This window comes from Collimonas rhizosphaerae (genome assembly GCF_038896935.1).
Lineage (GTDB): Bacteria > Pseudomonadota > Gammaproteobacteria > Burkholderiales > Burkholderiaceae_D > Collimonas > Collimonas rhizosphaerae.
On record NZ_JBANDC010000016.1, the window covers coordinates 1 to 56,423 of the forward strand.

Sequence of the window (56,423 nt, forward strand, 5' to 3'; positions counted from 1 at the left end):
TCCATCGTCACCAGCGTCGACATCGACCACATCGAATACCTGGGCGACACCCGCGAGAAAATCGGCTTTGAAAAGGCCGGCATCTTCCGCGCCGGCAAAACCGCGGTGTGCAGCGATCCGGTGCCGCCGCAATCCCTGATCGACCATGCCAACGCGATCGGCGCCGACCTTTGGCTGCTGGGCCGCGATTTCAACTACACCGGCGACAAGCAGCAGTGGAATTACGGCGGCCGCGGCCAGCGCCGCAATGCGCTCGGCTACCCCAGCCTGCGCGGCGCCAACCAGCTGCTCAATGCCTCGGCGGCGCTGGCCGCGCTGGAAGCCTTGCGCGACCGCCTGCCGGTCAGTGCGCAGGAAGTGCGCAGCGGTTTCGTCATGATGGATCTGCCGGGCCGTTTCCAGGTCTTGCCAGGACAGCCGCTGGTGATCCTGGACGTCGCCCACAATCCGCACGCCGCGGCGACCCTGGCCCAGAACCTCGACAACATGGGGTTTCATCCGTACACCTATGCGGTGTTCGGCGCCATGCTGGACAAGGATATCGAAGGCATCGTGGCGCAGCTGAAGACGCGCATCGACCACTGGTGCCTGACCGCCTTGCCGCTGCCGCGCGCCGCCAGCGGCGAGCAGTTGAAAGAACGTTTGCTGGAAGCGGGTGTCCATGCAGAGCAGGGAGCGGATGCGCAAAGCAGCATCCTTTCCTTCGATTCTCCCGAGCTGGCCTATGCAAATGCATTAAGCAGGGCAGGCGAGAATGATAGAATTGTGGTTTTCGGATCGTTCCTGACCGTGGCTGGCGTAATGGCAGCCAGGAAGTCTGGATTTCACTGACGATTGACCGGCAGGCGCCTATGGCGCCGGCTCACTAGCTAGCTAAAAATATCGCATGGGTTTGTTCTCTTTTCTTCGCAAAAACAAGCAGCAAACCGACCCTGACCAGGGTATTTATCGTTCCAAGGCCGATACCGGCATCGGTCCCGGCGCCGAGCAGGCCGAACTGCCGCTGCGCAACCGCAAAACCAAGGCAAGCAAGGCTGGCAACCAGGCGAACGAAGCGGTCGATCCGGTACTGCCGGAAAAGAAGCGCGCCCGGCGCCGCCTGGTGGGAGCGGTGGCCCTGGTGCTGGCGGTGGTCATCATCTTGCCGATGATCCTCGATTCAGAGCCGAAGCCGCTGGCTGACGATATTGCGATCCAGATTCCATCGCGCGATAAACCCGGCGCCAGCGCCAGCGCGTCGGCCAGCGCTGCAGCCCCGCTCAGCAACAGCAGCGGCCTCGACCGCCAGGAAGAAATAGTCGATCCGGCCAGCGCCCCGGTGACGCCAGCGCCGCCGGCAGCCGCCGGCAAGCCTGCCGCTGCCGACAATGCCGCCGTGACCACTCCTGCGCCACCCAAGATGGCTCCAGTGGTGCCGCCTGAAGCCGCCCCAAAACCGGAACCAAAGCCGGAACCAAAGCCGGAATCCAAGCCAAAGCCAGAGGTCAAGCCGGAAGCCAAGCCAAAACCTGAGCCGAAACCGGCCCCGGTAGCGGAAAAGCATGACGATGCGGCGCGTGCCCAGGCGATTCTGGAAGGACGAGCCGATGCAGCGCCGGCAGCCGACAAGAAACCGGCGAAATTCGTGCTGCAGGTGGCCGCGCTGGCGTCGCAGGACAAGGTCGATGAGCTGCAAGGCAAGCTGAAGGAAGCCGGCATCCGCTCCTATACGCAAAAAGTCCCGACCCAGGCGGGTGAACGCATCCGTATCCGCGTCGGCCCGTTCAGCAGCAAGGAAGAAGCTGAAAAAACCCGCGCCAAGCTGGGCAAGCTGGGGCTGAACGGCAGTTTGATTCCAGGCTGACCAGCGGGCGGCTTGATTTAAGCCGCATGCGGCGCCATATGGATCACTGATCAGGGATATGCAGGCAGCGTGACAATTTTCGATTATCTGGTGTTTTTCGTACTGATCTGCTCGGTCGTGATCAGCACCCTGCGCGGCCTGGTCAAGGAAATCCTGTCGTTGGCGAGCTGGGTCGTCGCCTTGGTGGTGGCCAACGCGTATGGTGAAAATCTGGCAAAATTGCTCCCCGATGCGATTCCGGGAAATGTAACGCGCTTAATCGTGGCTTTCCTAGCCTTGTTTATTGGCGTAAGGTTATTAATGATGTTGTTGAGCATGACCGTCGATGCCATGGTCAAGGCCAGCGGCCTGGGGCTGGTGGACCACGGGCTGGGCGTGCTGTTCGGACTGGCGCGCGGCCTGGTGCTGGTGCTGGCGGCAGTGCTGGTGTGTGGCGCTACGGCAATTCCGCAACAGCCTTTCTGGCGCGATGCGATGCTGAGCCCGCTGGCGGAGGCTGCCGCGCGGACTGCGATACCCTATTTGCCGGGGCAGTTCGCCAGCCACTTGAAGTTTTGAATTTGTTTGACCGGACTTGCGTCACCTCCGCAAGTCCCTCTAGTACCGGATTGTTTATTGTTTAGGAGTCCACCATGTGTGGCATAGTCGGCATCGCTTCCCAGAACCCCGCCAATCAGCTCATCTATGACGCCTTGCTGCTTTTGCAGCATCGCGGCCAGGATGCAGCGGGGATCGCAACCAACCACGGCAACGGATTTTTCATGCACAAGGCCAACGGCCTGGTGCGCGACGTCTTCCGTACCCGCAACATGCGTTCCTTGCCAGGCAACTACGGCATCGGCCAGGTGCGCTACCCGACCGCCGGCACCGCCAGCGCGGAAGAGGCGCAACCGTTCTACGTCAATGCGCCGTTCGGCATCATCCTGGCGCACAACGGCAACCTGACCAACGCCGAGCAGCTGAAGATCGAGATGTTCAAGAACGATCGCCGCCATATCAACACCGATTCCGATACGGAAGTATTGCTCAACGTGCTGGCGCACGAGATCCAGCAAGAGACCAGGGGCTATTCGCTCGATCCTGGCGTCTTGTTCAAGGCCGTGGCCAACGTCCACAAGCGGGTGCGCGGTTCTTACGCCGTGGTGGCGCAGATTGCCGGCCACGGTTTGCTGGCGTTCCGCGATCCGTACGGCATCCGGCCGCTGTGCATCGGCCTTAACGAAACCGACAAGGGCACCGAATACGTCATCGCCAGCGAATCGGTTGCGCTGGAAGGTTTGGGTTTCCGTTTCCTGCGCGACGTCACGCCGGGCGAAGCGATTTTCATCGACATCGACGGCCAGATGTACAACCAGCAGTGCGCCGACAATCCGACCCTGAATCCGTGCGCCTTTGAATTCGTGTACCTGGCCCGTCCCGATTCGATCATCGACGGCGCCTCGGTGTACGCCACCCGCCTGAAGATGGGCGAATACCTGGCCGACAAGATCAAGCGCGAATTCCACAGCGGCGATATCGACGTGGTCATGCCGATCCCGGATTCGTCGCGTCCGGCCGCAATCCAGCTGGCGCTCAAGCTCAATATCGAGTACCGCGAAGGTTTCATCAAGAACCGTTACATCGGCCGCACCTTCCTGATGCCAGGACAGGCGATCCGCAAGAAATCGGTACGCCAGAAACTCAATGCGATCGGCTCCGAGTTCAAGGGCAAGACTGTGCTGCTGGTCGACGATTCGATCGTGCGCGGCACCACCAGCCGCGAGATCGTGCAGATGGCGCGCGATTCCGGCGCCAAGCGCGTGATCTTCGCCTCGGCCGCGCCGCCGGTGAAGTTCCCCAACGTCTACGGCATCGACATGCCGACCCGCGGCGAACTGATTGCCTACGGCCGCAGCGATGAAGAGGTGTGCCGCGAAATTACCGCCGATGCGCTGGTGTACCAGGATATCGACGCCCTCAAGCGTTCGATTTCCGACGTCAACCCGTTGCTGAGGAATTTCGAAGCGTCCTGCTTCGACGGCAACTACATCACCGGCGATATTTCGCGCGACTACCTCGACCGCATCGAGTTTGCACGCAACAATCCCAAGCCTGAAAGCGAAGACGCGGTACGTTCGCAGCTGAACCTGAGCCTGGCGCAAGTCGACTAGTGGACTGTAACAGCCGAATCAGGAGTGAAGGGCGCGTATCCGGCGCGCAGGGCAAGGCGCACAGCGCAGCAATAGCGGGACTATTGCGAGCATGTGCAACGCCGCCATGCGTGTCGGATACGTGACAAGCACTTCTGATTTGGTTGTTACAGTCCACTAACCTTGTCATTGCGGGACTGCAAGGCAGGGTGGCCAGGTAATGGCCCACCCTGCGCTTGCCGAAGTTCCCAAATAAGTAGCGATCAAACATGACTCAAAAATACGGTTTCACCACCACCATCCTGCACAGCGACCGCCAGAAAACCATCGAGCACGGCGCGCCGCACAAGCCGATCCACACGTCGGTGACCTGGGGCTATGGCGATGCGCGCCAGCTGGCTGAGGTATTCCAGGGCAAGCAGTCCGGCTACCGCTATGGCCGCCAGGGCAACCCGACCGTGGCGGCGCTCGAGGACAAGGTCACCAAGATGGAAGGCGGCCTGGCGACCATCTGCTTCGCTTCGGGCATGGCAGCGATCGGCGCCGTGATACAAGGCTTGCTGCGTGAAGGCGACCACGTGGTGTCGTCGGCATTTTTGTTCGGCAATACCGCGAGCATGTGGCAGACCTACAGCGGCCAGGGCGGCAAGGTGACCATGGTCGACGCTACCGATGTGGCGCAGGTAGAGATGGCGCTGACGCCGGCTACCCGCGTCGTGTTCGTGGAAACCATCGCCAATCCGCGCACCCAGGTTGCTGATCTCAAGCGCATCGGCGAGCTGTGCCAGGCGCGCGGCATTTTGTTCGTGGTCGACAACACCATGACTTCGCCATACCTGTTCCAGCCCCGGCACGTGGGCGCGGGCCTAGTGATCAACTCGCTGACCAAGTCCATCGGCGGCCATGGCAACGCCCTGGGCGGCGCAGTCACCGACACCGGCCTGTTTGACTGGAGCCGTTTCCCCAATATCCTCGATGTCTACAAGCGCAATCCGCAACCGCAATGGGGGCTGGCGCAGATGCGCGCCAAGAGCCTGCGCGACTTCGGCGCTTCGCTCGGGCCTGAGGCGGCGCATCATATTGCCGTGGGCGCTGAAACCATCGCTTTGCGCATGGAGCGCAGCAGCGCCAGCGCCCTGGCCGTAGCGCAGATGCTGGAGGCCGATCCACGGGTGGCCGCCGTGTATTACCCGGGCTTGGCATCGCATCCGCAACACGCGTTGGCGGCGGACCTGTTTCGCTCAAACGGCTATCTGTTCAGTTTCGAGTTGAAGCAGGATATCGACTGTTTCGATTACCTGAACCGGCTCAAGCTGGGGATTTCCGGCACGCACCTGGGCGACAACCGGACCCTGGTGATCGCCGTCGCGCATACGATTTTCTATGAGATGGGCGCTGAGTGCCGCGCCGCCATGGGCATCAGCGAATCGCTGATTCGGGTGTCGGTCGGCATCGAAGATACCGCCGACCTGGTGGAAGACTTCCGGCAGGCGCTGCAAGCGTAGCCCGGCACGGTGATAAAGCGGGGCGGGCACGTTGCGTGTCCGCCCCGTTTGCATTTCAGATGGTGTCGCGATCCAGCCATTTCGGCACGAGATGCGGCACAAACGACTGGAACCGTTGCAGCAGCTCTTCGCCTTGTGCCGCCGCTATCAGGATTTCCGCCTGTTCGCCTTTCAGGAAGCGTTGCGACACCATGTGCTGGATGAACTGCAGCAAGCCATCATAAAAGCCGTCGACATTCAGCAGCCCGATCGGTTTCTGATGAAAGCCCAGCTGGGCCCAGGTAAACACTTCAAACAATTCTTCCAGCGTGCCGACGCCGCCAGGCATGGCGATAAAGCCGTCCGACAAATCCGCCATCATCGCCTTGCGTTCATGCATGTCCTTGACGATATGCAGTTGCGTCAAGCCTTTGTGGCCCAGCTCCTTTTGCAGCAAGGCTTGGGGAATCACGCCGGTGGCCTGGCCGCCCAGGCGCAGCACTTCATCGGCAATGATGCCCATCAGGCCGACGTTGCCGCCGCCGTATACCAGGGCGATGCCTTGCTTGACCATGGCTTGCGCCAAGCCGCGCGCCGCGTCCGCATAAACCGGCGTGGCGCCGGGGGAAGAGCCGCAATAAACGCAGAGGGATTTGATTTCTTGCATGGTTAAAGGATATGGAAGGTGATGTGACTGCAGCGGCAGGGTGCCGCTGCTTCGGTCAGGCGTTGGTTTGCAGGTATTTTGTCTTCAGCTGCTCGAAGTGCAGCAGGGTTTCGCCGCGCAGGTACGGATGCATGAGCGAGAGAACCTGGTAACAGCCGCTTGCCAGCGCATGCTCGACCACTGCCTGTTCGGTGTACTGGCGCGGATTCAGGACATACTGGTAAGACAGCCAGTAGCTGGCTACCACCACCATGTTCGACGACAGGGCGTCGATCTCGGCCGGGCTGGCCTGCAGCGTCTGGTCCTCATGCAGGCCCTGGCACAGTTCCTTGACCACGGCAATCTTGTGGCCGAAGATTTCCTTGAAATGAAGTTCCAGGGTGCGGTTGCGCGACAGCAGGTCGTTGAGGTCGCGATAGAAAAAACGATAACGCCAGATCAGCTGGAACATGTGGTGCAGGTAATGCCAGACGTCGTGCATGGTAGGCCGCTGCCCTTGCGTCATGGCCAGCATGCGGCTGATTTCTTCTTCGAAGGTGACGAAGATCGAATTGACGATATCGTCCTTGTTCCGGAAATGGTAATACAGGTTGCCCGGCGAGATCTTCATCTCGTCGGCGATGATGGTGGTGGTGATGTTGGGTTCGCCGAACTCGTTGAAGAGCCGTAACGACAGATCCATGATTTTTTCGCGGGTACGACGCGGCGCTTTTTGCTCCATGACTTTATTTTCTTTCTGATATCCATTGCGCAATACTGTTTTACCAATCGGCAAACATGTTCAGTAAAGATTGTATATTGCTTCGCGCCTATCGTCGCAAATGTATTGCTGAAATGATAGTAACCACCGGGGCAAGATCGTCGCCATGGAGAGGCGTCCATCCTGCTGCTGTTATAAAATGGAGGCTCCGGCTATGCCCGGCGTCAACCGCAGCAACGCTTCACATCTTAAAAGGTCAGCATGTCAGAGTCTCCTCCGCAACGCCCCGATACTCCTTGCGTGGCGGTTTGTTCCACCACTTTCGACGATGTCTGCCGCGGTTGCGGCCGTACCGTCAACGAAGTGGCGCACTGGGTCTTCATGACCGAGGAAGAGAAAACCAGGGTCTGGGAGCGGATCACCGCCGAAGGTTATCCGCGCCGGCAAGGATGACGGCAATCGGCGGCCGATGACGAGAACCCGGTACCTTGCGGGTAGCAGTGCTGCACAGATACGGAAGCCTGCATAGCCCGCAACCGAGTCGCTTGGATTGTGTTGTTTTTGATCGTCAAAGCGACTGCAATTTATTGGAATTGGCCAGTTTTGGGCCGTATCCCGTGTATTTTAATGCTAAAACATACTGTAACTTACTGTATATTCCGGCGTAAAAAACACCATGGCATGAGACATTGGAGGCAACGGTTAAAGATCATGTTAGTGCGTGATTGAGCAAGTTTCCTTGTTTTAAATACTTTATAATGCCGCCCAAAATACAGGAATTGCCGTCGGTTCAACTCCCTAGACTGGCCGAAAATAGAATCGATTTGATGGGTGTTGGAGAATGGTGAGATGAGACTCGGGGGAGTTAGGTTTTCAATTGTGTCTGAAGCGGCGTGGGCGCCCGGCCTGGATACGGCTGCCGCATGGCAGGCGTGGGCCGAAAAGCCGTATGTCATCAAAGGCAATGGCGACGCGGCGGTGTCCGCCATGCCCGCGATGTTGCGCCGGCGTGCCGGCGCCATGGGCAAAATGGCGCTGGAAGCAGCCTATCGCTGCCTCGACGGCAGGAGCGGCGTGCCGACCGTGTTTTGCTCCCGCCACGGCGAGTGCACGCGCTCGGTCGAGCTGCTGGAGGACCTGGTCCAAGGCCAGCCCCTGTCTCCCACCTCTTTCAGTTTGTCGGTCCACAACGCCGCCGCCGGCCTGTTTTCGATCGCGCGCCAGGACCAGGCCAGCCATGCCGCCTTGGCGGGCGGGCATAGCGGCGTCGAACATGCGGTGATTGAAGCCTGCGGCTTGCTTGCGGATGGCGCGGCGGAGGTGCTGCTGGTGGTGTATGACGGCGTGTTGCCGGAAGTGTTTCACGAGTTCGAGGATTGCCAGGAGCAGCCGTTTGCCTGGGCCTGGCTGATGCAGGCGGAAAGTGCTGAATCCGGCAACGGCATTTCACTGTCGTGGGGCGGCGCCGGCAGCGATGAGATACATGCCATGCAGCTGGAACCAGGCAGTCGGCGGCAGCCGGCCGGCCTGGATGTGCTGGCTTTTTATTTACGCAAGGACCGCGAGCTGGTCCGGATTGCCGACACACGCCGCTGGCGCTGGGGGCGCCTTGCTTAAGCGTGTCAACCACTACTGGCGCGTGCTGGCGACCGGTTTCAGCTTCCTGCTGTTCGCTATCGGCGGTTTGCTGTTGCGCGTCCTGGTGTTTCCTGTATTGAATCTGTTGATATGGGAAAGGCAACAACGGGTGCTGATGGCGCGTCGCGTGATCCGCCTGGCGTTTCGAGGTTTTGTCGGGTGCATGCGCTGGCTTGGCGTGCTGAAATACGATATCCGCGGGCTGGAGCGGCTGGACCGGCAAGGTTTGCTGATCCTGGCAAATCATCCGACCCTGATCGATACGGTGTTTCTGATGGCTTTCGTCAAGCGCGCCGACTGCATTGTCAAAGGGCGTCTCTGGGACAACCCGTTTACGCGCGGGCCGGTGAGCGCCGCCGGCTACATCAGCAACGAATACGGCGACGGACTGGTCGAGGATTGCATCAGTTCCTTGCGGCGCGGCAGCAACCTGATTATTTTTCCAGAGGGCACGCGCACCGCCGGCGACGGTCAGATCAATTTAAAGCGCGGCGCAGCCAACATTGCGGTGCGCAGCCTGTCGAACGTGACGCCGGTGGTGATCCGCTGCCTGCCGCCGACCTTGGGCAAGGGCGTCAAATGGTGGCAAGTGCCGCCGAGTGCCGCCCACTTCAGCATTGAAGTAAAAGAAGATATAGATGTCCATGGGTTTCTCGCAAAAGCCGGTAGCGAAGGGTTGGCAGCCAGGCATCTGACTGCTTACCTGCAAGATTATTTTAGGAAAGAAAGCCAGGGTTATGCAGCAGCTTGAAGAAGAAGTGAAGCAGGTCATCATCGATGTCCTGCAGTTGGAAGACATAACGCCGGCCGACATCGTCAGCGATGCGCCGTTGTTTGTCGACGGCCTCGGCCTGGATTCGATCGATGCGCTGGAACTGGGTGTAGCGATCCAGAAGCGCTACGGCATTTCATTGTCGGCGGATTCGGCCGAGACGCGCAATCATTTTGCTTCGGTACGCACGTTGGCTGCAATGATTGCCAGCAATAGAAAGAAGTGACGGTGTGACATGATATTGACCAATTCAATGAGCAAGGAAGAAATCTACCTGTGGCTGGTGAACGTGCTGCATGAAATGTTCGAGATCGACAAGGACCAGGTGACGCCGCAGGCCAACCTGTATACCGACCTGGATATCGACAGCATCGACGCAGTGGACCTGGTGGTCAAGCTCAAGCAGCTGACCGGCAAGCGCTTGCAGCCGGATGTGTTCAAGGCGGTGCGCACGGTGCAGGACGTGGTCGACGCGCTGGCTGCCTTGCTGGCCGAGGAAGAAAAGTAAGGCGCCCAGGGATACCGTGCAGAATATCAAGCGCCATTTGCCTACCGTAGCGAGCTTGCTGGTCACTTTGCTCTATCCGCTCGCGATCTGGCTCGGACACGGGCGCGTCGAACCGCGCCTGCTGGCTTTGCTGCTGGTGCTGGCCGCGGCCAGCCGCCTGCCGGCCCTGAAGCTGAACCGCAGCAGCCGCTGGTGGCTGGCGGGCGCCTTGCTGCTGGCGGCGCTGGCGATATGGAACAACGCCTTGCTGCCGTTGAAGCTGTATCCGGTGCTGGTCAACCTCGGCATGCTGGCAGTGTTTGGCTACAGCCTGTATGCGCCGCCATCGGTGATCGAGCGCATGGCGCGCCTGAGCGATCCGGCGTTGCCTGCCTACGCGGTTGCCTACACGCGCCGGGTGACCCAGGTATGGTGCGGTTTTTTTGTCATCAACGGCACGCTGGCCATGGTGACAGCGATCTGGGCTTCCGCCGCGGTCTGGTCGCTGTATAACGGCGTGCTGGCTTACGTATTGATGGGCTGCCTGTTTGCCGGCGAATACCTGGTGCGGATCGTCGTCAGGCGCCGCCACCGCCGCCTGGAACAGCAGCCGGATGGACCACATGCCTGATTCCCCCAATCTGCTGACATTGTTAAGCGAGCCGTCCGGACACTGGCAGCAGCGGCCGTTTGCATGGCGCGACGGCAAGCCGCTGAGCCATGCCTGGCTGGCCGCCCAGGTTGCCGCCTGGCGGCGTTTGCTGTCGACGCACGCGGGATCGCGTTTCGCCTTGTACACCAGCGATGCCGCCGCCTTCGCCGGTATCCTGCTGGGCGCCTGGCAGGCCGGCAAGACAGTCTACCTGCCAGGCGATGTGCTGCCGGCTACCTGCGCCAACCTGGGCGCGCTGGTCGACGGTTACCTGGGCGACTTCCCGCCGCAATATGCGCCGTTGACCGATGCAGCGTTGACCGCTGCCGAAGCAGGCGGCGCCTGGCCGGCATTCCAGGCCCTGCAGCCGGATTTCCCCGGACTGGTGATTTATACCTCCGGCAGCACCGGCGAGCCGCAGGCAGTCCCGAAATTCCTGTCGCAGCTGGCTGCCGAGGTGGCGACCCTGGAGCTTTTGTTCGGCGACCGGATGGGCAACGCCGATATCGTTGCGACGGTTTCGCACCAGCATATCTACGGCTTGCTGTTCAAGGTGCTGTGGCCTTTGGCTGCCGGCCGCGCGATGCATGCGCGGCAGCTTGACTACCTGGAAGAATTCCAGCCGCAGCCTGGCGCCAAGCCGGTTGTCCTGGTCTCCAGTCCCGCCCACCTGAAGCGTCTGCCGGCCGCATTTTCTGCAGGGCAGGCCGCGGCAATATGCACCATATTTTCATCCGGCGGCCCGTTGCCGCCCGCAGTGGCGGCCGCCGCCGGGCAAGCGCTGGGATCGATCCCGGTCGAGGTCTATGGCAGTTCCGAAACCGGCGGCGTGGCCTGGCGCCAGCGTGGCGCCGGCGCGGACGATAGCTGGCAAGTGATGCCGGCGGTTGCCTGGCGCGTCGTCGCCGCCGACGATGTGCTTGAAATTCGTTCGCCCCATTTGCCGGATGCCGGCTGGCATGCGCTGGCCGACCAGGTGCAGGCGGTCGACCGGCAGCATTTTCGTTTGAAGGGGCGCGTCGATCGTATCGTCAAGGTCGAGGAAAAGCGCATTTCCCTGGATGCGCTGGAGCGGCAACTGACGGCGATGGCGCAGGTGGCGGATGCGCGCGTACTGCTGGTAGAACAGCCGGAATCGCAGCAGCGGCAGCGGATTGCCGCCTTCGTGGTGCTGTCGGCAGCCGGTTCGGATATCCTGGCGACGCACGGCAAGCTGGCCTTGAACCGCCTGCTGCGCGAGGGCATGGCGCATGCGGTGGAAGCGATTGCGCTGCCGCGCAGCTGGCGTTACCTGGATGCGCTGCCGGTTAACGCGCAAGGCAAGACCACCCGCGCCGATCTGCTGGCGCTGCTGGAACCGCAAGCCGGCACCGGCCTGGCCGAAGCGCCGCGCAAGCCTGTCGAGCGCTTGCTGGAGCAAGAATCCCATCGCGTGCTGATGGAGCTGACAGTGCCGGCGGATCTCCTGTATTTCAACGGCCACTTCGAGGGCGCGCCGATCTTGCCTGGCGTGGTGCAGCTCGACTGGGCAATCAGCTATGGCCGCCGCTACTTCGCTTTGGCGCCGCAATTCCTCGGCATGCTCGGCTTGAAATTCCAGCGCGTGATTACGCCGGGCATGGTGGTGCAGCTGGAGTTGCTGCACGATCCGCAAAAGAGCAGCCTGGCTTTCCGCATGTTCTCGGCGGCGGGACAGCACGCCAGCGGCCGCGTCACTTTTGGAGCAGGCCATGCCGCAAGCTGAACAGTTCAAGCCGTGCGCGGTGATCCCGGTCTATGACCACGAGCATGCCATCGGTACGGTGCTGGCGGCGGTGCTGGCGCACCAGCTGCCTTGCGTGCTGGTCGACGATGCCAGCTCGGCCCCGTGCGCGGCAGTGCTGGATGAACTGGCAAGGGCTCATCCTGGAATGGTCACCTTGCTGCGCCACGCCGTCAACCGCGGCAAGGGCGGCGCCGTGCTGACCGGGCTCCGGCATGCGGCCGCGGCTGGCTATACCCACGCATTGCAGATCGACGCCGACGGCCAGCATTGCACCGGCGATATTCCTCGTTTCCTGCAGCAAGCCGCGGCCCAGCCGCGCAGCGTGATTGCCGGCTGCCCGCAATATGACGAAAGCGTGCCGCCGGTGCGCCTGTATGCGCGTTACCTGACGCATGTCTGGGTCTGGATCAACACCTTGTCGCTGGATATCAAGGATTCGATGTGCGGATTCCGGGTCTATCCCTTGCCGTCCCTGATGCGCCTGGTACAACGCAGGAAACTGGGCGAGCGCATGGATTTCGATACCGAAGTGCTGGTGCGCCTTTATTGGGACGGCGTATCCGTCGTCAACCTGCCGACCCGGGTCACTTATCCGCTGGATGGCGTTTCGCATTTCCGGATGGGCCTCGACAACCTGCTGATCTCGCGTCTCCATGCCACCTTGTTTTTCGGCATGCTGTTGCGTGCGCCGCGCTTGCTGGGCCGGCGCCTGCGGCTGACACGGGGGCAAGCTTGAGCGCCGGCCAGCGCCATTGGGCGCAGATCAACGAAGCCGGCTTTGTGGGCGGCATGCGGCTGCTGTTCGGGATATACCGGTTTGCCGGCCGCTGGCCGTTCCGCTTCGCCCTGTATCCGGTGCTGGGCTGGTACCTGCTGAGCAAGCCGGCCGCGCGGCGCGCGTCCATGGCGTATCTGCAGCGGCTGTGCGCTTTCGATCCGGCGCTGGCCAGGCTTAACCGGATCCGGCCGGACTGGCGTGGCGTGTTCCGGCATTTTGCCGCCTTTGCCGAAAACATCCTCGACAAGATGCTGCTGTGGGGCGGCTTGTTCAAGACCGCGAACGTGGTGTCGTTCGGGCGCGAACAGATGCTGGAAAACGTCCAGGCGCAGCGCGGCGGCCTGCTGATTTGCGCGCACCTGGGCAATCTTGAACTGTGCCGGGTGCTGTCGCGCCGGCGCCAAGAGCTGCGGATTACCGTGCTGGTGCATACCAAGCACGCCCAGGCGTTTAACCGGCTGCTGGCGAAACTCGATCCTGACAGCCAGCTGAACCTGATGCAGGTCACCGAGATAACGCCCGCTACCGCGATGCTGCTGGCTGAAAAGGTAGGGCGCGGCGAATTTGTCGCGATCGCCGGCGACCGCATTCCGGTATCGCTCGCGCCGCGCGTAGCGCAAGCCCCGTTCCTGGGTGAAACTGCCGCGTTCCCGATCGGTCCCTATGTGCTGGCAAGCTTGTTGCAGTGCCCGGTCTACCTGCTGTTTTCAATGACCAAGAACGGCCATTCCGAATGTCACTTTGAACTGTTTCGAGAGTCGATCCAATTGCCGCGCAAGAGCCGCGATCAAGTCCTGCATGAACTAGCCGCAGCCTATGCGGCAAGGCTGGAGTTTTTTTGCCTGAAGGCTCCGCTGCAGTGGTTCAATTTTTACGATTTCTGGCATTTAACCGGGTACAAAGATGCTTCTCGCTGAACTGAAAAACCTGTCCGCGGCAACGCCGGGCGCGCCGCCGCAACGCACGGTCTGCTTTGACCAGGGCCGGCTGACGATCGAAGACATCGTCGACATCGCGTCGGGAGCGGCGCAGGCTACCTTGTCCGAAGCGCCGGCTTTCCGCGCGGCGATCACGCGCGGCGCCGATTTCCTGGACCGCCTGCTGCGCGAAGACGGCACCATTTATGGCGTGACGACCGGCTACGGCGATTCGTGCACCGTCAACGTCCCGGCTGAACTGATCGCTGAATTGCCGCATCATTTGTATACCTACCACGGCTGCGGCCTGGGCGAACTGTTCAACCCCGCGCAGACGCGGGCCATCATGGCGGCGCGCCTGGCGTCGCTCAGCAAAGGCTATTCCGGCGTCAGCGTCGGCCTGCTGGAACAGATTGCCCGCCTGCTCAAAGAAGACCTGCTGCCCCTGATCCCGTCCGAAGGATCGGTCGGCGCCAGCGGCGACCTGACGCCGCTGTCCTACCTGGCCGCCGTGCTGTGCGGTGAACGGGAAGTCTGGCGCGACGGCGTCACGGTCAGCGCCGCCGAGGCCCTGGCAAGCGCCGGCATCGCGCCGCTGCGCCTGCGGCCGAAAGAAGGCCTGGCGATCATGAACGGCACTGCGGTGATGACAGCCCTGGCGTGCCTGGCTTACGACCGGGCGCAGTACCTGGTGCGCATCGCCACCCGCATCACGGCCATGGCCAGTTTTGCCCTGGACGGCAATGCCCATCATTTCGATGCTGAGTTGTTTGCGGTCAAGCCGCATGCCGGCCAGCAGCAGGTGGCGGCATGGCTGCGCCAGGACTTGCCGGTGACCGACGCGCCGCGCAACCAGCAGCGTTTGCAGGATCGCTATTCGATCCGTTGTGCGCCCCATGTCATCGGCGTGCTGGCCGATGCTTTGCCATGGATGCGCGAGTCGATTGAAAACGAACTGAACAGCGCCAACGACAATCCGATCATCGATGCTGAAAACGAGCGGGTGCTGCACGGCGGCCATTTCTACGGCGGCCATATCGCATTCGCCATGGACAGCATGAAAAACGCGGTCGCCAATGTCGCCGACCTGCTCGACCGGCAGATGGCGTTGCTGGTCGACAGCCGCTACAACCACGGCCTGCCTGCCAACCTGTCCGGCGCCGAGGGCCCGCGCGCCAGCATCAACCACGGCCTGAAGGCGTTGCAGATCAGCGCCTCGGCCTGGACTGCCGAAGCGCTCAAGCAAACCATGCCGGCTTCGGTGTTTTCACGCTCGACCGAGTGCCACAACCAGGATAAGGTCAGCATGGGCACGATCGCCGCCCGCGACTGCCTGCGCGTGCTGCAATTGACCGAGCAGGTGGTGGCGGCGTTGCTGGTCAGCGTGCGGCAAGGCGTCTGGCTGCGCTGCCGGCTCGATGGCGGTGCGCAGCCGCAGCACAACCTGCAGCAGATGATGGAATTGCTTGGGGCCGATATCGCCGTGATACAGGAAGACCGCATGCTGGAACCCGATTTGCGCCGCCTGCTGGAGCGCATACGCCTCCAGCACTGGGCTTTGTACGAGTAAGGCCATGGCAAACCTGGATAAACACCGCTGGTCGGCGGAGCTGGAGCTGCAAGTGCAATTCTATGATCTCGATCCGATGCAGATCGTCTGGCACGGCAACTACGTCCGATACCTGGAAGTGGCGCGCTGCGCGCTGCTGGACCAGCTGGACTACAACTATCCGCAGATGCAGGCGTCCGGGTATGCCTGGCCGATCATCGACCTGCACCTGCGCTACGCCCATCCTGCGACTTTCGGGCAGCGCATCAAGGTGCGCGCCAGCATCATCGAATGGGAAAACCGGCTCCGGATCGCCTACGTGATTACCGACAGCGCCAGCGGCCAGCGGCTTTCCCGCGGCACCACCACCCAGGTGGCGGTGGAGATTGCGAGCGGTGAAATGTGCTTTGCATCGCCTCCCGTGCTATTTCAAAAATTAGGAATCGAACAGATATGAAACGAAGCCTCACTGTTGTTCTTGGCGCCGTCCTTTTGACTTGTACCGCATGGCCGGCGTTCGCCGCCGCGCCGGTGGAGAAAATCCAGGCAATGCTGGCGCGGCCGCCGGTCTTGTGCGGCCGCTTCGACCAGAGCAAGCAGCTGGTCGGCATCAAGAAACCGCTGTTGTCCAACGGCCGTTTTTGCGTGGTCAACGGCAAGGGCGTCCTGTGGCGTACATTGCAGCCGTTCCCGAATACGCTGCGCCTGAAGCGTGACGAGATCGTGCAGATGCAGGGCGGCCGGGTTGCGATGCGCATGGACGCCAAGCAGGAGCCGGTGGTGAGGATGATCAACAGTGTGCTGTTTTCATTGCTGGCGGGCGATCTCAGCCAGCTGGAAACCCTGTTTGAGCTGGATGGCAGCGTCCAGGGCAATAGCTGGAAGGTCGCGCTGAAGGCGCGCGAGCCGGCGCTGGCCAAGGCGATCGGTACGCTGGCCTTGACTGGCGGCGCATACGTCAAGACCGTGAGCATCGACGAAGCCAGCGGCGATCATACAGAAATCAGTTTTTCCGCGCTGCAGAGCGGCAGCGGCGCCATGAGCGCTGAAGAAGGGGCGGCATTTGAGTAATCCCAGCCATGGCGGCAGCGCCGGCTGGACCAGGCGCGCGGCGCTGGCATGGGCGCTGGCGGTGGCCTTGCTGCTGGCGCATGGCGGCTACCTGTGGCTGGTCAAGGGCGTGGTGCCGGATACCGACATCATGGCCTTGCTGCCGGTGGAGCAGCGCGACCCGGTGCTGCAGCAGGCGTTCACCCACATGGTCGACGCTGCCCAGCAACGGCTGATCGTGCTGGTCGGCGCAGACGACTGGGAACATGCCCGCGCAGCCGCCGATGCCTATGGCGCGGTGCTGGCCAGGCAGCCGGCGTTGCTGCAGAGCGGGGTCCAGCTGTCGGCGCAGAACCAGCAAGACTGGCTGGCGCCGTCGCAGCAGATGCGGCTCAGCCTGCTGACGCCGGCGCAGCAGGAAGCGCTGCACCGGCAGCCGTCCAAGTATTGGATCGACACCGCCCTGCAGCAACTGTACAGCCCATTCTCCGGCCCCAAGCTGGGCGCATGGCAAGACGATCCCTTCGGCTTGTTTGCCGGCTGGGTGCAGGCGCGCGCGCAAGAAACGCCGGTGCGTCCGCGCGACGGCTACCTGTTCGTGGAAGACAAGGGGCGTCCTTACATCGTGCTGCTGATGAACTTGCGGCAGCCGGCATTCTCGATGGCGACCCAGCAGGCGTTATTGCCGCTGCTGGAGCAGGCCGCCGCTGCCGCCCGCAAGGCAGTGCCGGCGGTCGAGCTGGTCAGCGCCGGGGTGGTGTTGCACGCCGGCGCCGGCAGCGCCCAGGCCAGCCGGGAAATGTCGACCATCGGCATCGGTTCGCTGCTCGGCGTCATCCTGCTGATGTGGCTGACCTTCCGTTCCTTGCGGCCGATTGCGCTGATCATGCTGTCGATAGGCATCGGCTGCCTGGCGTCGTTTTCCCTGTGCTGGATGATTTTCGGACAAGTGCATTTGCTGACCCTGGTGTTCGGCGCCAGCCTGATCGGCGTGGCCCAGGATTACGGGATTTATTTCCTGTGCAGCCGCGTCGCCGCCGGCCAGTCGCTAGGATCGTGGCAGCTGCTGCGGCGCCTGATGCCAGGCTTGATGCTGACCTTGGCCGCAGCAGTGATCGGTTATGTCGGCCTGGCGCTGACGCCGTTTCCAGGCTTGCGGCAGATGGCCGTATTCTCGGTGCTGGGCCTGCTGTTTGCCTGGCTGACGGTGGTGTTCTGGTTTCCGTCCCTGGTAACCGCGCATACCTTGCAGAGTTCCGCCTTTGCCGGCTGGTTCGGCCAGACCCGGCGCCATTGGCCGTTGCTGCGCTTGAATCGCGGGTCTGCGCTGGCGGTGCTGCTGTTCGGCATTTTTGCCGTGGCCGGCATGATGCGCCTGACGGTGAACGACGATATCCGCTCCCTGCAGACGCCGCCAAAAGCGCTGCTGGCGGACCAGATCAAGCTGGGCAAACTGCTCGATGCGCCAACGCCGGTGCAGTTCTACCTGGTGCGCGGCGCCAGCGCGGAACAGGTATTGCAGCGCGAGGAAAGATTGAAACAGCGCCTGGAACCCTTGATTGCCAAGCATGTCATCAGCGGCTACCAGGCGATGTCCAACTGGATACCTTCGATGCAGGAACAAGCGGCGAACCGGGCCCTGGTTGCGCAAGCCCTGCTTGCTGCCGACGGTCCCTTGAAGGCGTTGGCCGCGCAGCTGGGCGAAGACGGCAGCTGGGTTGCGCAAATGCGCGATCGGGCGCTGAGCGCAGCGGCAAGCGCCAACGGCGGCCGCGATCTGACGCCGGCTGAGTTCCTGAAGAGCGCTGCCAGCGAGCCTTCGCGCCATCTTTGGCTGGGAGAGGTGGAGGGCGCGCAAGGCCGCGTCTATGCCAGCATCGTGGCGTTGCGCGGGCTGGACAATTACGGCAACCTGCCGCTCCTGAAACAGGCCGCCGAGCAGCTGGAGGGCGTGTCGTGGGTCGACAAGGTGAGTGAAATATCGTCGGTCCTGGGCCACTACCGGCAATATATGGGATGGGTGCTGCTAGGCGCGTATGCGGCGATCTTCCTGCTGCTGTTTACCCGCTATCGCAGCGCTGCCTGGCGCGTGCTGACGCCGCCGGCAGTCGCCAGCATCGCAACCCTGGCCACGCTTGGCTTGCTGGGACAGCCCTTGCAATTGTTCCATGTACTGGCGCTGATGCTGATTCTCGGCCTGGGCGTCGACTATGGCATTTTCTTGCAGGAACAAAGCATGCAGCGCGAACGCTTCGCCTGGCTCACGGTCGGCCTGTCGGCCGCCAGCGCCTTGCTGTCGTTCGGCTTGCTGGCCTTGTCGGCGACGCCGCCGCTGCATGCGTTCGGATTCACGATGCTGATCGGCATTGCGGTCGTTTGGCTGGTCGCCCCTTGTTTTAGCCACGATTCACAACAGGAAATAGAAAATGCAGACAAGAATTGAACAATGCGATGTCCTGGTGATCGGCGCCGGCCCGGCAGGTTCAGTGGCGGCGGCCTTGCTGCTCAAGCAAGGGCGGCAGGTGCTGGTGCTGGAGCGGGAACAGTTCCCGCGTTTCAGCATAGGCGAGAGCCTGCTGCCGCAAAGCATGGAATACCTGCAACAGGCGGGCATGCTGCAAGCCGTGGTGGAAGCGGGATTCCAGTACAAGAACGGCGCCGCGTTCGTGCGCGGAGAGCGCTATACCGATTTCGACTTCCGCGACAAGCACTCCGCGGGCTGGGGCACCACCTATCAGGTGCAGCGCGCTCAGTTTGACCAGGTGCTGGCCGACGAAGCAGAGCGCCAGGGCGCCCAGGTGCGTTACCGGCACACAGTCACGGCGTTTGACGGCGCTGCCGAAAAGCCGCGCGTCACCGTGCGCGATGCGGAGGGTTCGGAATATATTGTGGAAGCAGGTTTTGTGCTGGACGCCAGCGGTTTCGGCCGGGTGCTGTCGCGCCTGCTGCAGCTGGAGTCGCCATCGAATTTTCCGGTGCGCGGCGCCATTTTCACCCACATCGAAGATGGCATCGCCGTGCCTGGTTTCGACCGCAACAAGATCCGCATCACGGTGCATCCTGAACATTGCGATGTCTGGTACTGGCTGATTCCTTTTGCCGGCGGCCGTTGTTCGATCGGCGTGGTGGCGGAAACCGCGTTCCTGGAACAATTCAAAGGCAGCGAGACCGAACGCCTGCAGGCGCTGGTGATGCAGGATCCGGCATCGCGCGCCTTGCTGGGGAACGCCGCCTGGGATACGCCGGCACGCCAGATCGTCGGTTATTCTTCCAACGTCAGGTCCTTGTGGGGCAAGGGTTACGCCTTGCTCGGCAACGCCGGGGAATTCCTGGATCCGGTGTTTTCGTCCGGCGTCACGATCGCGCTGAAGTCGGCCAGCCTGGCTGCCGCCGCCTTGCAGCGCCAGTTCGCAGGTGAAACGGTCGACTGGGAAAGCGAATATGCGATACCGTTGAAAAAAGGCGTCGATACTTTCCGTACCTTTGTCGATTCCTGGTATTCGGGCGGTTTCCAAAAAGTCATTTTTTATGAAAAACAACAGCCCGAAGTGCGCCGCATGATTGCCGCCATCCTGGCCGGCTATGCCTGGGACGACAGCAATCCGTATGCAAAGGAAAGCAAGCGGCGCCTGAAGGCTCTGGAGGAAATATGCAGTTGAACCTGGCTTGCCGCAGCGGCTGGCTGCGTTTAGGTTTGCCGGCCTGCCTGCTGGCGCTTGCCGCCTGCACGACTGCGCCGGCCACGCAAGCGCCGGCGCGGCTGGGGCTGAAGCTGGCGCCGGCGTCCCTGGGCGCCAATATCAGCTTGCAGCAGCATTTGACGGTAGAGCGCCATGGCCGCGTCGACCAGCTTGACGCCGCGCTGGAAGTCGACCGGCAGCAGTTCAGCATGGTTGGACTGGTGCTTGGCCAGCGCGTGCTGAGCATGAATTATGATGGCAAGACGTTGCAGTCCTGGCGCCATCCCATGCTGCCATCCCAGGTGCGGGTGGAGGATGTGATGGAAGATACGCAATTGACGTTGTGGCCGCTGGCGGCGATCCGCGAGGCGTTGCCGCCGGGCTGGCAGATCGAACAGCAAGGATTGCGGCGCACGCTGTCGCTGCAGGGAGAGCCGGTCATGGTGATCGACTACAGCGCGCCGACGCCATGGGACGGTAAAGTGGAATTGAATAACCTGCGCTATCACTACCACCTGACGATCGAGTCGGTCAGCGATGCTGCCGCTCCTGCTGCTTCTTTGCCAACTGCAACGCCATAAACATGTTTTATCTTAATCAACTCGGCATGGTGTGTCCGCTTGGCGAAAGCCACGCGGAGATCAGCCGCCGCCTGTTCGCCGGCGACAGCGGCGTCGCCATGACCAGCAACTATTCGCCGGGCCGGGAGCTGGCGCTGGGCTGCGTCGAGAGCGCGCTGCCCGATATCAGCGCGCTGCCGCCGGGCCAGCGCAGCCGCAACAATCAGCTAGCCCTGGCGGCGCTGGCGCAGATCCGGCCGCAAGTGGATGCCGCCATCCGGCAATTTGGCGCGGATCGGATAGCGATTGTGCTTGGCACCAGTACATCCGGGATTGCGCAGAGCGAAGCGGCGTTTCGCTATCGTTTGCAAAATGCAGGATTCCCCGCCGATTTTGCTTACGAGCAGCAAGAAATGGCATCGCCGGCCGCTACCCTGGCATCGGTGCTGGGCGTGACCGGGCCCGCTTATGTACATTCCAGCGCCTGCGCATCGAGCAGCAAGGCGATGGCCAGCGCCGCCCGCCTGATCGGGATGGGGCTGTGCGACGCGGTGCTGACCGGCGGCGTCGATTCGCTGTGCGCATTTACCGTGGCCGGCTTCGGCGCCCTGGAATCGGTCAGCGCAACGCGCTGCAACCCGTTCAGCGCCAATCGCAACGGCATCAATATCGGCGAGGGCGCGGCTCTGTTTTTAATGAGCAAGGTAGAGGCCGCCGTGAGCCTGCGCGGCTGGGGCGAATCTTCCGACGGTTATCATATTTCTGCGCCGGATCCGTCCGGCGCCGGCGCCCGCGGCGCGATCGAACAAGCCTTGGCGCGCGCCGGCGTGAGCCCGCGGCAAATCGATTACATCAACCTGCATGGCACGGCCACCATGCAGAACGATGCCATGGAAGGCCGCGTAATCGCCGCAATGTTTGCCGACCATGTGGCGCTCAGTTCGACCAAGCCGTTTACCGGGCATGCGCTGGGGGCCGCCGGCGCGGTGGAGGCGGGTTTATGCTGGCTGGCGATGCAGGACAACAACCCGCAGGGCGAGCTGCCGCCGCATTTGTGGGACGGCGCCGGCGATCCCGGCCTGCCGCAGCTGAACCTGCAGCCGGTCGGCGCGCGCCTCGGACATCCGTTGCGTTGGGCGTTGAGTAACTCTTTCGCATTTGGCGGCGCCAATGCAAGTTTGCTGCTGGGGCGTGAATGATGGATCAGCCGAGCGTGATGGAGTCCCTGGATATCCGCCGTTTTTTACCGCATTCCGGCGCCATGGTGCTGCTGGACCGGTTGCTGGAAGCCGGGACGGAAGAGTTGCTGGCGGAGGTGACGATCCGTCAGGACAGCCTGTTTTGCGACGGGCAGGGCGTGCCGGCCTGGGTCGGCGTCGAATATATGGCGCAGGCGATTGCCGCCTATGCCGGGTATGCCGCACAGCTGCGCGGCGAAGCGGTCAAAATCGGCTTCTTGCTGGGTACGCGGCGCTATGAAGCCGGCTGCCCCGGTTTTGCCGTCGGCAGCGTGCTGCAAGTCCATGTGCAAAGGCTGCTGCAGGCCGACAATGGGATAGGATCGTTCGAATGCCGCATCCATGCCGCCGGGCAGCAGCTGGCCAGCGCTACCATTACCGTGTTCCAGCCGGCTGACGCGGCTGTTTTTCTTGAGGGAAGTACTGAATGATGTTGGAAACAAGCTTGGCATCGAACCCGGCAGCGCCGGCTGCCCGCCCGAACCAGAGCGTGCTGGTCACAGGCTCCAGCCGTGGCATCGGCAAGGCGATTGCATTGCGGCTGGCGCGCGAGGGCTACGATATCGTCTTGCATTGCCACCAGCAGCGCACGGCAGCCGACGCCGTTGCGCAAGCGGTGCGGGAGCTGGGCGTGCAAGCGCGCGTCCTGCAATTCGACATAGGCGACCGCCAGGCGAGCGCCGCCGCCTTGCTGGCGGATGTCGAGCAGCACGGCTGTTATTACGGCGTGGTATGCAACGCCGGGGTGGCGCGCGACAATGCGTTTCCTGCCATGCCGGGCGAGGATTGGGACCTGGTGCTGAAGACCAACCTGGACGGTTTCTACAATGTGCTCAATCCGCTGGTGATGCCGATGGTGCAACGGCGCGCGCCTGGCCGCATCGTCACCCTGGCGTCGGTGTCGGGATTGATCGGCAACCGCGGCCAGGTCAACTACAGCGCCGCCAAGGCGGGCATCATCGGCGCCACCAAGGCGCTGGCGATCGAACTGGCCAAGCGCAACATCACGGTCAATTGCGTCGCTCCCGGCCTGATCGATACCGACATGGTCAGCGAGGTGCCGTTGGACGAGGCGCTCAAGCTGATTCCGGCGCGCCGGATCGGCAAGCCGGAAGAGGTAGCGGCGACGGTGGCCTTCCTGATGCATGCCGATGCTGCGTACATTACGCGCCAGGTGATTTCGGTCAACGGAGGCATGGCATGACGCGCACGCTGACAGAGCGGCGGGTAGTGGTGACCGGCATGGCCGGCATCAGCCCGATCGGCAACGATTGGGACGCCATCCGCAGCCACCTCGGCAGCTATCGCAACGCCATCGTGCGGATGGACGAGTGGGCCGGCTACGATGGCTTGAACACCCAGCTGGCGGCGCCGGCCGCTGAATTCAGCTTGTCCGAGCGCTATACCCGCAAGACCATGCGCAGCATGGGACGGGTCGCCTTGATGGCGACCCGCGCTAGCGAACTGGCGCTGGCCGACGCCGGCCTGCTTGACGATCCGGTGCTGAAAAGCGGCGCCTGCGGCGTGGCCTACGGTTCGTCCGCCGGCACGCCGAAGGCGATCGGCGATTTCGGCAGGATGATGGACGAACGCAGCACGCGCGGCATCAACGCCACCACCTACATCAAGATGATGGCGCACACGGCGCCGGTCAACATCGGTGTGTTCTTCGGCATCACCGGGCGCGTGATCACGACGTCCAGCGCCTGCACTTCCGGCAGCCAGGGCATCGGCTACGCCTATGAAGCGATCCGCAGCGGCCGCCAGGCCATCATGGTCGCCGGCGGCGCCGAGGAACTGTGCGCCACCGAAGCGGCGGTATTCGACACCCTGTTCGCCACCAGCGTGCGCAACGACACGCCGGCCTTGACGCCGAGCCCGTTCGACAGCAGCCGCGACGGCCTGGTGATCGGCGAGGGCGCCGGCAGCCTGATCCTGGAAGATTTCGAGCATGCGCGCGCCAGGGGCGCCAAGATGTACGCCGAAGTCGTCGGCTTCGGCACCAACAGCGACGGCTGCCACGTCACCCATCCGAACGCCGACACCATGCAGGTGGCGATGACGCTGGCGCTGGCAGACGCCGGCTTGCCTGCAAGCGCGATCGGCTATATCAATGCCCACGGCACCGGCACCGAGCAGGGCGATATCGCCGAGTCGCATGCCACCGCCGCCGTATTCGGCCGGCAGGTGGCGGTCAGTTCGCTGAAGAGTTATACCGGCCACACCCTGGGGGCATGCGGCGCGCTGGAGGCTTGGATGGCTATCGAAATGATGCGCTCCGGCTGGTTTGCGCCGACCATCAACTTGAAGCAGCTCGATCCGCTGTGCGCAGAGCTGGACTACATCGTCGACCAGGGCCGCAGCTTGCAGTGCGACTATGTGATGTCGAACAATTTTGCGTTTGGCGGCATCAATACATCATTGATATTCAAGCGCCTGGACTAGCATCGCCGATGCCGTCCGCCGTCATCCTGCTGCACGACGCGAATCACCTGGCGGACGATCAGCGCGATCGCTTTCTTGCCTGCCTGAGCGAGGCGGAGCTGTTGCGTTACCGGCGTTTTGTGCGGCCTGTACGCCAGCGCGAATTTTTGCTGGGACGGATATTGTTGCGCTTCGCCGCCGCGCACCTGGCTGGAGCCGCATTTGATGCCGTGCAGGTTACCGAGCGTAAAAGCCAGGCGCCCTTGATACGGCTGCCGGCGGCTGTGGCTCCCCATTTCAGCTTGTCGCACAGCCGCGGCTGGGTCGCCTGCGCGGCCAGCATCGATACGGCGCTCGGCCTCGACATAGAGATGCTGGATCCCGGCCGCAACGTCGACGCCATCGGCCGCGCCGCTTTTTCCGCCGCGGAGAGCAACTGGTTATCCAGCCGTGCCGCGCAAGATAAAGTGGCGGATTTCTACGCCTTGTGGAGCAGCAAAGAGGCTCTCTTCAAACTCATGTCGAGCCAGGGCAGCGAGGCGCCATTGCCTGAGCAGGTGGCCGCCGGCATGCGCTTGCGGTCGGGGCCGGCATGGCACGCGCGCACCTGGGTGCAGCATGGCCTGGCGATTGCCCTGTGCAGCCGCGATCGTTTGTATCCGGTACGGCGGATTTGCCTGAGCGGGGCAACCCCGGCAGCCTGGCTGCAGCAACTGAACGGCAGTTAATTCCCTGGGCGGTTTCCTGCCCGACGGCGCGGCTCCTTGCCCACGCATGGCCATATTTGGCTACTCAAAAAAACAACACAGTGTTGATCATTGCAAAATCACATTCTTTTTATGGACGAAGTTTTATAAGAGTGTTAAGTTTTGCGCCCTGACAACTTTCCGAATTGAAATGTCAATTCGAAGATGGTCAGCAGGCGAGGTGAATTGCCGTTGAAAACATCAATCAGGCATTCAGCTATTTCATATTATCGATTGCCCCTAGGGGGAAGTTTGGAGAAGCAATTGAAACAAATCAGAGTGATTCCGGCATTGGCCGCTGCTGCATTGCTGTCAGCGCTGGCCGGCTGTGCAACCGAAACGTCCAATGCGCTGCCGGTGCAGAAGGTAGAGACAGCCAACAAGCCCTACAATGGCGCGCGCACCCAGATTGCGGTGGGCAAGTTTGACAACCGCTCCAGCTACATGCGCGGCATATTTTCCGATGGCGTCGACCGCCTTGGAGGACAGGCCAAGACCATTCTGATCACGCATCTCCAGCAGACCAATCGTTTTAACGTCCTGGACCGGGACAACATGGAAGAGATCAAGCAAGAGGCCGCGCTGAAGAAGCAGGCCCAGGCCTTGAAGGGCGCCGATTTTGTCGTCACCGGCGACGTCACCGAATTCGGCCGCAAGGAAGTCGGCGACCAGCAGCTGTTCGGCATCCTCGGCCGCGGCAAGACGCAGACTGCCTATGCCAAGGTGAACCTGAACATCGTCAACATCAAGACCTCCGAGGTGGTGTTCTCCACCCAGGGAGCGGGCGAATACAATCTGGCCGCGCGCGAGATCATCGGGTTTGGCGGCACCGCGAGCTACGATTCCACGCTGAACGGCAAAGTGCTCGACCTGGCGATGCGTGAAGCCATCAATAACCTGGTCGCCGCAATCGATTCTGGCGCTTGGCAGCCGACTAAATAACAATAACCCGGAACACGTCAACTATCATGAAGAACAAATTTGCAAAACGGCATGTCCTGCCATTTGCGCTGACGGCCTGCGCCCTGCTGGCGGGCTGCCAGACCGCACCTAAACCGCTTTATCAGTGGGAAAGTTATCAGCCGCAAGTCTACGAATACTTCAAGGGGGAGGCTTCGGTAGAACAGGTGACGGCTCTGGAGCGCGACCTGCAGAAAATCCGTGCGGCAGGAAACATGCCGCCGCCGGGCTATCACGCCCAGCTGGGCATGCTGTATGCCAGCCTGGGGAAAGAGGAGCAAGTGGTCCAGGAGTTCCAGACAGAGAAAGAACTGTTTCCGGAATCATCGGCTTACATGGATTTCCTGATGCGAAAATTCAAAAAATAAGAGGATAGACATGTTAGAGAAGATTCTGAAATCATTTGTTTGCCTGTCGCTGGCAGTCCTGGCCGCAGGGTGTGCCGCGCCGGTCAAGCAGCTTGACTACACGGCGTTCAAGCAAAGCCGCCCTAAGAGCATCCTGATCTTGCCGCCGTTGAATGAGTCGCCGGATGTCAAGGCGACCTACAGCATGCTGTCGCAAATGAGCTATCCCTTGGCTGAAGCCGGTTATTACGTGCTGCCGGTGGCATTGGTCGATGAGACGCTCAAGCAAAACGGCATGACTGCCGCTGACGACATCCATGCCATAGCACCGGCCAAGCTGCAGGAAATCTTCGGCGCCGATGCGGCGCTGTACGTCACCGTCAGCAAGTATGGTTCGGTCTATACGGTGATCAACAGCGCTGTCGTGGTAACTGCCAACGCCAAGCTGATTGATTTGAAAAGCGGCGAATTGCTGTGGTCCGGCAGCGCTAGCGCTTCCAGCGCCGAAGCAAACAATAACAGCGGGGGTGGGCTGATCGGAGCGTTGGTTGCGGCGGCCGTCAACCAGATCGTCAATAGCGTTTCTGACAGGGGCCACGACATTGCAGCCCTGACCAGCCAGCGCCTGCTGTCGACGCGCCAGCCTAACGGCATCCTGTACGGTCCGCATTCACCGAAATACGGCACCGACTGATGCAGCTTGTGCCCATGCCGCGGTTTGGCATGGGCGTTGGTTGCCCAATATCCCGATTATCCAGCCAGCGGTTTTTTAGTTACTCAGAGTTTCTTCAGGCGCTTCGCATTGGCGGTTGCGCGCGCATGGATCGGCTGCAGGCCGGTTTGCGCAATGTGCGCCAGCGAGGTATTCAACTGCGACACGGCTTCCGCCGAGTTGCGCATGGTGTCGTGCGCCAGCTTGCTCTGGCGATGTCCAGACTGATGCAGCGTGCTGCTGCTAGCCACCGACAACAGATTGGCGGTGCCGTCCAGCATGTGCTGGATCGCCAGTCGGGCCACTTCCTGGTGCAAGCTCATCATGCGGATCGCCATGGCATGTGCGGACTCGGCTGCGGCTTCCATTTTTTCCTGGCTCATCAGGCTGAATTCATGACGGTCGCTCTGGCTTGGCGCCGGTCCGGCCAGGGCCATGCGGGCGGTGCGATGCCCAATTACCTCAGCCGAGGCATTCATCATTTCCCCGGTTTTGAACAGCAGGTCGGTCCAGGCGCTCAAAGGACTGGCGACGACGGTGTTGCGGACTCGGTACGATTTCATTGTGACTCCTTAGGCCTAAATAGCCTTGATAGCGCTAACAATACCTCTTTTTAAGCATTCACTGTGGCTTTTATGTGGCGGCGCAACATAATGTTGCAATTGCCTTGTTTGCATAGGGGAATGGCAACTAAAACACCGGTCAAAGTGTCTTTAAACGGCACTTCGGTAAAATTCCAAAATCTTCATAAATGAGTAACATTGCTTCGGGTAAAATCCAGTTATGAAAATTTTGATCAGCAACGACGATGGTTACCTGGCGCCGGGCATCATCGCCTTGGCGGATGTGCTGGCGCCGATAGCCGAAATCGTGGTGGTGGCCCCGGACAGCAACCGTTCCGGCTCTTCCAATTCGCTGACCCTGGACCGGCCCTTATCCGTGCAGCGCGCCGAAAACGGATTCTATTTTGTCAATGGGACGCCATCCGACTGTGTGCACATTGCCTTGACCGGCTTGCTCAATTTTCGGCCGGACCTGATCGTATCCGGCATTAACCAGGGCCAGAACATGGGCGACGACACCCTGTATTCCGGCACGGTGGCGGCTGCCACCGAAGGCTTCCTGTTCGGCATTCCCGCCATCGCTTTTTCGCAACTGCACAAAGGCTGGGACGAGCTGGAGACGGCGGCCATGGTGGCGCGGGAGATCGTCGAGCGCCGCTTCGCCAACCTGCCGCAGCCTTACCTGCTGAACGTGAATATTCCCAACCTGCCTTACGACCAGCTGAAACCGATCATGGCGACCCGCCTGGGCAAGCGGCATGAATCGGAGGCGGTCATCAAGGACAAGGATCCGCACGGCCGCGACATCTACTGGATCGGGCCGCCCGGCGCGGCGCGCGATGCCGGCGAGGGCACCGATTTCCATGCGACGGCCAACGGCCACGTCTCGATTACTCCCTTGCAGATAGACCTGACCCATGCAGCGCAACTGGCTGCGCTGAGGAAAGATTTGTCATGACCGACAAGGCCAAGCGTTTTCCGCTGACGCTGTCGTCGCTTGCGGACAAGAAGAAGCCCGGCACCGACCAGAATAAACGCAGCGTCGCGACGCCGCAGACGGCAACAAAAAATGCCGCCTGGGAAAACTCCCGGCCGACGCCGCGGACTGCCGCCGGCACGCCGCCCGCGGCACCGGCAAGCAAGGCGATGGCACGGCCGGCGCAGACCGCAAGCCATGTCGACCGCTCGGGTTCGATGGTTTCCGACGGTGTGCGCAAAGCCATGGTGGAGCGGGTCGCCAGGCAAGGCGTCAGCGACGCCAAGGTGCTGGCCGCGATGGCGGCCGTGCCGCGCCACATGTTCATGGAGCCGGGCATGTCGAGCCAGGCATACATCGACGCCTCGCTGCCGATCGGCCACCACCAGACCATTTCGCAGCCTTACATCGTGGCGCGCATGATCGAAATCATGCGCGACAACCAGCAAGGCGGGGTCTTGAACCGCGTGCTGGAAATCGGCACCGGCTGCGGTTACCAGGCAGCGGTGCTGTCCCTGGTTGCGAAGGAAGTCTATTCGATAGAACGGATCAAGCCCTTGCACGAACTGGCAAGAAGCAACTTGCGTCCGCTGCGGATTGCCAACATCCGTTTGCATTACGGAGATGGTATGCTTGGGCTGCCGCAGGTGGCGCCGTTCGACGGTATCATCCTGGCAGCAGCCGGCCTCGAAGTACCGCAAGCCTTACTGGACCAGATGACGATCGGCGGCCGCCTGGTGGCCCCGGTCGGCGCCCGTCACCAGGTACTGCAGCTCATCCAGCGTACAAGTAAATTTGATTGGACCAGCACCACTCTGGAAGACTGTCATTTTGTGCCTTTGCGTGCCGGAACGGTTTGAGCGGCGACGGGCAAAATGCATTGACGAATGAATTGACGAATAATCAGCGACCATGTCGCATATACATAATTAATGTAATGAGAATGAAGAAAACACGCTTTATAGCTTTGGGATTAATGGTAGGTACACTGGCCGCCTGTACCACTCCGCGCACTCCGGCGCCGGTAGTCGAACGTCGGCCAGGCGGCAGCGGTGCGGTAGCTACCGCGGCTGCGCCGGAAACACCGCGGGCCGCTGAAGGAGGCGGTACTTATACAGTGAAGCAGGGCGACACCTTGTACCGGATCGCGCTTGAATTCGGCCAGAGCTATCGCGATATCGTGGCCTGGAACAAGCTGGACAACGCCAACGACATCAAGGTTGGCCAGGTGCTGCGGGTGCAGCCTCCGGGTAGCGGTTCCGGTTCGGCCGGGGGCGCCCAGACCGGCAGCGTAGCTTCCGGTTCGGGGGTGGAGGTGCGTTCTCTGGGATCCGCGCCGTCGGCAGCGGCTGCCGCCAGCGGCGGCAACAAGAGCGGACCGCGCGGCGACAAGCGCCCGTATTCCGACAGCGCATTGGCTGAGCTGCAAAAGCCCGATGCCGGGCCGTCCAGCGAGACGCCGAAACCGGCGCCGACGCCGGCCGTGGCGGCGCCTGCCGCTGCCGCAGCTGCCGGTGGCGCAGCCTCGACAGCCGCGCCGGCATCCGGCGACGAAGACAAGGTGGACTGGATGTGGCCGGCGGAAGGCAAGCAGGTAGGCGCTTTCGACCAGGGCAAGAAAGGCATCGATATCTCGGGCAAAGCCGGACAGGCTGTGGTCGCCGCGGCCGGCGGCAAGATAATGTATGCCGGCAGCGGCATCCGCGGCTACGGTAATTTGGTTATCATCAAACATACCAGCAACTTGTTGTCCGCTTACGCGCATAATAAGAGCATCCTGGTAAAAGAGGGGCAGACGGTGAGCAAGGGCCAGAAAATTGCCGAAATGGGTAATTCGGACAGCGATGCGGTCAAGCTGCATTTCGAAATCCGCCAGCAAGGCAAACCTGTGGATCCATCGAAATTCTTACCTAGTCGATAAATGAGCAAACGGCCGACAGATCATCAGGATGACGAGCTTGACGATGCATCGGAGCAGATTGCCGATGACGGGCAAGATGATGTTGATGCTGTCGCCGCCGAACCGGACGTCGACGACGAAGTCGTGGTCGACGGCGTGGTGGTGGTGGTCGATGGCGTCGAGGAGCTCAAGAAAGTCCTTGCCGCCGAGCTGTCGACCGACACCACGCAGCACTACCTGAACCAGATCGGCACCCGGCCGCTGCTGTCGGTGACCGAAGAAGTGCATTTCGCCACCCTGGCGAAACAAGGCAATTTCGAAGCCCGGCAGAAAATGATCGAGCACAACCTGCGGCTGGTGGTTTCGATTGCGAAGCACTATATCAACCGCGGCGTCGCCTTGCTCGATTTGATCGAGGAAGGCAACCTGGGCCTGATGCGGGCGATCGACAAGTTCGAGCCGGAACGCGGTTTCCGTTTCTCTACCTACGCTACCTGGTGGATACGCCAAAGCATCGAGCGCGCCATCATGAACCAGGCGCGCACCGTGCGTTTGCCGGTGCACATGGTGCGTGAGCTGAACCAGATCCTGCGCGCCAAATACCATCTGGAAGCACAGCACCACGATGGCAAGGACGCCAGCGCCGAAGACATCGCCCACCTGGTGGACCGGCCGGTGGAGGATGTGCAGGATGTGCTGGCCCTGTCCGAACACGCGGCATCGCTGGATGCGCCGCTGGACCAGGATCCGCTGGCCAGCCTGATGGACCTGCTGCCGAGCGCGACCGAGGAAAATCCCGATTCGCGCGCCGAACAGCAGGAAATGTCGATCCTGGTCCGGGTCTGGCTGGAAAAGCTGACCGACAAGCAGCGCAACGTCATCATGCGCCGCTTCGGCCTGGACAACGACGATCCGTCGACGCTGGAAGAGCTGGCGGCCGAAATCGGCGTCACCCGCGAGCGGGTGCGGCAGATCCAGCAGGAAGCGTTGCTCAAGCTGAAACGCTTGCTGGGCGCCAAAGGCGTCGGCAAAGACTCCTTTCTTTAAACCTGCCCGGCCTAGCAGCCTGTCGGACTTAGGATGATCGGCTGCAAAAATACCTGGGCGGACCATATTTCACCGGCTTCTTGGTCAATAGCTAGGCTATTGACACTGCGAATCCGGCAAAATCTGTCCTCGCCCAGCTATTTTTTCGCTTCGACCCCCTAAGTCCGACAGGCTGCTAGCGCTATAATCTCGCACCATTTTCTTTCTGCTGTCGCCCCTGGCGACGAATAACTGCTTCCTATGCAACAAGATACTATCGACATCAAATCCCTCGACATGGATGCGCGCGGCATCGGCCACCTGCAAAATGAAGACGGCACCCAGGGCAAGGTCATTTTTGTAGAGGGCGCCTTGCCGGGCGAGCGCGTGAGTTTTGTGTCGTATCGCAAGAAGCCGAAATGGGAAGCGGCCACCATGACCGCCTTGCACAAGGAATCGGTGTTGCGGGTGAAGCCGCAGTGCCCGGTATTCGGCATGTGCGGCGGCTGCGCCATGCAGCACCTTGAGCCGACGGCGCAGGTGGCGATCAAGCAGCGTGTGCTGGAAGACAACCTGTGGCATATCGGCAAGGTCAAGGCGGAATCCATGCTGCGGCCGATTTACGGGCCGACCTGGGGCTATCGCTACCGCGCCCGCATTTCGGTGCGCAACGTACCTAAAAAGGGCGGGGTGCTGGTCGGTTTCCATGAACGGAAATCGTCTTTCATCACCGACATGAAAACCTGCGAAATATTGCCGCCGAATGTATCGGCGATGCTGGTGCCGCTGCGCCACCTGATTGCGTCGCTGAGCCTGATCGACCAGATCCCGCAAATTGAACTGGCGATAGGCGAGGGGCCGCAGGGCAAAGTGACGGCGCTGGTGCTGCGCATCATGGCGACGCCGACGGCGGACGACGAAATCAAATTGAAGGCATTCGCCGACCAATACAGTGTGAACTGGTGGCTGCAAACCGCGGGCCCGGACAGCGCCTATCCGTTTTATCCGGAGCAGGGCGAGCTGTACTATACCTTGCCCGAATTCGGTGTGCGCATGCCGTTCAAACCCACCGATTTCACCCAGGTGAACCATCAGATCAACCGGGTGCTGGTGGCGCGCGCCTTGCGTTTGCTGGATGTGCAGTCGGGCGAACGGATCGCCGACCTGTTCTGCGGCCTGGGAAATTTCACGCTGCCGTTGGCGACGCAGGCGCAGCAGGTGGTCGGGATCGAAGGCAGCCAGGCGCTGATCAACCGTGCCGGCGAGAATGCCGCGGTCAACCAGCTGTCGGCCAAAACCACTTTTTATTGCCGCAATCTGTTTGAAGCGAGTCCGGAGGATTTTGTCGCGCTGGGCAAATTCGACCGCATGCTGATCGATCCGCCGCGCGACGGCGCAGCGGCAGTGTGCGAAGCGATCGTTGGCCTGGCGGCAATCGATCCGGCGTTGATGCCGAAGCGGATCGTGTACGTTTCGTGCAATCCGTCGACTCTGGCGCGCGACGCCGGTTTGCTGATCGCCGGCGGCTATCGCCTGAGCCAGGCCGGGGTGGTGAACATGTTCCCGCATACCGCGCATGTGGAATCGATCGCGGTGTTCGATTTGCCTTGATGCGACTCGCTCGGCAATAAAAAACCGGCCTTTTAGCCGGTTTTTTATTGCATGCAGCATTACTTAGTTTCGATTGCCGCCGAAGATTCCCAGCAGGGACAGCAGGTTGACAAAAATGTTGTAGACATCCAAGTACAGGCTCAGCGTTGCCGAGATGTAATTGGTTTCGCCGCCATTGATGATGCGTTGCACGTCGTACAGGATGTTGGCCGAGAAAATCGCGATGGCGATCACCGATACCGCCAGGTAGAGCGCCGGGATCCGCAGGAAGACATTGGCCAGCGAGGCCAGCAGCAGCACCACGACACCGGCAAACAGCCATTTCCCCATGTTCGAGAAATCGCGCGTGCTGACCGTAGCGATGCTTGCCATGACGACAAATACGCTGGCGGTGCCGCCGAAAGCCATCATGATCAGCGAGGCGCCGTTCGAGAAGCCGACCAGCGTATGGCCGATCAGGCGCGACAGCATCAGGCCCATGAAGAAAGTAAAGCCGAGCAGGAGCAGCACGCCCCAGCCGGAGTTCTTGGTCTTTTCAATTGCATAGAAGAAACCAAACGCTACGGCCATGAAGGCCATGAAGCCGATCAGCGGACTTTTTCCGAAGAAGCTGAAGTCCATCTGTACCCCCAGCCAGGCGCCGGCAATCGTCGGCAGCATGGACAGGGCCAGCAGCCAGTACGTGTTGCGCAGCACGCGGTGCTGTACGCTCAGCGCGGTGCTGCCGGGAGATTAGGTCGGTTGCAGGTTCGGGTTCATCAGGGACTCCTTTGGAAATTGCAAAAGCATTAAACTGTTGCGATCATAGCATCTACTTCAGCATCATTACATGAGACAACAACGCCGCAAAGTGGTTCTCGAGCCTTTTTTAAGGGATTTCTATGGCATGCGGCTTGCGTTTTGGCTGGTTTTGACGATTCTACATGGGTGTTTCGTGTTAAAATCAAAGGTTGATTGAACTATTAACCAGTCATTTAAATAAGCAGCTTAACCCTTTCATTTTATTGGAGTTTTTCAGATGGCAATTGAACGCACCCTGTCGATTATCAAACCGGACGCAGTGGCAAAGAACGTAATCGGTCAGATTTACACCCGTTTTGAAAACGCTGGCCTGAAAATCGTTGCTGCCCGCATGACGCACTTGTCGCGCGCAGAAGCAGAAGGTTTCTACGCGGTTCACCGCGAGCGTCCTTTCTTCAAGGACCTGGTCGATTTCATGATCTCCGGCCCAGTGATGATCCAAGCGCTGGAAGGTGAAAACGCAGTACTGAAGCACCGCGACCTGATGGGCGCAACCGATCCCAAGAAGGCAGAAAAAGGCACCATCCGTGCTGACTTCGCTGACTCGATCGATGCCAACGCAGTGCACGGTTCGGACGCAGTGGAAGCGGCGAAAGTTGAAATCGCTTATTTCTTCCCAGCGTAATTGTTTTAAATGCTTTGCATAGTTGTGGGCAGGGAAGCGCGCCGCACGGCGCCCCTGTCCTGCAATTATTTTAGATTGGAAATGCCATGACTGCTCTCACCAACCTGCTGGATCTGGATCCCGCACAACTGACCGCTTATTGCGGCGAGTTGGGTGAGAAGCCGTTTCGCGCAAAACAACTGCTGCGCTGGATCCATCAATTCGGCGCACACGATTTCGATGCAATGACAGATCTGGCCAAGTCATTGCGTGACAAGCTGGCGACGCGGGCGATGATTGCCGCTCCCGCCGTGATCAGCGATCACACTTCAACCGACGGCACCCGCAAATGGCTGCTCGACGTCGGCCAGGGCAATGCGGTGGAGACGGTGTTCATTCCCGAAGAAAACCGCGGCACCCTGTGCATTTCGACCCAGGCCGGCTGCGCCGTGAACTGCCGCTTCTGCTCCACCGGCAAGCAGGGCTTCAGCCGCAACCTGACGGTCGGTGAAATCATCGGCCAGTTATGGATGGCCGAGTTTGAACTGCGCAAATCCAAGGGCATCGAGCCCGGCCATAAAGGCGAGCGCCAGATCACCAACGTGGTGATGATGGGCATGGGCGAACCTTTGCTGAACTATGAGCCGACGGTGACCGCGCTCAAGCTGATGCTGGACGATAACGCCTACGGCCTGTCGCGCCGCCGCGTGACCTTGTCCACCAGCGGCGTAGTGCCGATGATCGACAAGCTGTCGCAGGACTGCGCGGTAGCGATGGCGGTATCGCTGCATGCCTCCAACGACACTTTGCGCGACGGCCTGGTGCCGCTCAACAAGAAATATCCGCTGCGCGACCTGATGGCGGCCTGCAAGCGCTACCTGGAATTCGCGCCGCGCGATTTCATCACTTTTGAATATTGCATGCTGGATGGCGTCAACGATACCGATGCCCACGCGCGCGAACTGGTCGCCCTGGTCCAGGGCCACGCAGGCGGGCCAGCCGTACCTTGCAAATTCAACCTGATTCCGTTCAATCCTTTTCCCGAGTCGGGATTGAAGCGTTCGAACAATCCGCGCATCAAGGCTTTCGCCCAGGTCCTGATGGACGCCGGCATCGTCACCACCGTGCGCAAGACGCGCGGCGACGACATCGACGCTGCCTGCGGCCAGCTCGCCGGCGAAGTGCAAGACCGGACTAGGGTGCAGGAACGCATGCAGAAAATGACCGAGTATCAACAGAAATTCGGGAAGAATTTTGGCCGTATCATCGAGGTGTCTCAGTGATAGAAAAAGTAAGCAGCAAACTAGGGAGCTGGCAAAGCCGGCTGGTGTTCGCCACGGCTACCTTGTCGTTATTGACCGGCTTGAGTGCTTGCACCACGCCACCGTCGAGCAGCGACAGCGAGGGTGGTTCGCGCCGCGAACTGGCGACCAGCTCGGACCAGACCGAAGCGCAGCGCCGCGCCGGCATTCGTTTGCAGCTGGCGATCGGTTATTACGAACAGCACCAGCTGGAAGTCGCGCTGGACGAAATCAAGCAGGCTTTGGTGGCAGATCCTGAATTGGGCGATGCCTATAGCGTGCGTGGACTGATCTACATGGAGATGTCTGAAAATCGCCTGGCCGACGATAATTTCCAGCACGCCCTGCGGCTGTCGCCGAGCAATCCGGATTACGCCAACAACTATGGCTGGTTCCTGTGCCAGAACGGCCGTGCCAAGGAATCGATCGCGCAATTCGAAACGGCGCTGAAGAGCCGCAACTACCAGTCGCCGGCAAAAGCCCTGACCAACGCCGGTGTCTGCAGCCTCAAATTCAACGATACCGTGGCGGCGCAGCGCTACCTGTCACAGGCGTTCCAGTTCGATGCCAGCAATCCCCTGACGAACGCCAAGCTGGCGCAGCTGGCGTATGACCGCAACGATTATGAACGGGCCCGGTTTTATATCGGCCTCGTATTGAAAACCGATGTGCAGAATGCGGAAGCATTATGGACAGCCATCAAAGTGGAGCGCAAGTTGGGTGACACAGCTGCAGAGGCAAGTTTGGCGACGCAATTGCGCCGTCGTTTTGGTGGCTCCCCTGAATTCGCCGCATATCAGCGCGGGGCGTTTGATGAGTGAGCCTGAACAGCTGAAAATCGCGGATGCCGACCTCGCAGGCGAGGCAAGCGCAGTGCCTGAAACCGCCGGCGCCAATTCCGGACAGCTCTCGCTCGGCGAGCAGCTGGCCGGCAGGCGGCAAGAACTGGGCTGGTCGGTGCAGGATGTGGCCAGCCACCTGAAGCTGGCGCCGCGCCAGATCGACGCCATGGAAAACGATAATTACGCTGCGTTGCCTACCATGGTGATGACACGCGGCTTTATCCGTTCCTACGCAAAGCTGCTGGGCCTGGATGCGACCGCCTTGCTGGCGACCATTTCACCGGCCGTGACTGCGCAGCCGACAGCCAGCACGGTGCATGGCAGTCCCTTGTCGACGCCTTTCTCCGAATCCCGTTTTAGTTTGATGGGCCGCAATAAATTTGCTTATAAATGGCTGGTGGTGCTGGCGGTACTGCTGTTGCTGCTGGCGGTGGCGATACGGCTGGATGTGATTCCCGTGGTGCAGAATACGCTGCAGTCGCTGGCTGAAAAATCGGCTGCCGCGGGCAGCGCGGCAAGCACGGAAGACAAGGCAGTTGCACCAGCTGTCGAAACGCAGGCTGTCGAAACACAAGCTGTCGATACGACGGCCAATGCGGCCTTGACTGCCACTCCTGCTCCCGCTGCGAGTGCGGCGGCGGTGTCCGAAACCGGTGTCAATGCAGCGCCGGCGAACACCCAGGTCGTGAATCCGGCGACAGCCGGCGGCGGTGAGCTGAGCCTGAACTTCCGCCAGGATTCATGGGTCGAAATCAAGCGCGCCGACAATACCGTGCTGATCTCGCGCCTGGCCAAGGCGGGCAGTGCGGAAACGGTGGATATGTCGCAGCCGGTCAATATCATCATCGGCAATCTTGCGGGCGTCGACGCGACGCTGCGCGGCGTGCCGGTTGACCTCAAGGCCGGTTCCAAAACCAATGTGGCCAGATTGAACCTGAAATAAGCGTGATGGAAAGAGAGCAGCCCATGCCGCAGACGAATTTGCCAATAAGTTCAGGCCCCAGCGTGCGCCGTCTTAGCCGCGGCGCAACGATCAGCTATGGCGATCGCAAGATCGTGGTTGGCGGCGGCGCGCCGGTGGTGGTGCAGTCGATGACCAATACCGATACCGCCGATGCGATCGGCACCGCGATCCAGATCAAGGACCTGGCGCGCGCCGGTTCCGAGCTGGTGCGCATCACCGTGAACAATCCGGAAGCGGCGGCGGCCGTGCCGGCGATCCGCGAGCAACTGGACAAGATGGGGATAGACGTGCCGCTGGTGGGGGATTTCCACTACAACGGCCATACCTTGCTGAACGACTTTCCCGAGTGCGCCCAGGCATTGTCGAAATACCGTATCAATCCGGGCAATGTCGGCAAGGGCGCCAAGCGCGACACGCAGTACGCACAGATGATCGAAGCCGCCTGCAGGTACGACAAGCCGGTTCGCATCGGCGTCAACTGGGGCAGCCTGGACCAGGCGCTGCTGGCGCGCATCATGGACGAAAACGCCCTGCGCAGCCAGCCATGGCCGGCGCAAGCAGTCATGTATGAAGCACTGGTGACTTCGGCGATAGAAAACGCGCAGCGCGCCGAAGAGCTCGGATTGGCGGCCGACCGCATCATCCTGTCGTGCAAGGTGTCGGGCGTGCAGGACCTGATCGCCGTCTACCGCGAATTGGCGCGGCGCTGCGATTATCCTTTGCATCTCGGCCTGACCGAAGCAGGCATGGGCAGCAAAGGCATTGTCGCTTCGACCGCAGCGTTGTCGGTGCTGCTGCAAGAAGGCATAGGCGACACCATCCGGATTTCGCTGACGCCGGAACCGGGCGGCGACCGCACGCGGGAAGTGATCGTCGGCCAGGAAATCCTGCAAACCATGGGCTTGCGCAAGTTCGCGCCGATGGTGATTGCATGTCCGGGTTGCGGCCGCACCACCTCGACCGTGTTCCAGGACCTGGCGGACAAGATCCAGACCTATCTGCGTGATCAGATGCCGGTCTGGAAAAAAGCCTACCCCGGCGTCGAAGGCATGAATGTGGCTGTGATGGGCTGCATCGTGAACGGCCCGGGCGAATCCAAGCATGCGAACATCGGCATCAGCCTGCCTGGCACCGGCGAATCGCCGGCGGCGCCGGTGTTCATCGACGGCGAGAAAAAACTGACGCTGCGCGGCGAACGGATTGCCGAAGAGTTCCAGGCAGTGGTGCTGGATTACGTGAAGAGCCACTACGGCCAGGCAGCAGCCTGATCCGAATAAATATTAATCATTACCTGCGTATCGAAAAAGAATGTCTGAAAATAAGAAAGCCGAAAAAATCGTCGGCGTAAAAGGTATGAACGATATCCTGCCGGCCGATGCTGCCTTGTGGGAATTGTTTGAAAATACAGTGGAGTCGGTGCTGAAGAGCTACGGTTTCCAGAAAATCCGCACACCGATCGTCGAACCTACCGCCTTGTTTGCACGCGGCCTTGGCGCCGTGACCGATATCGTCGAAAAGGAAATGTATTCGTTTACCGATTCGATGAACGGCGACAACCTGACCTTGCGTCCGGAAAGCACTGCCGGCGTGGTGCGCGCCGCGATCGAACATAACCTGACTTACGACGGCCCCAAGCGGCTCTGGTACAACGGCCCGATGTTCCGCCATGAGCGCCCGCAGCGCGGCCGCTACCGCCAGTTCCACCAGGTCGGCGCCGAAGCCCTCGGCTTTACCGGTCCGGATATCGACGCCGAACTGATCATGATGTGCCAGCGGCTGTGGGACGACCTCGGCTTGCAGGACGTGAAGCTGCAACTGAATTCGATCGGCGACGCGGAGGAACGCAACCGCCACCGTGCCGACCTGATCGCCTACTTTGAACAGCACAAGGACTTGCTGGACACCGATGCGCAACGTCGCCTGCATTCCAATCCGTTGCGCATCCTGGACACCAAGAATCCGGTCATGCAGGAAATGGTTAACGGCGCGCCGCAACTGCTGTCCTACCTGGGCGCGGAATCGCTGGCGCACTTTGAAGGCGTGCAAAAGATCCTGAACCACAACAATATTCCTTTCACCATCAACCCACGGCTGGTGCGCGGCATGGATTACTACAACCGCACCGTGTTCGAGTGGGTCACCGACCAGCTCGGTTCGCAAGGCACGGTATGCGGCGGCGGCCGTTACGATCCGCTGGTGGAAATGTTCGGCGGCAAGCCGACCCCGGCCTGCGGTTTTGCGATGGGCGTCGAGCGCTTGCTGGAACTGATGCGCGCCAACGGCGAGCAAGCCGTGCGCAACGAATGCGATGTATACCTGGTGCACCAGGGCGAAGCAGCGCAGCTGCAATCGTTCGTGCTGGCCGAGCGTTTGCGCAATGCCGGACTGGATGTTGTGCTACATTGCGCCTCGTCCAATGCCGGCGGCAGCTTCAAGTCGCAGATGAAACGCGCTGACGCCAGCGGCGCTGCCTACGCCATCATTATCGGCGACGACGAAGTGGCGAACCAGACCGCGACCGTCAAGACCCTGCGCGCCGAAGGCGATGGCGATGCCGAAAAAACTAGTGCCGGCAATCAAAGTGTCGTACCTTTCGATGCGGTCAGCGATTATCTGGTCGACCAGATCGTCGGCGCCGGCGACGATCACGACCATGGCGACGACCATGGGCACGTCCACTATCATCATTAATTCATCACTAAAAACTAAAATCATATGGCATTCGATCTCGACGAACAGGAACAACTGGCAACGCTTAAGGATTGGTGGAACAAATACGGCAATCTGACCACCTGGGTGCTGATTATTGCCCTGGCTGCCTATGCCGGCTGGTCCGGCTGGAATTATTACCAGCGCAGCCAGTCCTTGCAGGCTTCGCAGCTATACGACGAGCAGCAAAAGGCCGTTGCCGGCAAGGACAACGCCAAGGTGCAGCGCGCCGCTGCCGACATACAGCAGAAATTCGGCCGTACGGCTTACGCCGGCATGGCCGCCTTGTCGGCAGCCAAGGTGGCTTTTGACGCCAACGACCTGAATGCCGCGAAAGAGCAGCTGCAATGGGTGGTTGACCACGGCCGCGACGAAGACTACAAGGCGCTGGCCCGGATCCGCCTGGCCGGCATCCTGCTCGACCAGAAAGCTTATGACGACGGTTTGAAAGTGCTGGCGGCAGACCTGCCGGCGCCTTTCGCCAGCGCAGCGGCTGACCGCAAGGGCGACATCCTGGTAGCGCAGAACAAGCTGGACGAGGCGCGCGCTGCTTACCAGCTGGCGCTGGACAAGATGGACAGCAAGAATCCTGGCAAGGAATTGATTCAATTGAAACTTGATGCGATTGGCGGAGCTCCAGCCAAAGCCGCGGCCTGATAATTCGGAAAAAGGAAGAATATGCGTGTGAAGACTTTGCGAGCTGTTGCCTGTGCCGGTGCTTTGTTGATATTGGGCGGCTGTTCCTTGTTCAGTAGCAAGAAGACAAGCAACCTGCCAGCGCCTTTGGTTGAATTTACACAAAGCCTCAAGGTGCAGCCGGTCTGGAAACAGTCGATCGGCAGCGCTTCGATCTTCGCTTTCTCGCCTGTGGTTGCCGGCGACAGCGTGTTTGCCGCAGCGGCAGACGGCACCGTGGCGCGCATCAACGCCGCCAACGGCACGGTTGCCTGGCGCATCAGCGCGGGTACGCGCCTGACCGCCGGCGCCGGCAGCGACGGCAACACCGTTGCGGTGGCAGGCGAAAAGGGCATTGTGCTGGCGTTTGACGGCCAGGGCAAAAAGATCTGGCAGGCGCAAGCCTCCAGCGAGATCTTGTCGGCTCCGGCTGTAGGCCAGGGGCTGGTGGTCGTGCGCAGCCAGGATAACCGGATCGCCGCTTATGATGCGGCAACCGGCGAGCGTCGCTGGGCCGTGCTGCGCACCTTGCCGCCGCTGACCCTGCGTTCGGCGCCGGGCATCCTGGTTGTTCCACAGGCAACTTTCCTGTCCCTGCCGGGTGGCCGCTTGTCGGCGTTGAACCTGACTAACGGCGGTCCCTGGTGGGAAATGGCGATCGGCGATCCGCGCGGCACCACCGAGCTGGAGCGGGTAGCCGACGCTTCCGGCATGCCGGTGATTGTCGGCCGTGATGTCTGCGCCGTGGCCTACCAGGGCCGGGTCGGCTGCTTTGATGCCGGCAGCGGCACCGCGCACTGGGCCAAGCCGTTTTCCAGCGATGTCGGCGTCGGCAGCGACGGCAAGAACATCTATGCGGCAGACGAGCATGGCGCGGTGTCTGCGTTCACCTTGGACAGCGGTGCTGTAGTATGGCAAAACAAGAAGCTTGCCAACCGTGTGCTGACTACGCCTGCCGTCTTGCCTAAAGCGGTAGTCGTGGGCGACTATGAAGGATATATCCACTTCCTGTCGCGCGACGACGGCGCCCTGATCGCACGGATTCGCGCGGACAGCAGCGCGGTCCTGCCGAACCCGGTGGTGGCAGGCTCCAACGTGATTTTTCAAACAAAATCCGGAACACTGATCGCGATTGCGACAGAGTAACAACTTAGTGAAAACAACTTAATGAAGCCAGTAATTGCACTTGTAGGACGTCCCAATGTCGGCAAATCGACCTTGTTCAATCGCCTGACGCGTTCACGCGATGCCTTGGTCGCCGATTTGCCCGGCTTGACTCGCGATCGCCATTACGGTGAAGGGCGGGTCGGTGAACGGCCATTCCTGGTGATCGATACTGGCGGTTTCGAGCCGGTTGCCAAAGACGGCATCATGCACGAAATGGCGAAGCAGACCAAGCAGGCGGTGGCGGAAGCCGATATCGTGATTTTCATCGTCGACGGCCGCCAGGGCCTGACGCCGCACGACAAGACCATCACCGATTTCCTGCGCAAATCGGGCCGTTCCGTGATGCTGGTGGTGAACAAATCCGAAGGCATGAAATACACTTCGGTCACCGCGGAATTCTACGAACTCGGCATGGGCGATCCGTATGTCATTTCGGCCGCCCATGGCGACGGCGTGACCGACCTGGTGGAAGAGTCGCTGGACCTGGCTTTCTCGCAGCGGCCGTCGGAAGAGGCGGAGCCGGAAGACAAGGACCGCGGCATCAAGATCGCCATCGTTGGCCGTCCTAACGTCGGCAAGTCGACCCTGGTCAATACCTTGCTGGGCGAAGAACGCGTGATTGCGTTCGACATGCCGGGCACCACGCGCGACTCGATCGAAATCCCGTTCGAACGCGACGGCAAGAAATACACCTTGATCGACACCGCCGGCATCCGCCGCCGCGGCAAGGTATTCGAGGCCATCGAAAAATTTTCCGTGGTCAAGACTTTGCAGTCGATCTCGGAAGCCAATGTGGTCTTGCTGCTGCTCGATGCGCAGCAGGATATCTCCGAGCAGGACGCGCACATCGCCGGCTTCGTGCTGGAAACCGGGCGTGCGCTGGTGGTTGGCGTCAACAAGTGGGACGGCTTGACCAGCGACCGCCGCGATGAAATCAAGATGGATATGGATCGCAAGCTGAACTTCCTTTCATTTGCGAAATTCCATTTTATTTCCGCACTGAAATCCACTGGCATCACGCCTTTGATGAAATCGATAGATTCAGCGTACGCAGCGGCCATGTCCAACCTGACTACGCCGAAGCTGACGCGCGCCTTGATCGAAGCGGTAGAGCACCAGCAGCCGCGGCGCAAGGGTTCGATCCGTCCGAAGCTGCGTTATGCCCACCAGGGCGGCATGAATCCGCCTATCGTCGTCATCCACGGCAACGCCCTGGAATCCATCGAAGACAACTATAAGCGTTATCTGGAAAAACATTTCAGAGAAACTTTTTCGCTGGTTGGGACTCCATTACGCATCGAGTTCAGATCCAGTCGGAATCCATACGCTCGCCAGGAAAAATAATTTTTTAAAAACACTTTTTTCTGAGCAGTAAATCCGAAAATCGTTTACATTCGTAAAACACCCACCGAGTCATTCGCAGAGTTCATTCTCGATTTTAGTTTGCATCTGACTTCTAATCACAACAACACAGTGGAGTAGCCATGAGTAATAAAGGGCAATTGTTACAAGACCCGTTTTTGAACGCCTTGCGTAAAGAGCATGTTCCGGTTTCCATCTACCTGGTCAACGGCATCAAGCTCCAAGGCCATATCGAATCCTTCGATCAATACGTCGTTTTACTGCGTAATACCGTTACCCAAATGGTATACAAACACGCCATCTCAACCGTAGTTCCTGCACGCGCTGTCAATCTGAATCTTGAATCTGAAGCAGAATAACTATTTGCCATCGGCGAGGGCCGTAGCAGCAACTCAAAAAATCCTATGCGCGCAGCGCTAGTCGGAGTGGACTTCGGCAAAGGCGACTTTGCCGCAAGTCTCGAAGAACTGTCTTTGCTGGCCAAGTCTGCCGGCGCGGTGCCGCTCGTCACCATCACCGGCAAGCGCAGCAGTCCTGACGCCGCCTTGTTTGTCGGTTCAGGCAAGGCACAGGAAATAGCCGACGCCGTGTTTGACGATGAACTAGAAATAGTCATTTTCAATCATGCGTTGTCGCCAGCCCAGCAACGCAATCTCGAACGTGTACTGAAAGTAAGAGTGCTGGATCGCACCAGCCTGATACTTGACATCTTTGCCCAAAGAGCCAAAAGCCACGAAGGTAAAGTGCAGGTCGAGCTTGCGCAGCTGCAACATCTGGCGACGCGGCTGATCCGCGGCTGGACTCACTTGGAACGGCAAAAGGGTGGTATCGGCTTGCGCGGTCCGGGTGAAACCCAGCTGGAAACCGACCGCCGCTTGCTGGGCGACCGGGTCAAGGCCCTGCGCGCCAGGCTCGACAAGCTGCACCGGCAGCATGCAACGCAACGGCGCGCGCGCGGGCGCAGCGCCACTATTTCGATTTCGCTGGTGGGTTACACCAATGCCGGCAAATCAACCTTGTTCAACGCGCTGGCGAAGGCCGGCGTGTATGCGGCGGACCAGCTGTTCGCTACGCTGGATACGACTTCCAGGCGGGTTTACCTGGGCGAGGCGGGCAGTGTGGTGATTTCCGACACGGTCGGATTCATCCGCGAATTGCCGCATCAGCTGGTGGCGGCATTCCGGGCGACGCTGGAAGAGACCATCCATGCCGATTTGCTATTGCATGTGGTGGATGCGGCCAGTCCGGCGCGCATGGAGCAGATCGAACAGGTAAACCTGGTGCTGAAAGAAATCGGCGCCGACCATATTCCACAGATTCTGGTGTGGAACAAGATTGACGCGGCGGAACTGGAGCCGGCAGTCGAACGTGATGAGTATGATAAAATTCAGCGAGTTTTTGTTAGCGCGCAAAAGGGTCAAGGCCTGGATTTATTGCGGCAGGCTATCGCCGAATTCGTGACCGGCAACCGGACGTCCGGCGATCAGGCGGAAGACGATCAGGTGGCAGCGGCATATTCGATACCGGCCGTCGGAAATACGCAGCAGCTGTAACACCGTTCTAAAGTTTTGAAAGCAAGCGCCTCTAACGAGCATTCCAACCTATTTGTTTTATTTACTTAAAGATAACGATCGAATGCTTGGTACCTTATTCAAAAAACTTGGTGTTAAATTTTCGTTGAACGACCCGCAGTGGGGCCGGAATTCGCAAAATGACAACAAGCAAAATAACGATGGCAAAAAGCCAAACAACGGCCCTCCGGACCTGGACAAGCTGTGGCAGGATTTCAACCAGCGCCTGACGCGCCTGCTGGGCAATAAAAACGGCGGCGGCGATTCCGGTGGCGGCGGCTTCAATCCGGGCATGAAAGGCGCCGGCGTTGGAGTCGGCGCGATTGCAGCCGTGGTGGCCTTGCTGTGGCTGGCCAGCGGTTTCTTTACCGTGCAGGAAGGCCAGACCGGCGTTGTGATGACTTTCGGCAAGTACAGCCATTCGACCACTCCTGGTTTTAACTGGCGCTGGCCTTATCCGATCCAGAGCCATGAAATCGTCAACGTGTCCCAGGTGCGTACGGTCGAGGTCGGCTATCGCGCCAACGCCAAGAACAAGCAACCCAAAGAAGCCCTGATGCTGACCGATGACGAAAACATCATCGATATCCAGTTTGCCGTCCAATACACGCTGAAAAGCGCATCTGACTGGGTTTTCAACGTCCGCGATCCGGAAGAAACCGTGCGTCAGGTGGCGGAAACCTCGATTCGTGAAATCGTCGGCAAGAACAAGATGGATTTCGTTCTGTACGAAGGCCGGGAAAAAGTGGCGCTCGACACCAGCCAGCTGATGCAGCAGATCCTCGATCGCTACAAGGCCGGCGTGCAGATCACCAATGTCACGATGCAAGGCGTGCAGCCGCCGGAACAGGTGCAGGCCGCGTTTGACGATGCGGTGAAAGCAGGCCAGGACCGCGAGCGCCAGAAGAACGAAGGCCAGGCTTACGCCAACGACGTGATTCCGAAGGCGCGCGGCGCGGCATCGCGCTTGCTGCAGGAAGCGGAAGCGTACAGCGCCCGCGTCACGGCCAATGCCGAGGGTGATGCCTCGCGTTTCAAGCAGGTCCTGACCGAGTACCAGAAAGCGCCTGCCGTGACGCGGGACCGGATGTACCTGGATACCATGCAGCAGATTTTTGCGAATACGACCAAAGTCATGGTCGATGCCAAGAGTGGGAGCAATTTATTGTATTTGCCATTGGATAAGCTGATTTCACAATCGGTGGCTAACGCCGTGCCGGGCTCGGGCAGCACAGCGAGCAGCGCCGGCGCAGCGTCGCCGGGAATGAAGGACGGCGCCAGCACCGTGGAAACGCGGCCGCAGCCGGATGACCGTTCGCGTGACAGCCGCGACTCCCGCGATCGGGAGGGCCGATAATGAATCGCCTCATCTCCCTGCTGATATTCGTGTTCGCCGCGCTGTGGCTGGTATTTTCGACCATCTTCGTGGTCGATCAGCGCCAGTACGCGATCCTGTTCGCTTTTGGCGAAGTAAAACAGGTGATCAACCAGCCCGGCCTGCATTTCAAGTTGCCGCCGCCGTTCCAGAACGTGCTGTTTCTCGATAAACGGGTCCTGACCATCGATCCGCCGGATACAGACCGTTTTATTACCGCGGAAAAAATGAATATCCTGATCGACGCCTTTGTGAAATGGCGGATTACCGATCCGAAACTGTATTTCGTCAGTTTCGGCGGCGATGAAAAACGCGCCCAGGACCGCATGTCGCAAATCGTCAAAGCCGCTTTGAATGATGAAATCACCAAGCGCACCGTGCGTGAAGTGATTTCGGGCCAGCGCGGCAAGGTGATGGATTCGATTCGTCAAAAGGTGCAGGACGAATCCAAGCAGATCGGTGTCGAAATCATTGATGTACGCCTGAAGCGGGTCGATTACGTCGACCAGATCAATGCCTCGGTTTACGACCGCATGAAGTCCGAGCGCTTGCGGGTTGCCAATGAATTGCGTTCGACCGGTTCGGCCGATTCGGAAAAGATCCGTGCCGACGCCGACAAGCAGCGGACCGTGATCCTGGCGGAAGCCTATCGCGATGCGGAAAAGATGCGCGGTGAAGGCGATGCCAAGGCTTCGCAGATTTATGCCCAGGCGTTCGGCCAGAATCCCGAGTTCTACAAGTTCTATCGCAGCCTTGAAGCGTATCGTGCGAGCTTCAAGACCCGCCAGGACTTGATGGTGATTGATCCGAACTCGGAATTCTTTAAATATTTCCGTAGTCCGGCCGGCGGCGGAGCGGCAGCGCCTGCAAAGAAATAGATTTTTGCTGCAGGGCTAAAGTTGTCCGGGAATGGCGCCCTCGCTTGAGGCGCCATTCCTTATTTTCGACGGCCATATAACTGTGTTTGTTTTATTGGTAACCGAATCCCCAGCCTTTAGCCGGATTGATCCACAAAAGTAATTTTCCCTAGATTCATTTTTCCTATGCCAAATTGGCTTCTCCCTGAAAACATCGCCGACGTCTTGCCGTCCGAAGCGCGCAAGATCGAAGACCTGCGGCGCCTGATACTGGATAATTTCCGCCTGTACGGCTACGAGCTGGTCATGCCGCCCATGCTGGAATACCTGGAATCGCTGCTGGCCGGCGCCGGCCAGGATACCGACCTGCGCACCTTCAAGCTGGTCGACCAGCTGTCCGGCCGCACCCTCGGCATCCGCGCCGACATGACCACCCAGGTGGCGCGCATCGACGCCCATCTGCTGAACCGCGAATCGGTCACCCGGCTGTGTTATGTGGGTAGCGTCTTGCATACCCGCCAGATCGGCTTGCACGCCACCCGCGAGCCGTTGCAGATCGGCGCCGAAATCTACGGCCACCTGGGGCTGGAAGCCGATGCCGAGATCCAGGAACTGGCGCTGGCCACCCTGGCGCTGGCCGGGATCACCCAGGTGCGCCTGGATTTGTGCCATGTTGGCATCTTGCGCACGATTATCGGCGGCGACGATGCCGCCAAGCTGGACGAATCCGAGCTGGTTGCATTGCTGGAAGCCAAGGACCTGCCTGGTCTGCGCACTATCAGCGTCAGCTACAAGCCGGACACCCGGGCCGCCTTGCTGGCCTTGCCAGGTTTATATGGCGACGCCGGCGTTTTGCAGCAGGCGCGGCAGGCGCTGCCGGCACTGCCAGCCATCGCCAAGGCACTGGACGAACTGGAAACTTTGGCGGAAGCAGCCGGGAAAGATTGCGTTACCGTCGATTTAGCCGATTTACGCGGGTATCATTACGAAAGCGGGCTGATTTTCGCCGCCTACGTGCCGGGCCTGCCGAATGCGATACTGCGCGGCGGCCGCTACGACGTCGGCGCGGCGTTCGGCCGTTCGCGTCCCGCCACCGGCTTCTCGATGGATTTGCGAGAGCTGGCAAGACTGATTCCGGTAGCAACCCGCAAGCGCGCGATCCATGCGCCTTGGGGAATTGAAGCAGGTTTGAAGGAAAAGATCGTTGAATTGCGCAAGGCTGGGGAAGTTGTGATCCAGAGTCTGCCCGGCCATGAAAACGATCAAGACGAGTTCGATTGCGACCGCGCGGTTGTACTCGAAAATGGAAACTGGATTATCAAAAATTTGGACTAAGTGATGTTACAGAAAAGCACCGCAAAAAACGTCGTTGTGATTGGCACCCAATGGGGCGACGAAGGAAAAGGCAAGATCGTTGACTGGCTTACCGATCACGCACAGGCAGTCGTGCGTTTTCAGGGCGGCCATAACGCTGGCCATACATTGGTCATCGGCGGCCACAAGACGGCATTGCAGCTGATCCCGTCGGGCATCATGCGCCCCGGCGTCGCCTGCTACATCGGTAACGGCGTCGTGCTGTCGGTGCCCGACCTGCTGCGCGAGATCGACAAGCTGCAGGTGGCCGGGGTGGAAGTTGCATCGCGCCTGAAGATTTCGGAAGCATGCCCGATCATCCTGCCTTACCACACCGCACTCGATGCAGCGCGTGAAGCAGCGCGCGGCGACGCCAAGATCGGCACCACCGGCAAGGGCATCGGCCCAGCCTATGAAGACAAGGTCGCCCGCCGCGCGATCCGCGTGGCCGACCTGCTCAACGAGAAGCGTTTTGCGGAAAAGCTGGCGGCCAACCTGGAATACCACAACTTTGTCCTGACCAATTACCTCAAGGCGCCGGCTGTCGATTACCAGAAGACGCTGGACGACGCCCTGGCAACCGTGCCGCGCCTGCGGCCGATGGTGGCCGATGTCTCGAGCGACCTGTACGCTGCCTACAACAACGGCGCCAGCCTGTTGTTCGAAGGCGCGCAGGGCAGCCTGCTGGATGTCGACCACGGCACTTACCCATTCGTCACCTCGAGCAACTGCGTGGCCGGCAATGCCGCCGCCGGCAGCGGTGTCGGCCCTAACATGCTGCATTACATCCTGGGCATCACCAAGGCTTACACCACGCGCGTCGGCTCCGGCCCGTTCCCGTCGGAACTGCCGACCGACCAGGGCGTCGGCAAGCACCTGGCCAGCGTCGGCCACGAGTTCGGCACCGTCACCGGCCGCGCCCGCCGCTGCGGCTGGTTCGATGCCGCGCTGCTCAAGCGTTCGGTGCAGATCAACGGCGTGTCCGGCATGTGCCTGACCAAGCTGGACGTGCTGGACGGCCTGGAAACGCTGAAGCTGTGCACCGGCTACACGCTCAACGGCAAGACCGTCGACATCTTCCCGGTCGGCGCCGAAGACGCTGCGCTGTGCCAGCCGATCTACGAAGAAATGCCGGGCTGGAGCGAATCCACGGTCGGCGCCAAGTCGATGGACGCCTTGCCGGCCACGGCGCGTGCGTACATCAAGCGCATCGAAGAATTGGTAGGCGTGCCTATCGATATGGTTTCGACCGGCCCGGACCGTGAAGAAACCATCGTTTTACGCCATCCATTTAAATAAAAGCAATATGAACAAATCAGATGATAAAGACCTGTGGGTCTCGTGGGATGAATATCACCGCATAATTGAAAAACTGGTATTGAACGTGCACGCATCCGGCTGGCAGTTCGACCAGGTCTTGTGCCTGGCGCGCGGCGGCCTGCGTCCCGGCGACGTGTTTTCGCGCATTTTCGACGTGCCGCTGGCGATCCTGTCGACCAGTTCCTACCGCGAAGATGCCGGCACGGTGCGCAGCGAACTCGACATCGGCAAGCACATCACCATGAGCCGCGGCGCCTTGTCCGGCCGGGTGCTGGTGGTGGACGACCTGGTCGATTCCGGCGTGACGCTGGACAAGGTCCTGCATCACCTGAAGGAAAACTATGCGCCGGTGACCGAGGTCAAATCGGCAGTGATCTGGTGGAAGGCATGTTCGTCGCTGAAACCGGATTTCTACGTCGATTACCTGCCGACCAATCCATGGATCCACCAGCCGTTCGAGGAATACGACAGCCTGCGCCCGCACCAGCTGGAAGCCTGGAGCAAAAAAGGCGTATCGCGATAATCAAGCGCGCTGAACAAAAAGCCCCGTTGCTCATGCAACGGGGCTTTTTTACGCCTGTGCCGCCTATGCCTGTTGTCCCAGGCTGACCCAGCTGGCATCCTGCGCATGGCTGCGCAGCACCGCTTCGATGAATTCCATGCCTTGCACGCCATCCTCGACCGTGGTGAGGAAACGGCTATGGCTCGGAATGGGGCGGCCATCGTTGCGCGCGGCGATCTGCTGGGCTGCATCGACATAGAGCTGGGCAAACGCTTCCAGGTAGCCTTCCGGATGGCCGGCCGGGACCCGGGTGGCATGTTCCGCCGCCTGGCCCTGCACACGGCCGCGCGTGAGGCATTGCGCCTGGCCGCCTTGCGGCGTGAACCACAGCTGGTTCGGGTTCTCCTGGTCGAACGCCAGGCTGGCCTTGCTGCCGTACAGGCGCAGCCGCAGCGCATTCTCGCAGCCGGTGGCGACCTGGCTTGCCCACAGCGTGCCGCGGGCGCCGTTGGCGTAGCGCAGCATCACTTGCACATGGTCGTCGACCAGCCGGCCCGGCACAAAGGTATGCAGCTCGGCCAGCAGTTGCGTCGGGGTCGCGCCGCTGACGTATTGCGCCAGCTGATAAGCATGGCTGCCGACGTCGCCGAGGGTGCCCGCCGGGCCGTTGCGCGCCGGATCGGCGCGCCAGCCGAGCGCCGCCGGATCTTGCGTGCCGTCGTTGGCGGCGGCCGTCGCGGCGGGTATTTCGTCGGCCAGCCAATCCTGCGAATACTCCACTTGCAGCAGGCGCAATTCGCCGAGCGCGCCGGATTCGACCAGTTCCTTGGCATGGCGCACCATCGGGTAGCCGGTATACGTATGGGTCAGGGCGAACACCAGGTTCTTGCGTTGCGCCAGGGCTGCCAGCGCTTGCGCCTCTTGCAGGGAAACGGCGAGCGGCTTGTCGCAGATGACATGGATGCCGGCTTCCAGGAACGCGGTGGCGACCGGCGCGTGCAAGTAGTTTGGCGTGACGATCGCTACCACGTCGATGCCATCCGGGCGGGCGGCTTCGCGCCGCGCCATCTCGCGATAATCGGAATAGCTGCGGCTGCGGTCCAGGCGTATCGCGGCGGCGCTCGATGCCGCCCGCAGCGGGTTGCCGGACAGCGCTCCCGCCACCAGTTCGTAGTGATCGTCGAGCCGTGCAGCCATGCGGTGCACAGCACCGATGAAAGCGCCGTCGCCGCCGCCCACCATGCCCAGCCGCAAGCGCCGTGGCAGCCTGGTTTCCTGTTTGCCGTGATTGATTCCCATGTCTAGTCCAATCCTAATATTTGTGCAATCTGCGAGGCTGGCACCTGGGCGCCGGCAAAATCGTCGAAAGCGCGTTCGCTGACGCGGATGATATGGCTGCGGATGAATTCCGCGCCCTCGGCTGCGCCGTCTTCGGGATGCTTGAGCGCGCATTCCCATTCCAGCACCGCCCAGCCGGGAAAATCGTACTGCGCCATCTTGGAAAAGATGGCCTTGAAATCGACCTGGCCGTCGCCCAGCGAGCGGAAGCGTCCGGCCCGTTCCTGCCAGTCGGAAAATCCGCCGTAGACGCCTTGCCGGCCGCTGGGACGGAATTCCGCATCCTTGACGTGGAACGCCTTGATGCGCCGGTGGTAGATGTCGATGAAGGCCAGGTAGTCCAGCTGCTGCAGCAGGAAATGGCTGGGATCGTACAGGATGCTGGCGCGCGGATGGTGGTCGACCGCTTCCAGGAAACGTTCGAAAGTCACGCCGTCATGCAGGTCTTCGCCGGGATGCAGTTCATAACAAAGATCGACGCCGGCATCGTCGAAGGCGTCCAGCACCGGGCGCCAGCGCCGCGCCAGTTCGGCGAATGCGGTTTCCACCAGTCCTGCCGGACGTTGCGGCCAGGGATACAGGTAGGGCCAGGCCAGGGCACCGGAAAAAGTGACATGCGCGCGCAAGCCGAGCCGGCGCGAAGCGATGGCCGCGCAGTGCAGCTGGTCTTCGGCCCAGGCAGTGCGCGCCGCCGCGTCGCCGCGCAGCGCCGGCGGCGCGAAGCCGTCGAACAGCACGTCGTAGGCCGGATGGACCGCCAGCAGCTGGCCTTGCAGGTGGGTCGACAGTTCGCTGACCTGCAAGCCGTGCTGCGCCAGCATGCCGGCGATATCGTCGCAATACGCCTGGCTTTGCGCCGCCAGTTCAAGGTTGAACAGGCGCACGTCGGTAGGCAGCTGCAGGGCCTTGTAGCCCAGAGCGGATGCCCACCTGGCCATGTTTTCCAGGGTGTCGAACGGGGCCTTGCCGCCCATGTACTGGGCCAGAAACAGGGCCGGACCTAGTATCGTTTTCACGGTGCATTCCTTTCGTGCAAATCATGCAGGGCTGCGCCGCCGAAGCAGCGCGGCCCTGCTTTAAAACGGCGAATCGGGGAAATAAAACTGCTTGGCGTTCTGGTTGGTGATCAGGACCGAAGGGATGATGGTGGTCGCTGGCAGCTTCTCACCCTTGAGACGGGCTTCGGCGGTCATCTTGATGGCGTCGTAGATGAATTTCGGCGAATACGATACGTCTGCCTTGATCATCTTGTCGCCATCGATGATTTTCTTGACAGCACCCTTGGCGCCGGCGCCGCCGAAGATTTCCTTGATGTCGCTGCGCTTGGCCTGGTCGATGGCTTTCTGCACGCCGACCGCCATATCGTCATCGGCCGCCCAGACCGCGTCGATCTGGCGGAAGCGGGTCAGGTAGTCCTGCATGACCTTGAAGGCGTCGTCGCGGTTCCAGTTGCCGTATTTGGCGTCGAGGATCTTGATGTCAGGATGGGCTTTCATGACGGCGCTGAAGGCATCGAAACGTTCGTTATCCAGCGTGGTCGGGATGCCGCGCAGCACCACGATGTTGCCCTTGCCGTTCAGCTGCTTGGCCAGGTACTCGGCCGGCAGCTTGCCGAATGCCGTGTTGTCGCCGGCGACATAAGCGTCCTGGGCGGCGGTATTGGTCAGGCCGCGGTCAACCACCGTGACATACACACCCTTGCCCTTGACCTGCGCCACCGGCTGGGTGAGAGCCGCCGATTCCAGCGGGAAGATCACCAGGGCGTTGATCTTGTTGACGGTCAGCATGTCTTGCAGCTGGTTAGCCTGTTCCGATGCCGCAGCCGAGGTCTTGACGATGATCTTCAGGTCGGGATGGGCTTTTTCCAGTTCTTTCTTGGCTTCATTGGCCCACCACACGATGCCGGAAGTGAAACTGTGGGTGGCGGTCGGAATGGCGACGCCGAGCGTGACCTTTTCGGCGGCGCAGGCGGGCAGGGCGGCGCCATACGACAATGCGGCCAGTGCAGCGCCCGCCAGCAAGCCGCGGCTAAAAATACGATGGATCGAATGCATGGTATCTCCTCCAGGTGGTGGTGCCGCTATCGGCATCCGGTTTTGAAACTACAAACGACAAACAACAAGGCGCCGCCGGCAGGAACCCTCAATGCCGGCCGCGCTGGAAATAAGCTACTGCGATGATGACCACGCCTTGCACTGCCGCGTTCAGGTACACGCTGATGATGCTGGTCAGGTTAAGGATGTTGCTGATCACGGACAGCAGGATCGCTCCTACCACGGTGCCGACGATGCGGCCGGAACCGCCTTTGAGCGCGGTGCCGCCGACCACCACGGCGGCAATCGCTTCCAGCTCCCACAGCAGGCCGGTGGTGGGCGACGCCGAGCCCAGGCGCGGCACGTACAGCACGGTGGCGATGCCGACGCACACGCCCAGCAGCATATAAGTGCAGGTCTTGACGAAATCGACCCGGATGGCGGCGTAACGGGCTACCTGTTCGTTCGAGCCGATCGCTTGCACGTGGCGGCCGAACGCGGTGCGATTCAAGATCAGCGCACCGCCCAGCGCTACCGCCAGGAACACCCAGATCGGGATCGGCATGCCCAGCAGGTTGGTGTAGTAGACCGGGCTGTACAAATCCGACAGCTGGTTGTGCAGCGTCAGCGCGCCGCCGTCGGCCAGGTAGGTCAGCACCGAGCGGAAGATGCCCAGCGTTCCGAGCGTGACGATGAATGCTTCGATCTTGCCCTTGGTGATCAGCAAGCCGTGCAGGAAGCCGAAGGCCAGGCCGAGCAGCAGCGCCATCGCGATGCCGGTCACGACGATGGCCAGCGGTCCGAGGGCGCCTGCGCTCATCAGCATGTTCATGAAATAAATCATGCTGCCGGCGATCAGCGCCGCCATCGAACCGACCGAGAGGTCGATGCCGCCGGAGATGATGACAAACGTCATGCCAACCGCGATGATGCCGATGAAGGCGGTCCGGGTCAGCACGTTCATCAGGTTGTCGACGGTGGCGAAATCGCCGTTGAGCAAGGTGCCGGCGATGCACAGGCCGACCAGCCCGAGCACCGGGCCCAGCCCCTTCAGATGATTGAGGTACTGGAAGAACCGGGCGGATGCGCGAGAATCAACGGGTGCCGGTAGCATGGGAAATCAACTCCTCTTCGGTCAGCTGGTCGCTGGCCAGTGTGGTTTTTACAACGCCCGCGCGCATGACGGCGACGCGATGGCACAGGCCGATCAGTTCGATCAGTTCGGATGAAATGACGATCACCGCCCGGCCTTCGGCCGCCAGGCGCTGGATCAGGAAATAGATGTCGCGCTTGGCGCCGACGTCGACGCCGCGGGTCGGCTCATCCAGGATCACCACGCGCGGATCGGCGTGCAGGTATTTGGCCAGCGCCAGCTTTTGCTGGTTGCCGCCGGACAGCATGCGCGCCTTCACCTGCGGATTGCCGGTGCGGATATTGAAATCCTGGATGGCGCGGGCGAGCGCCTGTTTTTCAGCCTGCAGGTCGAGCAGGGGATGGCTGTAACGCTCCAGCGTCATCAGGGTCAGGTTTTCGCGCAGGCCGAGATCGACATGCAAGCCCTTGCCTTTGCGGTCTTCGCTCAGGTAAGTCAGGCCGTGCTGCATGGCTTGCCGCGGGCTGCGCAGGTCCAGCTGCTTGCCGCCGATGGCGATGCTGCCGCCGCTGCGCGGGCGCAGGCCGATCAGCGCTTCCATGGCTTCGGTGCGGCCGGCGCCTACCAGTCCGGCAAAACCCAGGATTTCGCCGGCGCGCACTTCAAAACCGAGGTCCGGGATCCAGCCCGGCACCGCCAGGTTTTCCACCTTGAGCAGGACCGGGGCATCCGCCGCCGGCGGCGTCTTGGGCGGGAACATGTCCGACACGTCGCGTCCCACCATCAGGTTCGCCATCTGGTGGCGGTCCAGGCTGGCGGTCGGTTCGCGGGTGATGAAACGGCCGTCGCGCATGATGATGACTTCATCCGTGTGGTGCTCGATTTCATCGAGCTTGTGCGAGATGTAGATGATGGTGACGCCTTGCTGCTTGAGCTGCGCCATCAGGGCAAACAGCCTTTGCGTCTCGCTCGATGTCAGCGTTGCGCTGGGCTCGTCCATGATCAGCAGGCGCGCCTTGCGCGACAATGCCTTGGCAATTTCCACCAGCTGTTTCTCGGCGACGATCAGGGCGCTGACCTTGGTGTCAGGGCTCAAGTCCAGCCCCACCTGGGCCAGGCAGGCTGCGGCTTCGCTGCGCATGGCGGCGTCATCCAGCAGCCAGCCCTTGTGTTTTTCATGGCCGAGGAAAATGTTCTGGGCGATGGTCAGGTGCTCGGCCAGGTTGAATTCCTGGTGGATCAGGACGATACCGCATGCCTCGGCCTGGCGCGAACCGGTGAAATGGCGGCTCTGGCCGTCGATGAGCAGTTCGCCTTCGGTGATGTTTTCATAACCGGCCAGTATCTTCATCAAGGTCGATTTGCCGGCGCCGTTTTCGCCC

Annotated in this window: 58 protein-coding genes (1 of these 58 running past the window's edge); 49 read left to right on the forward strand and 9 right to left on the reverse strand. The window is 60.8% G+C overall.

Going from position 1 to position 56,423, the window contains the following annotated elements; genetic code table 11:
* The 5 genes from V8G57_RS19615 to V8G57_RS19635 all read left to right on the forward strand — a co-directional run.
* Positions 1–831, forward strand: an 831-nt coding sequence (locus V8G57_RS19615) for a bifunctional folylpolyglutamate synthase/dihydrofolate synthase (RefSeq protein ID WP_342830781.1), incomplete at its 5' end; no start/stop codon positions are given.
* Between the two features lie 55 nt (positions 832–886).
* Complete coding sequence (locus V8G57_RS19620) at positions 887–1,843, forward strand: SPOR domain-containing protein (protein ID WP_342830782.1); 957 nt, start codon at positions 887–889, stop codon at positions 1,841–1,843.
* A 69-nt stretch (positions 1,844–1,912) separates the two neighbouring features.
* Positions 1,913–2,401: a CvpA family protein gene (locus V8G57_RS19625; protein ID WP_342830783.1), complete on the forward strand. Its 489-nt coding sequence runs from the start codon at positions 1,913–1,915 to the stop codon at positions 2,399–2,401.
* 74 nt (positions 2,402–2,475) lie between these two features.
* The gene (gene purF / locus V8G57_RS19630) at positions 2,476–3,993 is read left to right on the forward strand and encodes an amidophosphoribosyltransferase (RefSeq protein ID WP_092392350.1); all 1,518 of its coding nucleotides are present in this window, start codon (positions 2,476–2,478) and stop codon (positions 3,991–3,993) included.
* 248 nt (positions 3,994–4,241) lie between these two features.
* Positions 4,242–5,477, forward strand: coding sequence for a cystathionine gamma-synthase family protein (locus tag V8G57_RS19635; RefSeq protein WP_342830784.1), 1,236 nt, complete (start codon positions 4,242–4,244; stop codon positions 5,475–5,477).
* A gap of 55 nt (positions 5,478–5,532) precedes the next feature.
* Here the strand turns inward: V8G57_RS19635 and V8G57_RS19640 are convergent, their stop codons facing one another.
* Together V8G57_RS19640 and V8G57_RS19645 are read right to left on the reverse strand one after the other, a co-directional pair.
* Positions 5,533–6,114 carry an LOG family protein gene (locus V8G57_RS19640; protein WP_092392729.1) on the reverse strand — a complete coding sequence of 194 codons (582 nt, stop codon included), beginning with the start codon at positions 6,112–6,114 and terminating at the stop codon, positions 5,533–5,535.
* A 64-nt stretch (positions 6,115–6,178) separates the two neighbouring features.
* Positions 6,179–6,844 carry a TetR/AcrR family transcriptional regulator gene (locus V8G57_RS19645; RefSeq protein WP_041741656.1) on the reverse strand — a complete coding sequence of 222 codons (666 nt, stop codon included), beginning with the start codon at positions 6,842–6,844 and terminating at the stop codon, positions 6,179–6,181.
* A gap of 240 nt (positions 6,845–7,084) precedes the next feature.
* Here V8G57_RS19645 and V8G57_RS19650 point away from each other — a divergent pair, with 240 nt between their 5' ends.
* From V8G57_RS19650 to V8G57_RS19760, 23 genes are all read left to right on the forward strand, one after another.
* Complete coding sequence (locus V8G57_RS19650) at positions 7,085–7,276, forward strand: DUF1289 domain-containing protein (protein ID WP_092392354.1); 192 nt, start codon at positions 7,085–7,087, stop codon at positions 7,274–7,276.
* Positions 7,277–7,702: 426 nt separating this feature from the next.
* Positions 7,703–8,440, forward strand: a complete 738-nt coding sequence (locus V8G57_RS19655) for a beta-ketoacyl synthase chain length factor (RefSeq protein WP_342830785.1) — start codon at positions 7,703–7,705, stop codon at positions 8,438–8,440.
* Entirely contained in the window at positions 8,433–9,212 is a 780-nt protein-coding gene (locus V8G57_RS19660; protein WP_342830786.1) for a lysophospholipid acyltransferase family protein, read from the forward strand. The genes V8G57_RS19655 and V8G57_RS19660 overlap by 8 nt, the downstream gene beginning before the upstream one ends.
* A complete protein-coding gene (locus V8G57_RS19665; RefSeq protein ID WP_038489570.1) occupies positions 9,199–9,459 on the forward strand; it encodes a phosphopantetheine-binding protein in 261 nt (86 codons plus the stop codon). The genes V8G57_RS19660 and V8G57_RS19665 overlap by 14 nt, the downstream gene beginning before the upstream one ends.
* A gap of 27 nt (positions 9,460–9,486) precedes the next feature.
* Positions 9,487–9,741, forward strand: coding sequence for an acyl carrier protein (locus tag V8G57_RS19670; RefSeq protein WP_175500845.1), 255 nt, complete (start codon positions 9,487–9,489; stop codon positions 9,739–9,741).
* 16 nt (positions 9,742–9,757) lie between these two features.
* Positions 9,758–10,351, forward strand: coding sequence for a COG4648 family protein (locus tag V8G57_RS19675; RefSeq protein ID WP_342830787.1), 594 nt, complete (start codon positions 9,758–9,760; stop codon positions 10,349–10,351).
* Positions 10,344–12,116: an ApeI family dehydratase gene (locus tag V8G57_RS19680; protein ID WP_342830788.1), complete on the forward strand. Its 1,773-nt coding sequence runs from the start codon at positions 10,344–10,346 to the stop codon at positions 12,114–12,116. The genes V8G57_RS19675 and V8G57_RS19680 overlap by 8 nt, the downstream gene beginning before the upstream one ends.
* A complete protein-coding gene (locus tag V8G57_RS19685) occupies positions 12,103–12,873 on the forward strand; it encodes a glycosyltransferase family 2 protein (protein WP_342830789.1) in 771 nt (256 codons plus the stop codon). Before V8G57_RS19680 ends, V8G57_RS19685 begins: the two co-directional genes overlap by 14 nt.
* Positions 12,870–13,832 (forward strand): lysophospholipid acyltransferase family protein, encoded by a 963-nt coding sequence (locus tag V8G57_RS19690; RefSeq protein WP_092392369.1) that lies wholly within the window; start codon positions 12,870–12,872, stop codon positions 13,830–13,832. Before V8G57_RS19685 ends, V8G57_RS19690 begins: the two co-directional genes overlap by 4 nt.
* The gene (locus V8G57_RS19695) at positions 13,819–15,402 is read left to right on the forward strand and encodes an HAL/PAL/TAL family ammonia-lyase (RefSeq protein WP_342830790.1); all 1,584 of its coding nucleotides are present in this window, start codon (positions 13,819–13,821) and stop codon (positions 15,400–15,402) included. Before V8G57_RS19690 ends, V8G57_RS19695 begins: the two co-directional genes overlap by 14 nt.
* Before the next feature lie 4 nt (positions 15,403–15,406).
* Entirely contained in the window at positions 15,407–15,838 is a 432-nt protein-coding gene (locus tag V8G57_RS19700; RefSeq protein WP_092392373.1) for an acyl-CoA thioesterase, read from the forward strand.
* Positions 15,835–16,452, forward strand: a complete 618-nt coding sequence (locus tag V8G57_RS19705) for an outer membrane lipoprotein carrier protein LolA (protein WP_092392375.1) — start codon at positions 15,835–15,837, stop codon at positions 16,450–16,452. Before V8G57_RS19700 ends, V8G57_RS19705 begins: the two co-directional genes overlap by 4 nt.
* Entirely contained in the window at positions 16,445–18,874 is a 2,430-nt protein-coding gene (locus V8G57_RS19710) for an MMPL family transporter (protein WP_342830791.1), read from the forward strand. Before V8G57_RS19705 ends, V8G57_RS19710 begins: the two co-directional genes overlap by 8 nt.
* A complete protein-coding gene (locus tag V8G57_RS19715; RefSeq protein WP_342830792.1) occupies positions 18,858–20,090 on the forward strand; it encodes an NAD(P)/FAD-dependent oxidoreductase in 1,233 nt (410 codons plus the stop codon). The genes V8G57_RS19710 and V8G57_RS19715 overlap by 17 nt, the downstream gene beginning before the upstream one ends.
* Positions 20,081–20,692, forward strand: coding sequence for a DUF3261 domain-containing protein (locus tag V8G57_RS19720; RefSeq protein WP_342830793.1), 612 nt, complete (start codon positions 20,081–20,083; stop codon positions 20,690–20,692). The genes V8G57_RS19715 and V8G57_RS19720 overlap by 10 nt, the downstream gene beginning before the upstream one ends.
* Positions 20,693–20,694: 2 nt before the next feature.
* Entirely contained in the window at positions 20,695–21,870 is a 1,176-nt protein-coding gene (locus V8G57_RS19725; RefSeq protein WP_342830794.1) for a beta-ketoacyl-ACP synthase, read from the forward strand.
* Entirely contained in the window at positions 21,867–22,340 is a 474-nt protein-coding gene (locus tag V8G57_RS19730; protein WP_092392385.1) for a hotdog family protein, read from the forward strand. The genes V8G57_RS19725 and V8G57_RS19730 overlap by 4 nt, the downstream gene beginning before the upstream one ends.
* A complete protein-coding gene (locus V8G57_RS19735) occupies positions 22,337–23,113 on the forward strand; it encodes a 3-ketoacyl-ACP reductase FabG2 (RefSeq protein WP_342830795.1) in 777 nt (258 codons plus the stop codon). Before V8G57_RS19730 ends, V8G57_RS19735 begins: the two co-directional genes overlap by 4 nt.
* Positions 23,110–24,354, forward strand: coding sequence for a beta-ketoacyl-ACP synthase (locus V8G57_RS19740; RefSeq protein WP_342830796.1), 1,245 nt, complete (start codon positions 23,110–23,112; stop codon positions 24,352–24,354). Before V8G57_RS19735 ends, V8G57_RS19740 begins: the two co-directional genes overlap by 4 nt.
* Positions 24,355–24,362: 8 nt before the next feature.
* Positions 24,363–25,061, forward strand: coding sequence for a 4'-phosphopantetheinyl transferase family protein (locus V8G57_RS19745; protein WP_342830797.1), 699 nt, complete (start codon positions 24,363–24,365; stop codon positions 25,059–25,061).
* A gap of 282 nt (positions 25,062–25,343) precedes the next feature.
* Positions 25,344–26,021 carry a CsgG/HfaB family protein gene (locus V8G57_RS19750; RefSeq protein ID WP_342830798.1) on the forward strand — a complete coding sequence of 226 codons (678 nt, stop codon included), beginning with the start codon at positions 25,344–25,346 and terminating at the stop codon, positions 26,019–26,021.
* Positions 26,022–26,047: 26 nt separating this feature from the next.
* Positions 26,048–26,407 carry a DUF4810 domain-containing protein gene (locus V8G57_RS19755; protein ID WP_092392395.1) on the forward strand — a complete coding sequence of 120 codons (360 nt, stop codon included), beginning with the start codon at positions 26,048–26,050 and terminating at the stop codon, positions 26,405–26,407.
* 10 nt (positions 26,408–26,417) lie between these two features.
* Positions 26,418–27,080: a DUF799 domain-containing protein gene (locus V8G57_RS19760; RefSeq protein ID WP_092392397.1), complete on the forward strand. Its 663-nt coding sequence runs from the start codon at positions 26,418–26,420 to the stop codon at positions 27,078–27,080.
* 83 nt (positions 27,081–27,163) lie between these two features.
* Here the strand turns inward: V8G57_RS19760 and V8G57_RS19765 are convergent, their stop codons facing one another.
* Positions 27,164–27,661, reverse strand: coding sequence for a polyhydroxyalkanoate granule-associated phasin (locus tag V8G57_RS19765; protein WP_092392399.1), 498 nt, complete (start codon positions 27,659–27,661; stop codon positions 27,164–27,166).
* 220 nt (positions 27,662–27,881) lie between these two features.
* Between V8G57_RS19765 and surE the strand changes: the two genes are divergently transcribed.
* From surE to rlmD, 5 genes are all read left to right on the forward strand, one after another.
* Positions 27,882–28,619 carry a 5'/3'-nucleotidase SurE gene (gene surE, locus V8G57_RS19770; RefSeq protein WP_092392401.1) on the forward strand — a complete coding sequence of 246 codons (738 nt, stop codon included), beginning with the start codon at positions 27,882–27,884 and terminating at the stop codon, positions 28,617–28,619.
* A complete protein-coding gene (locus V8G57_RS19775) occupies positions 28,616–29,497 on the forward strand; it encodes a protein-L-isoaspartate(D-aspartate) O-methyltransferase (protein ID WP_092392403.1) in 882 nt (293 codons plus the stop codon). Before surE ends, V8G57_RS19775 begins: the two co-directional genes overlap by 4 nt.
* A gap of 83 nt (positions 29,498–29,580) precedes the next feature.
* A complete protein-coding gene (locus V8G57_RS19780; RefSeq protein WP_342830799.1) occupies positions 29,581–30,558 on the forward strand; it encodes a peptidoglycan DD-metalloendopeptidase family protein in 978 nt (325 codons plus the stop codon).
* Positions 30,559–31,584 (forward strand): RNA polymerase sigma factor RpoS, encoded by a 1,026-nt coding sequence (rpoS, locus tag V8G57_RS19785; RefSeq protein ID WP_092392407.1) that lies wholly within the window; start codon positions 30,559–30,561, stop codon positions 31,582–31,584.
* A 240-nt stretch (positions 31,585–31,824) separates the two neighbouring features.
* Complete coding sequence (gene rlmD / locus V8G57_RS19790) at positions 31,825–33,174, forward strand: 23S rRNA (uracil(1939)-C(5))-methyltransferase RlmD (protein ID WP_342830800.1); 1,350 nt, start codon at positions 31,825–31,827, stop codon at positions 33,172–33,174.
* Between the two features lie 63 nt (positions 33,175–33,237).
* Here the strand turns inward: rlmD and V8G57_RS19795 are convergent, their stop codons facing one another.
* A complete protein-coding gene (locus tag V8G57_RS19795) occupies positions 33,238–33,870 on the reverse strand; it encodes a Bax inhibitor-1 family protein (RefSeq protein ID WP_342830801.1) in 633 nt (210 codons plus the stop codon).
* 322 nt (positions 33,871–34,192) lie between these two features.
* On the opposite strand from V8G57_RS19795, the gene ndk reads away from it, so the two are divergent.
* The 16 genes from ndk (at position 34,193) to V8G57_RS19875 (ending at position 50,598) form a co-directional block, all read left to right on the forward strand.
* The gene (ndk, locus tag V8G57_RS19800) at positions 34,193–34,600 is read left to right on the forward strand and encodes a nucleoside-diphosphate kinase (protein ID WP_014005898.1); all 408 of its coding nucleotides are present in this window, start codon (positions 34,193–34,195) and stop codon (positions 34,598–34,600) included.
* 86 nt (positions 34,601–34,686) lie between these two features.
* The gene (gene rlmN / locus V8G57_RS19805; RefSeq protein ID WP_092392413.1) at positions 34,687–35,862 is read left to right on the forward strand and encodes a dual-specificity RNA methyltransferase RlmN; all 1,176 of its coding nucleotides are present in this window, start codon (positions 34,687–34,689) and stop codon (positions 35,860–35,862) included.
* Positions 35,859–36,701 carry a type IV pilus biogenesis/stability protein PilW gene (pilW, locus tag V8G57_RS19810; protein WP_092392415.1) on the forward strand — a complete coding sequence of 281 codons (843 nt, stop codon included), beginning with the start codon at positions 35,859–35,861 and terminating at the stop codon, positions 36,699–36,701. The genes rlmN and pilW overlap by 4 nt, the downstream gene beginning before the upstream one ends.
* Positions 36,694–37,665: a helix-turn-helix domain-containing protein gene (locus V8G57_RS19815; protein ID WP_342830802.1), complete on the forward strand. Its 972-nt coding sequence runs from the start codon at positions 36,694–36,696 to the stop codon at positions 37,663–37,665. The genes pilW and V8G57_RS19815 overlap by 8 nt, the downstream gene beginning before the upstream one ends.
* Positions 37,666–37,688: 23 nt before the next feature.
* Positions 37,689–38,954 carry a flavodoxin-dependent (E)-4-hydroxy-3-methylbut-2-enyl-diphosphate synthase gene (gene ispG / locus V8G57_RS19820; RefSeq protein WP_092392419.1) on the forward strand — a complete coding sequence of 422 codons (1,266 nt, stop codon included), beginning with the start codon at positions 37,689–37,691 and terminating at the stop codon, positions 38,952–38,954.
* Between the two features lie 40 nt (positions 38,955–38,994).
* Entirely contained in the window at positions 38,995–40,377 is a 1,383-nt protein-coding gene (gene hisS / locus V8G57_RS19825) for a histidine--tRNA ligase (RefSeq protein WP_342830803.1), read from the forward strand.
* Positions 40,378–40,401: 24 nt separating this feature from the next.
* Positions 40,402–41,052 carry a tetratricopeptide repeat protein gene (locus V8G57_RS19830; protein ID WP_092392423.1) on the forward strand — a complete coding sequence of 217 codons (651 nt, stop codon included), beginning with the start codon at positions 40,402–40,404 and terminating at the stop codon, positions 41,050–41,052.
* 21 nt (positions 41,053–41,073) lie between these two features.
* Positions 41,074–42,216, forward strand: coding sequence for an outer membrane protein assembly factor BamB (gene bamB / locus V8G57_RS19835; protein ID WP_144742423.1), 1,143 nt, complete (start codon positions 41,074–41,076; stop codon positions 42,214–42,216).
* 21 nt (positions 42,217–42,237) lie between these two features.
* Entirely contained in the window at positions 42,238–43,581 is a 1,344-nt protein-coding gene (der, locus tag V8G57_RS19840) for a ribosome biogenesis GTPase Der (protein WP_092392427.1), read from the forward strand.
* A gap of 140 nt (positions 43,582–43,721) precedes the next feature.
* Entirely contained in the window at positions 43,722–43,958 is a 237-nt protein-coding gene (gene hfq / locus V8G57_RS19845; protein WP_019141241.1) for an RNA chaperone Hfq, read from the forward strand.
* Between the two features lie 45 nt (positions 43,959–44,003).
* Entirely contained in the window at positions 44,004–45,152 is a 1,149-nt protein-coding gene (gene hflX / locus V8G57_RS19850) for a GTPase HflX (RefSeq protein WP_092392429.1), read from the forward strand.
* An 82-nt stretch (positions 45,153–45,234) separates the two neighbouring features.
* Positions 45,235–46,527 carry an FtsH protease activity modulator HflK gene (gene hflK / locus V8G57_RS19855; protein ID WP_092392431.1) on the forward strand — a complete coding sequence of 431 codons (1,293 nt, stop codon included), beginning with the start codon at positions 45,235–45,237 and terminating at the stop codon, positions 46,525–46,527.
* Entirely contained in the window at positions 46,527–47,423 is an 897-nt protein-coding gene (hflC, locus tag V8G57_RS19860) for a protease modulator HflC (protein ID WP_342830808.1), read from the forward strand. Before hflK ends, hflC begins: the two co-directional genes overlap by 1 nt.
* A gap of 165 nt (positions 47,424–47,588) precedes the next feature.
* Positions 47,589–48,737 carry an ATP phosphoribosyltransferase regulatory subunit gene (locus V8G57_RS19865; protein WP_092392435.1) on the forward strand — a complete coding sequence of 383 codons (1,149 nt, stop codon included), beginning with the start codon at positions 47,589–47,591 and terminating at the stop codon, positions 48,735–48,737.
* Positions 48,738–48,740: 3 nt separating this feature from the next.
* On the forward strand, positions 48,741–50,054 hold the full coding sequence (locus V8G57_RS19870; protein WP_092392437.1) for an adenylosuccinate synthase: 1,314 nt from the start codon (positions 48,741–48,743) through the stop codon (positions 50,052–50,054).
* Between the two features lie 7 nt (positions 50,055–50,061).
* Positions 50,062–50,598 (forward strand): phosphoribosyltransferase, encoded by a 537-nt coding sequence (locus V8G57_RS19875; protein WP_014005912.1) that lies wholly within the window; start codon positions 50,062–50,064, stop codon positions 50,596–50,598.
* 63 nt (positions 50,599–50,661) lie between these two features.
* Here V8G57_RS19875 and V8G57_RS19880 read toward each other — a convergent pair whose 3' ends face one another.
* The 5 genes from V8G57_RS19880 to V8G57_RS19900 all read right to left on the reverse strand — a co-directional run.
* The gene (locus V8G57_RS19880) at positions 50,662–51,876 is read right to left on the reverse strand and encodes a Gfo/Idh/MocA family protein (RefSeq protein ID WP_342830812.1); all 1,215 of its coding nucleotides are present in this window, start codon (positions 51,874–51,876) and stop codon (positions 50,662–50,664) included.
* 2 nt (positions 51,877–51,878) lie between these two features.
* Positions 51,879–52,931: a sugar phosphate isomerase/epimerase family protein gene (locus tag V8G57_RS19885; protein ID WP_092392441.1), complete on the reverse strand. Its 1,053-nt coding sequence runs from the start codon at positions 52,929–52,931 to the stop codon at positions 51,879–51,881.
* Positions 52,932–52,991: 60 nt separating this feature from the next.
* Entirely contained in the window at positions 52,992–53,969 is a 978-nt protein-coding gene (locus tag V8G57_RS19890; protein WP_342830815.1) for a substrate-binding domain-containing protein, read from the reverse strand.
* 88 nt (positions 53,970–54,057) lie between these two features.
* Positions 54,058–55,062, reverse strand: a complete 1,005-nt coding sequence (locus V8G57_RS19895) for an ABC transporter permease (protein WP_342830817.1) — start codon at positions 55,060–55,062, stop codon at positions 54,058–54,060.
* A protein-coding gene (locus V8G57_RS19900) for a sugar ABC transporter ATP-binding protein (RefSeq protein ID WP_342830818.1) crosses the window boundary here: on the reverse strand, positions 55,043–56,423 show its 3' portion. Its footprint extends 107 nt past the window's final position; the window shows 1,381 of its 1,488 coding nt (coding positions 108–1,488); its start codon lies off the right edge, out of view; the stop codon is at positions 55,043–55,045. The genes V8G57_RS19895 and V8G57_RS19900 overlap by 20 nt, the downstream gene beginning before the upstream one ends.

Excerpts from the sequence above, each read along its gene's own strand:
- V8G57_RS19620 (WP_342830782.1), top strand. The coding sequence starts at position 887 with ATGGGTTTGTTCTCTTTTCTTCGCAAAAACAAGCAGCAAACCGACCCT.
- purF (WP_092392350.1), top strand. The coding sequence starts at position 2,476 with ATGTGTGGCATAGTCGGCATCGCTTCCCAGAACCCCGCCAATCAGCTC.
- V8G57_RS19635 (WP_342830784.1), top strand. The coding sequence starts at position 4,242 with ATGACTCAAAAATACGGTTTCACCACCACCATCCTGCACAGCGACCGC.
- V8G57_RS19645 (WP_041741656.1), bottom strand. The coding sequence starts at position 6,844 with ATGGAGCAAAAAGCGCCGCGTCGTACCCGCGAAAAAATCATGGATCTG.
- V8G57_RS19650 (WP_092392354.1), top strand. The coding sequence starts at position 7,085 with ATGTCAGAGTCTCCTCCGCAACGCCCCGATACTCCTTGCGTGGCGGTT.
- V8G57_RS19665 (WP_038489570.1), top strand. The coding sequence starts at position 9,199 with ATGCAGCAGCTTGAAGAAGAAGTGAAGCAGGTCATCATCGATGTCCTG.
- V8G57_RS19670 (WP_175500845.1), top strand. The coding sequence starts at position 9,487 with ATGAGCAAGGAAGAAATCTACCTGTGGCTGGTGAACGTGCTGCATGAA.
- V8G57_RS19680 (WP_342830788.1), top strand. The coding sequence starts at position 10,344 with ATGCCTGATTCCCCCAATCTGCTGACATTGTTAAGCGAGCCGTCCGGA.
- V8G57_RS19685 (WP_342830789.1), top strand. The coding sequence starts at position 12,103 with ATGCCGCAAGCTGAACAGTTCAAGCCGTGCGCGGTGATCCCGGTCTAT.
- V8G57_RS19695 (WP_342830790.1), top strand. The coding sequence starts at position 13,819 with ATGCTTCTCGCTGAACTGAAAAACCTGTCCGCGGCAACGCCGGGCGCG.
- V8G57_RS19700 (WP_092392373.1), top strand. The coding sequence starts at position 15,407 with ATGGCAAACCTGGATAAACACCGCTGGTCGGCGGAGCTGGAGCTGCAA.
- V8G57_RS19705 (WP_092392375.1), top strand. The coding sequence starts at position 15,835 with ATGAAACGAAGCCTCACTGTTGTTCTTGGCGCCGTCCTTTTGACTTGT.
- V8G57_RS19715 (WP_342830792.1), top strand. The coding sequence starts at position 18,858 with ATGCAGACAAGAATTGAACAATGCGATGTCCTGGTGATCGGCGCCGGC.
- V8G57_RS19720 (WP_342830793.1), top strand. The coding sequence starts at position 20,081 with ATGCAGTTGAACCTGGCTTGCCGCAGCGGCTGGCTGCGTTTAGGTTTG.
- V8G57_RS19725 (WP_342830794.1), top strand. The coding sequence starts at position 20,695 with ATGTTTTATCTTAATCAACTCGGCATGGTGTGTCCGCTTGGCGAAAGC.
- V8G57_RS19730 (WP_092392385.1), top strand. The coding sequence starts at position 21,867 with ATGATGGATCAGCCGAGCGTGATGGAGTCCCTGGATATCCGCCGTTTT.
- V8G57_RS19735 (WP_342830795.1), top strand. The coding sequence starts at position 22,337 with ATGATGTTGGAAACAAGCTTGGCATCGAACCCGGCAGCGCCGGCTGCC.
- V8G57_RS19740 (WP_342830796.1), top strand. The coding sequence starts at position 23,110 with ATGACGCGCACGCTGACAGAGCGGCGGGTAGTGGTGACCGGCATGGCC.
- V8G57_RS19745 (WP_342830797.1), top strand. The coding sequence starts at position 24,363 with ATGCCGTCCGCCGTCATCCTGCTGCACGACGCGAATCACCTGGCGGAC.
- V8G57_RS19755 (WP_092392395.1), top strand. The coding sequence starts at position 26,048 with ATGAAGAACAAATTTGCAAAACGGCATGTCCTGCCATTTGCGCTGACG.
- V8G57_RS19760 (WP_092392397.1), top strand. The coding sequence starts at position 26,418 with ATGTTAGAGAAGATTCTGAAATCATTTGTTTGCCTGTCGCTGGCAGTC.
- V8G57_RS19765 (WP_092392399.1), bottom strand. The coding sequence starts at position 27,661 with ATGAAATCGTACCGAGTCCGCAACACCGTCGTCGCCAGTCCTTTGAGC.
- surE (WP_092392401.1), top strand. The coding sequence starts at position 27,882 with ATGAAAATTTTGATCAGCAACGACGATGGTTACCTGGCGCCGGGCATC.
- V8G57_RS19775 (WP_092392403.1), top strand. The coding sequence starts at position 28,616 with ATGACCGACAAGGCCAAGCGTTTTCCGCTGACGCTGTCGTCGCTTGCG.
- V8G57_RS19780 (WP_342830799.1), top strand. The coding sequence starts at position 29,581 with ATGAAGAAAACACGCTTTATAGCTTTGGGATTAATGGTAGGTACACTG.
- rpoS (WP_092392407.1), top strand. The coding sequence starts at position 30,559 with ATGAGCAAACGGCCGACAGATCATCAGGATGACGAGCTTGACGATGCA.
- rlmD (WP_342830800.1), top strand. The coding sequence starts at position 31,825 with ATGCAACAAGATACTATCGACATCAAATCCCTCGACATGGATGCGCGC.
- ndk (WP_014005898.1), top strand. The coding sequence starts at position 34,193 with ATGGCAATTGAACGCACCCTGTCGATTATCAAACCGGACGCAGTGGCA.
- rlmN (WP_092392413.1), top strand. The coding sequence starts at position 34,687 with ATGACTGCTCTCACCAACCTGCTGGATCTGGATCCCGCACAACTGACC.
- V8G57_RS19815 (WP_342830802.1), top strand. The coding sequence starts at position 36,694 with ATGAGTGAGCCTGAACAGCTGAAAATCGCGGATGCCGACCTCGCAGGC.
- ispG (WP_092392419.1), top strand. The coding sequence starts at position 37,689 with ATGCCGCAGACGAATTTGCCAATAAGTTCAGGCCCCAGCGTGCGCCGT.
- hisS (WP_342830803.1), top strand. The coding sequence starts at position 38,995 with ATGTCTGAAAATAAGAAAGCCGAAAAAATCGTCGGCGTAAAAGGTATG.
- V8G57_RS19830 (WP_092392423.1), top strand. The coding sequence starts at position 40,402 with ATGGCATTCGATCTCGACGAACAGGAACAACTGGCAACGCTTAAGGAT.
- bamB (WP_144742423.1), top strand. The coding sequence starts at position 41,074 with ATGCGTGTGAAGACTTTGCGAGCTGTTGCCTGTGCCGGTGCTTTGTTG.
- der (WP_092392427.1), top strand. The coding sequence starts at position 42,238 with ATGAAGCCAGTAATTGCACTTGTAGGACGTCCCAATGTCGGCAAATCG.
- hfq (WP_019141241.1), top strand. The coding sequence starts at position 43,722 with ATGAGTAATAAAGGGCAATTGTTACAAGACCCGTTTTTGAACGCCTTG.
- hflX (WP_092392429.1), top strand. The coding sequence starts at position 44,004 with ATGCGCGCAGCGCTAGTCGGAGTGGACTTCGGCAAAGGCGACTTTGCC.
- hflK (WP_092392431.1), top strand. The coding sequence starts at position 45,235 with ATGCTTGGTACCTTATTCAAAAAACTTGGTGTTAAATTTTCGTTGAAC.
- hflC (WP_342830808.1), top strand. The coding sequence starts at position 46,527 with ATGAATCGCCTCATCTCCCTGCTGATATTCGTGTTCGCCGCGCTGTGG.
- V8G57_RS19865 (WP_092392435.1), top strand. The coding sequence starts at position 47,589 with ATGCCAAATTGGCTTCTCCCTGAAAACATCGCCGACGTCTTGCCGTCC.
- V8G57_RS19870 (WP_092392437.1), top strand. The coding sequence starts at position 48,741 with ATGTTACAGAAAAGCACCGCAAAAAACGTCGTTGTGATTGGCACCCAA.
- V8G57_RS19875 (WP_014005912.1), top strand. The coding sequence starts at position 50,062 with ATGAACAAATCAGATGATAAAGACCTGTGGGTCTCGTGGGATGAATAT.
- V8G57_RS19880 (WP_342830812.1), bottom strand. The coding sequence starts at position 51,876 with ATGGGAATCAATCACGGCAAACAGGAAACCAGGCTGCCACGGCGCTTG.
- V8G57_RS19890 (WP_342830815.1), bottom strand. The coding sequence starts at position 53,969 with ATGCATTCGATCCATCGTATTTTTAGCCGCGGCTTGCTGGCGGGCGCT.
- V8G57_RS19895 (WP_342830817.1), bottom strand. The coding sequence starts at position 55,062 with ATGCTACCGGCACCCGTTGATTCTCGCGCATCCGCCCGGTTCTTCCAG.